We start from the raw sequence: 55859 nt of genomic DNA, 5'->3' as shown, positions 1-55859 counted from the left end.
GCAGCTCGGGAGTGGCCAGTGCCCGCAAGGTGAGATTGGCTGCCCCTTGCTGGCCGGTGCCGGTGAGCGACAGCGGCACATTGAGCAGCGCATCCGGATCCTGACGCAAGGGCTCGGCCAGTCGCACCCGAACCGGGATTGACTCGGTGCCTTCCAGCACAGTGCCGCCCAACCTGCCATCCAGTGCGCCCGCCAGCCGGGAGGCAACATCTGTCAGGCTCATGCCTGCCAGTCGGGCGGCCTCCTCATCGACCTGCAACCAGAGTTTGGGGGCCCCGGCCTGCAAGGTGGCGCGGGTCTGCACCACTGCCGGGGTATTGGCGAGCAGACTGCGCAGCTCCTCTCCCAGACGGTGTAGTTGTTCAAGGTCGGGGCCAAACAGCCGCAGCTCGACCGGGGCATTGAAAGGCGGCCCCTGTTCCAGCTTGCGCACCAGGATCTGCGCTTCGGGAAATTTTGCATCGAGCCGCTGCTGCAGTTGTGGAATGAGCCGCTCGGCAGCATCGGCATCCTGCAGAGTGATCATCCCCTGGGCGTAATCGGCCCGCCCCTGTTTTCTGGGCACCAGGTTGTAGTAGAAGCTGGGTGCGTTGTCGCCCACCACCCAATCCTGGCGAACCAGCTCGGGGAGGCTGGCCAGCTCGACGGAGAGCCCCAGTGCCAGCTCGCGGGTGCGCGCCAGGCTCGCCTGTGGGGAGAGGCTGGCCTCGATGTGGATCATGTCCCGGTCGGCAGGGGGAAAGAACTGTTCGGTGAGGCGGCCCGCCACCCAGAAACCGAGCAGGGGCAGCAGACTGACCAGCAGCAGGGTACGCCAGGGGTGAGCCAGCGCCATGGCGATGCTCTGCTGGAAACGTGCGCTCACCCGGGGCAGGTGCAAGCCATCCTGATACCAGCGTCCCCCCTGATCACTGCCAATCCAGCGGGCTGCGAGGCCAGCCACCAGGGTGTGGGCGATGAGGTAGGATCCCAGCAGCGAGCAGATCACCGCCCAGGCGATGCCGCCGACAAACTCGCCTGCGGGGCCCGGCATCAGAATGATCGGCATAAAGGCGAGCATGGTGGTGAGGGTGGAGCCCAGCAGTGGCAGCCAGAGGTGGCCGATGGCTTCCAGTGCGGCGGCACTCATGGCCATGCCGTGGCGGCGCTGATACTGCACCCGATCCGCCATGACGATGGCGTTGTCCACCATGATCCCGAGCGCCACCACCAGACCGGTGACCGACATCTGGTGAATGGGCAGATTGATCAGGTTCATGCAGGCGAATGAGAACGCCACGGTAAGCGGCAGCGACAGGGCCACGATAATGGCGGCCTTGACTCCCAAGGTCACCAGCAGTACGGCCACTATGATGAGGAAGCCCTGCACAATGTTGATGAGCAGGGTGTCGAGCCGCTGATCGGTATAACGCTGCTGATCGAAGCTGGTGACGAGGCCGATATTATCCGGCAAGTCCTGTTGCAGCTGGGCCAGCATGGTATCGACCCGTGCCGACCAGAGGTCGATGCGGTGATCCTGTGCCATGCGCAGGCCGACCACCACGGCCCGCTCACCATTGGCAAAGGCCAGCTGGCTCTCCGGCTGGTGCAGGGTACGCCGTACCTCGGCCAGATCGCCAAGGCGCAGGGTCTGGCCCTGCTCGCCGGTGCGCAGCGGGATCTGGCGGATCCGCTCCAGGGTATCGAGGGCGCCGCGGATCTCCACCTGAAAGCGATTGTGGCTGCCCTGCAACTCCCCGGCGGCCACTTTGGCATCGGCACCGCTCAGTGCCTGGGCAAGCTGTTCGCCACTCATGCCGCTGGCACTGAGGGCGAGGGGATCGAACCGCACCTCGATCTCCTCCTGCGGTGCCCCGACCCGCTCGACGTATTCGGTGCCCGGCAGCTGGCGAGCCCGGCGTTCCAGCTCGGCGCTGTAGCGGGCGAGGCGATCCAGCTGCGGCTGGCCCGGCCCGCGCCAGACCACATTGACCAGCCGGGTGAAGGGGTAGCCCTTCTCGTCATCCAGCTTGGGGGCACTGGCGCCGGCTGGCAGTCCGGCGGCAAGATCTGCCAGCCGGTCACGGACTCTGGACCAGACGGGCTCGACATCGCTGACCTCATCCTTGAGCTCCAGATTGATGATGGAGAGACCGGGGCGAGAGCTCGACTCGATCAGCTTGATCTCGCTCTGGGCCCGCAGCCGGTTCTCGATGGGCTCGCTCACCAGCGCCTCCACCCGCTCGGCGCTGGCCCCGGGGAAGTGGGTAACCACGCTGGCAAAGCGGCTGGTGAGCTGGGGATCTTCGGTTCTGGGCAGGATCTGCAATGCCGCAAGGGCGGCCGTCAGCAGCAGCGCGACCGTCAACAGCAGCAGTCGGCCATTCTCGATAAACGGGCGGATCATGACTGTGGCTCCAGATGCGCCGCCTGATGATCCACGCTGGTGCTCAGGGTGACCTGCTGGCCCGGCACCAGTTTATGCAGGCCATCGGTCACCAGCTGTTCCTGTCCGTTCAGGGCACCACTGATCCAGGCCCGTTCGCCATCTTGCTGCAGCAGGGTGACGTCCCGACTGACCACCCGGGGTGGCGTTTCGTCGTTGAGCAGATAGAGGGTCCAGCTACCGCGCAATCCCTGGGTCAGTGCGGTGAGCGGCACCTCGTAGGCGCGGGTGGGCTCGCGGGTCTGATGCAGCAGGGTGATCAGTTGCCCCTCTGCCAGCTGTTCGCCGCCCCGGGTCAGCTGGAAGCGGGCGGTGCGGGTGTGGGTCTGCCCGTCCACTTGTACCCCCAGATTAAGCAGGCGCCCCTCCAGTGATTGCGCCCCGCTTTGCAGGGGATAGCGTTGGCCGACGATCAGGGATTCGGCCTGTTTCACCGGCACGCCGATATCGGCCTCCCACTGGCCGCTGCGGGTCAGGGAGAAGAGAGGCTGGCCTGCGGCCACCACAGCCCCCAATGCCTGCTCGCGGCTGACCACAATCCCGTTGAAGGGGGCGCGCAGCTGTGATTTCTCCTGTTTGACCCGGTTGGCTTCGAGGGCGGCGGCCAGCTGGTTGGCGCTTGCCTCCAGCATGCGGACTTTGCCTTGCTGTTCATCCAGCGCCTGACGGGAGCTGAACTGCTGCTGGCGCAGAGCTGTGAGCCGATCGAGCGTCTGCCGGGCAAGGGTCAGTTCGGCCTCGTTCTGGGCGGCCCGGGCGGCCAGCTCTTTGGCTTCCACTGCCAGCAGCCGGGTGTCCAGTGTGGCGAGCAGTTCGCCAGCCGCGACCGGCTCTCCCCGTCCCTTGTGCAGGGTGGCGATCCGCCCTGCCAGCTCGAAGCCTATCTGGCTGTGCTCGGGGGCGATCACCCGGCCATTGAAGCGGTGCAGCACCGGGTAGTGATCGCTGGCTTGCAGCGGCTGGGCGATCACCCGGGTCAGGACGGGTGTTTCTTCTGACTCTGTGACCGGGCTGCAGCCACTCAGTAACAGCGCCAGCAGGATTAAGCAAAGTGTCATGACATCATCCTCTGGTTGACATAACATCAAATCACACCGGTGAGTCTAGTTTTTCGAAACTAGACTGTCCAGTTTGATTGTGGAGGAAAAATGAACATTTCACCCCGTAGTCAGCAGAAGCGGGCTGCGATCCTCGATGCTGCCGGGCGGCTCTTCTGTCAGCATGGTCTGCATCTGGTCAGCATGGACATGGTGGCCAGTGAGGCGGGCGTCTCCAAGCAGACGGTCTACAGCCATTTTGCCAACAAGGAGTCGCTGTTTGCCGAAGCGGTGGGCAGCAAGTGCGTCAGCAGCGAGCTGATGCCGGAGGTATTGTTGCGTGGCAACAATGTGCGGGAGAGCCTGATTGCCTTTGGTCGCAGCTTTCGCAAGTTGATCCTGAGCGATGATGCCATCAATATCTTTCGCACCTGCATCAGCTGCAACGATGCCCAGCTGGCCACCCTTTTTTTCGAGGCGGGCCCGCTCTACGTGACCGAGATGCTGTCCAACTGGCTGGAGCAGCAAAAGCAGCAAGGCCTGCTGTGCCATCAAGACAGCGAACAGGCCGCCTTGCAGCTGTTGCTGATGTGGCAGGGCAAGGAGCGAATGCTCCGTGAGCTGGGTCTGCCGTTGACCCAGAGCGCTGCCGAGCAGGATGCCTGGACCCTGAGTTGTGTCGATCTCTTCCTGACCGCCGCCGCTCCCCCGCAAAAATAATGGAGGTGGCAATGAGCCACACAGTGACAGATGCCCAGCGCAAGTGGCTGCCCCTGCTGGCGGCGGTCGGTTTCTTTATGCAGGCGCTGGATGGCACCATTCTCAACACCGCCCTGCCCAGCATGGCCGAGACCTTGGGAGAGAGCCCGCTGCAGATGCAGTCGGTGATCATCGCCTACATGCTTACGGTGGCGCTGCTGATCCCGGCCTCCGGCTGGCTGGCAGACAGATTCGGCACCCGCCGCATCTATCTGGCTGCCATCTCGCTCTTTACCCTCGGCTCGCTCGCCTGCGCCGCCTCCAATTCGCTCTCCATGCTGGTGGCCGCCCGTGTGCTTCAGGGGATTGGCGGTGCGCTGCTGATGCCGGTGGGACGGTTGGCGGTGCTGCGGGTCTATGACAAGCACGAGCTGCTGCGGGTGATGTCGTTTGTCACCATCCCGGGGCTGCTCGGCCCGCTGATGGGGCCGGCGCTCGGTGGCTGGCTGGTGGAAGTGGCGAGCTGGCACTGGGTGTTTCTCATCAACCTGCCGGTGGGGTTGCTCGGCTTTATCGCCAGCTGGCACTTTATGCCGGAGCTGCGGCAGCAGACCGCCCGGTTCGACTGGCAGGGCTTTGTGATGTTCAGCGTCGGCATGGTGCTGGTGTCGGTCGGCTTGCAGGGTTTGGGGGAGCACAGCATCTCCACCGGTTGGGCGCTGTTTGCACTGATCTTCGGCTTGGCGGCGATGGCGAGCTACTGGCTCTATGCCGCCAATGCACCGCAGCCGCTCTTTAGCCTGAACCTGTTCAAGACCGCCACCTTTGCCATCGGCATCTGGGGCAACCTGTTTGCCCGCCTCGGCAGCGGCGCCATGCCCTTCCTCACTCCGCTGTTTCTGCAACTGGGGCTCGGTTTCTCCCCGAGCAAGGCGGGGATGACCATGATCCCCACCGTGATTGGCGCCATGCTGACCAAGACGCTGGTGAACAAGCTTATTCCGAAGGTGGGCTATCGCCGCATCCTGATCGGCAACACCCTGCTACTGGGGGCGATGATCGCCAGCTTCTATTTCATCGACAACCAGCTCCCCTACGGGGTCTTGCTGGGCTGGCTGGCGATCTTCGGCGCCATCAACTCGCTGCAGTTCTCCGCCATGAACACGCTCACGCTGCAAGATCTCAGCCCGACTCTGGCCAGCAGTGGCAACGGTCTGCTCTCGGTGGTGATGCAGCTCTCCATGAGTTTGGGGGTGGCGATTGCCGCCAGCCTGCTCGGGCTCTTCTCGGCGGGTACCTCAGCGGCTAACGGCCAGTGGCTGGCCGGGTTCCACCTTACCTACCTCTGTGTCGGGCTGCTCTCCATGCTGGCGGCGTTGATCTTCGCCCAGCTGGCGCACGATGGGGCTACGCCGTCGGTGCGGGCAGATAGCTGACTTGGCAGGGGAGCTGCGCCAGTACCTCGGCCAGATGCTCGGTCGCCAGCAGAAAGGTTTGCTCCGGGTGGCCCGGGGTCCAGGTGAAGGCGGTGTGGTTGAGCAGTTGCGGGTCCACCAGTAGTGGAATATCGGCACGGGGCAGGAAGGGGCAGACCGCTCCCGGCAGGCAGCCAATCTCCGCCTGCATCTCTTCGGCGGTGCAGATGGAGGGCTTGGCACCGAGTGCGGCTTTGACAGCCTTGTTGTCGAGCCGTCCGTCCCTATGGGTCAGCAGCAGGGCGAAGCGGCCATCCTTGAACTTGAGAAACAGGGTCTTGCTGAACTCCGCCTGCCAGCCGAGGCGGGCCTTGACCTTTTCATCGGTGGCGTAGTCGAGGATGGGTTCATGCTCATAGCGCTGGTGGGGCAGTTCGGCCAGTAGCTGGCAGTTGAAGTGGTGAATGGTATCGAGTGGCATGGGGTTCTCCTGTAGTGGGCGCTATCCTGCCAGCCTCGCAGGGTCAGGCCCAATGACACTTTCTTATCCGTGATAAGCAACCCTGTCTGTGCAAACAACAAGGGCGCCGTGAGGCGCCCTTGTTGATCAGTGATGCTGCAATTCGCACGCTTCCCAGTGAAAGGGAATGGGGCACAGCTGCTGGGAGGCCTTGTCATAGGCTTGCCACAGCTCGCCCATGGTGCGTCCATCGAGGGGGTGGCACAGTTTGGGGGCCAGCTCGGCCAGCGGCCACAGCACGAAGGCGTTGGTGAGCACTTCACCGCGTGGCAGCACCAGCGGGGTGTCGCAGACTAGATCGCCATAGAGCAGCAGGTCGAGATCCAGGGTGCGCGGGGCGAACTTCTTGGCATCCGGCTCGCGGCCGTGGGCGAACTCCATGGCCCGCAGTCGCTGGCAGACGGTGGTCAGCGGCAGATCGGTCTCGGCAGCCGCTACCAGGTTGTAGAAGGGGCGGCCGTTGAAGCCGACCGCTTCGCTTTCGAATACCCGGGAGACCCGCAGCTCGCCAAATTCGGCGTGCAGGGCATCGAGCCCGGCGCGGATATGGCGATCCCGCTCGATGTTGGAGCCGAGGCTGATATAGATGGTGGTCATCAGTTGCTGCTCGCGGCAGGGGTGCGATGGCGCAGGATCTCGACGCCGACCCCGGCGGCATTGGGCACGGCGCCCGGCTTGGTGAGGGTCACCTTGACCCACTGTACCCGCTCGTCGGCGAGCACCAGCATGGCGACCTGCTCGGCCATGGTCTCGACCAGCTCGACCACCTTGCCGGTGACATGCTCGCAAATCTTGTTGGAGAGGTCGGCATAATCCAGTGCCAGATTGATGTCGTCGGTTGCTGCCGCGGGGCGGTTGTCGAACCCCATCTCGAGGTCAAAACGGAGCTTTTGGCGAATGCCCTTCTCCCACTCATATACACCGATGGTGGTCAAAACTTCGAGTCCGCGAATAAACACCTTGTCCATGACTGTACTTCTTCTTTACTCTTGATGGGCTGTGATGACAGCGCAGGGATGCTGGCCGGGCAACAGGCTTGCCGAGGCGCTCTGGGTGGGCATGGGCCCATGCCAGCGTATGTGGCCCGCATCATACCCCATTCATATCGTGGTAAAAACGACCAAGATGACGGCCCTGACGATTTTGATGATTATTCTGGCCTACCTGGGTGGTTCACTATCCAGTGCTGTGCTGGTCTCCCGCTGCACCGGTCTGCCCGACCCGCGGGATCATGGCTCCCACAATCCGGGGGCAACCAATGTGCTGCGCCTTGGTGGCCGGATGGCGGCGCTGGTGGTGCTGTTGCTCGATGTGCTCAAGGGGACTGTGCCCGTCTATCTCGCCTGGTATCTGCAGATCAAACCCGTCTACCTCGGCTTTATCGGGGTCGCCGCCTGCCTCGGCCATATGTACCCCATCTTCTTTCATTTTCGCGGTGGCAAAGGAGTCGCCACGGCACTGGGGACCATGATGCCCATCGGCTTTACCATGGGGGGCGCCGTGATTGGCACTTGGCTGCTGGTGCTGCTGGTGAGCGGCTACTCCTCGCTGGCCTCCATCATTACCGTGCTGCTGACGCCACTCTTTACCTACCTGCTCAAACCCGAATATACCCTGCCAGTCTCCCTGCTCTCCTGCCTCATTCTGATCCGCCATCACGAGAACATCTCCCGCCTGCTCAAGGGGGAGGAACCCAGAGTCTGGGGGCGAAAACGCGCGGCCTGTGCCGAAGAAGTGGCAGAAATGGACGATGTTGCGCAAAAAAGAGACGAACGAGACAAAAAGTGAAATTTCCCGTTGACCATCCGCCTTAAAATCCGTTTAATAGCGCCCACGCCCAGATAGCTCAGTCGGTAGAGCAGGGGATTGAAAATCCCCGTGTCGGCGGTTCGATTCCGTCTCTGGGCACCAATTTTGGTGCCATGAAATAAAAAATTTGTTCATGCACAATGGTTTAAAGTGTGCCGGCTTAGCTCAGTAGGTAGAGCAACTGACTTGTAATCAGTAGGTCACCAGTTCGATTCCGGTAGCCGGCACCATTTGCCCAGATAGCTCAGTCGGTAGAGCAGGGGATTGAAAATCCCCGTGTCGGCGGTTCGATTCCGTCTCTGGGCACCAATTACAATTCCTCCTTAGTTCAGTCGGTAGAACGGCGGACTGTTAATCCGTATGTCACTGGTTCAAGTCCAGTAGGAGGAGCCAATTCAAAAAGCCCTTGTCGCAAGACAAGGGCTTTTTTCTATTTGGCGCAGCCATTTTTTAACCATAAAAACAACCACACACGCACAGATGAACCGCAGGATAGATATGGAAAATCATGTAGTTATAGAGTCAAAGGGGCGACTTGCCGCCATTCGGAACTGGATGGAACCCGTGCTGGTACTGCTTATTCTCGGCAGCCTGTTCGGTTACCTCGGCAGCCAGATGGGCCTCTCTGCCATGGTCAACACCCTGTTCAATACCGCCCACCAGCTGCTGCTCAATACCGTGCTCTTTATCATGGGGATCACGGTGCTCTCCGGTGCCCTGAGCCAGCTCTTGAGTGAGTTCGGGGTGATCCGCCTGCTGGAGGTACTGCTGGCCCCGCTGATGAAGCCGGTGTTTCGTCTGCCTGGCCGCACCGCGCTGGCGGCGCTGATGACCTTCTTCTCCGACAACCCGGCTGTGATCAGCCTCGCCAAGGACAGCCGCTTTCGCAAAGGCTTCACCCCCTGGCAGCTGGTGTCGCTCACCAACTTCGGCACCGCCTTCGGCATGGGGCTGATCGTGGTGACCTTTATGGCCACCCTGCAACTGCCGAGCGGTGAATCCACCGCCAGCGCGGCGCTGATCGGGTTGCTGGGTGCTCTGGTGGGCTCGGTGGTCTCTACCCGGCTGATGCAGCGGATGATCCGCCCCTTGGTGGGGGAAGTGCTGAACGATGATGCTGTATCGTCCGACGGCCGCAAGGTAGGGGTGACCAAAGAGGCGGCTCCCGGCTGGCTGCGGATCCTCAACTCACTGCTCGATGGCGGCAAATCTGGCGTGGAGCTGGGGATGGCGGTGATCCCGGGTGTGCTGATCATCAGCACCTTCGTGATGTTGCTCACCTTTGGCCCAGGCGACAAGGGCTATACCGGCGAAGCGTTTCAGGGGGTAGCCCTGCTGCCGGTGCTGGCCGCCAAGGTGAGTTGGCTGTTTGACCTGCTGTTTGGCTTCCAGCAGCCGGAGCTGGTCGCTTTCCCGGCTACCTCGCTCGGTGCGGTCGGTGCCGCCATGTCGCTGGTGCCCCCTTTTATCGCCAAGGGGTGGATCACCGGTAACGAGGTTGCGGTGTTTACCGCCATGGGGATGTGCTGGAGTGGCTTCCTGAGCACCCACACCGCCATGCTGGATGCCCTCGGCTATCGCCACCTCACCTCCCGCGCCATCGTTGCCCACACCATCGGCGGCCTGTGCGCCGGTGTGGCGGCGCATCAGCTCTATCTACTGCTGGGCTGAGTCGGGTTCAGACACGGAAACAAAAAGAGGCTCTTCGGAGCCTCTTTGCGTTTCCCCCTGCCGCGCCCTGCTCACGGGCGCACCAGTCACCTTTGCGGCGTGATGCCCTGCACCTTCAACCAGAATCGCTCCTGGCAGTGGTTGTGAAACAGCTTGCTGGCTGGAGTGATGGGGATGGGGCTGGCGATGACCCGATAGCTGATCCAGCACTCGGCACAAAGCTGCTGCGATGGCGCTTCGTCCTGTTCGGTTTGCTGGCGGATGACGCCCCCATTGGCAAACCAGCTGGTGGTTATCTGGTGCTGGATCACAGTGCCGCTCTCATCATGCTCGCTATAGTGTTCACTCTCTTGGCGGGTGAGAGTGACGGGGCTCTCCTGTCGATGAATGGCCCTGATATAGCTGATTAGTTGATTCATTGCCGATCTTGCCGTGATGGTTGGCCTGCACTGGATGAGCTGTACAGGATGGAAGAGGGCTAGCGTAACGTGCTGCCGGGGTTGCGGCAATCGCCTCGGCTGCACCGCAAGCAAATCTGAAAAGGGGAGAGCAATGGGGATCCCGCAAAACAAGGCCGAGCTGCTACTCGCGATCGATACCAATTTCAGCAAGTTGTTCAAGGCGTTGCAGGCCGTCCCCGAGAGCCGGGTGCGGGAGCCGACCCTGACAGGGCACAGCAAGGGAACCACCATGAGCGTCGCCAATCTGCTGGCCTACCTTATCGGCTGGAACGAACTGCTGATCAAGTGGATCGAGCGGGATGCGGCAGGTCTGCCAGTGGATTTTCCCGAAACCGGTTTTAAGTGGAACGAGTTGGGCAGGCTGGCCCAAAAGTTCTATCGGGATTACGAGGGGCTCAGCTATCCGGCGTTGTTACAGCGGTTGGCTGCCGCCAGAGGGCACATCATCGAACTGGTGGAGGCGCGCAGCGACCTGCAGCTGTATGGCTGCCTCTGGTATGAGAAGTGGACGCTCGGGCGGATGATCCAGTTCAATAGCGCCTCCCCCTATCTCAACGCTAACGGGCGGCTGCGCAAGTGGCTCAAAGAGTTGGCGAGCAGGGTGTGAAAAGAGGGCGATAGCTGCCCGGGGGGGGCGGCAAAACGCTTTGCCACCATATTGCCACTACCGCCCGTGGCGGCAGCTACTGGCCGCCTGACTCCCCTTTGCGCTCGGCTATCTCCTGCGTGCTGGTTGAATAAATAGATCAGCCATTCAAGGGATTAGCCGGTGCAGTGCGTTTTATCGCCGTGCTGGCCCCGCTTATGCACATCTCTTGGCAACACCATCAAGGGTCGTTGTCGCGGAGAGATATCATGATCAGCAACCTGCTTCCCCTTGCCTCTATCGCCCTCAAGCTGGGCAGTCAGCTGCTCGGCAGCAGTGCCAAACCTGAGCCTGTGCAGCAAACAGTGCAGGAAGATCGCCTCGCCCCGACCGTCCAGAGCTTGTTCCAGCGGCTGGGTGTCAAGGATGCCGACAGCGAGCAGAACCATGCTGCCATCAACCACTTTATGGGGGAGCTGATGCAGACTCTGGGGCAGGAGAATGGTGGCCAATCCCTTCCCGCAGCCATCGACAGCGCCCGCAACCAGCTGGTGAGCGGCACCCAGAGCACCCGCCTCGATGCCCTGCAAAGCGAGCTTGATACTCTCAAGGATTCCCTCGGTGCCAGCCATCTCAACCTCGATCAGCTGCTCGCTGCCTTTAAACAGACCTTGCCCAATGGCAAGGGGGAGGGGGTTGGCAAACTGCTTAATGCCAGCGCCTGAACCGCGGTGAGCAATAAAAAACGGCAACCTGAGGTTGCCGTTTTGCTTTCTAGTTCGAATGACAAGCAGGTTGGTTTAACCCGTCCGTTTTGCCAGCCAGGTTTCGGCGGTGGTCAGGGCTGCTTCTACCTGTTCGCGGGCGACGCCGCCTTTGGCGACCCGCTTGGCCAGGGTCGCTTCCAGTTCCAGATTGGGGTAGACGTCGAACTCGATCACCGGGCTGAAGCGCTGGAACTCGCCGATGGAGAGCTCCTCCAGCGGTTTGCCCACGCTGATGGCGAATACCACAGTTTCGCCGACGATATGGTGCGCTTCACGGAATGGAATCCCCTTGGCTACCAGATAGTCCGCCAGCTCGGTAGCGTTGGCATAGCCGCCTTGCGCCGCCGCCATGGTGCGCTCACCATTCACCTTCAGATCGATTAGCACCAGCGCCGCCATGTCGAGGCAGTCGTGCCAGGTGTCGAGGGCATCGAACAGCCCCTCCTTGTCTTCCTGCATGTCCTTGTTGTAGGCCAGCGGCAGCGCCTTGAGGCTCATCAGCATGCCCATCTGGGCGCCGACCACCCGGCCGGTCTTGCCACGAATAAGCTCCAGCGCATCGGGGTTCTTCTTCTGCGGCATCAGCGACGAGCCGGAGGTAACCGCGTCGGAGAGCTCGACAAAGCCCGCCTCGCCGGTGTTGTAGAAGATAAGGTCTTCGGCAAAGCGCGACAGGTGGGTCATGGAGAGGGATGCCACGTGCATCAGCTCCACCACGTGATCCCGATCGGAGACCGAGTCCAGACTGTTGCGGGTGGCGCCGGCAAAGCCCATGTCGAGCGCCAGCGCTTCGCGGTCGATGGCGTAGGCAGTGCCCGCCAGCGCGCCGCAGCCGAGCGGGCTGGTGTCGAGGCGCTTCAGCGCATCCTGCAGGCGGGAGTAGTCCCGCTCCAGCATCTCCACATAGGCCAGCGCCCAGTGAGCGAAGGTGACCGGTTGGGCCCGCTGCAGGTGGGTGTAACCGGGCAGCACCGCGGCCTGATTGACGCGCGCCGAGGCGACCAGCCCCTGCTGCAGGGCGGTGATGGAGCCGAGCAGCAGCTCGCCCTGCGCCTTGCACCAGAGTTTCAAGTCGGTGGCGACCTGATCGTTGCGCGAGCGACCGGTGTGCAACTTCTTGCCGAGATCGCCGACGGCGGCGATGAGCTGGCTCTCGACCCAGGAGTGAATGTCTTCGGCATCCGAGCTCAGGATCTGCTGGGGATCCTGCTGCACCGAGGCGAGCAGCACCTCCATCGCCTGCTGCAACTTGCCCTGCTCATCGGCGGTCAAGACGCCCACCTTGACCAGCGCTTTGGCCCATGCCATGGAGCCCTGAATATCCTGCTCCGCCAGCCGGTAATCGAACCGCAGCGAATCGTTGAACTGCTTGAACCGGCTATCGGCTCCCTGACTGAAGCGTCCACCCCAAAGTGCCATACTGCTCTCCTTGAATGCGTTGTCGGCGGCGCCCTGGCCACCGAGCTTGAAATCGTGCCCTGTTTTTCTGCGAGCCTGTTATCTCACAGAAGCGGCCGGGGCGCTGCCGCTCTTGTCACACCCGCTGATGATGGGTCAGGGGCTATGCCCTCTGCCTGTAGAAGAGGGGGCCATGCCCCCTCAACGGAATCAACGGGTTATCGCGCTTGCTTAGCCGTGGGTGTGATCGCCACCGATGGCCTGATGCTGCTCCTTCATGGCGCGGATCCGGCTGGCCAGAGTGTAGAGACGGATAAAGCCTTCGGCATGGCTCTGGTCATACACTTCGTCGGCGCCGAAGGTGGCAAAGTCTTCGGAGTAGAGGCTGTTCGGTGACTTCTTCTGCACCGCGGTGACCTGACCCTTGTACATCTTCAGTACCACTTCACCGTCCAGATCTTCGGCGATGGCGTTGGCAGAGGCGAGGATCGCCTTGCACAGCGGGGTGAACCAGCGGCCGTCATAAACCAGATGGGAGAACTCGGCACCCAGCTTCTCCCGCCAGGCGCGGGTCGGGCGATCCAGTACCAGCTCTTCCACGGCGCGCAGCGCGGCGACCATCACGGTACCGCCCGGGGTCTCGTAGCAGCCGCGGGACTTCATCCCCACCATCCGGTTTTCGGTGATGTCGATGCGGCCCACGCCGTGCTTGCCGGCACGCTCGTTCAGGGTCATCAGGATCTGGTGCGGGCTGAGCGGCTGGTCATCCACGGCCACCACTTCACCCTGCGCCACGGTCAGCTTGACGTACTCCGGCTGATCCGGTGCCTGTTCGGCCGGTACGGTCCACTGCCAGACCGCTTCGGACGGCTCGTTCCAGGTGCTCTCCAGCTCGCCACCCTCGGTGGAGATGTGCCAGGCGTTGGCGTCGCGGCTGTAGATCTTCTTCAGGGTCGCCTTGCAGGGGATGTTGCGGGTCTCCAGATAGGAGAGCAGATCTTCCCGGGAGCGCATGTCCCAGATCCGCCACGGGGCGATGACTTTCAGCTGGGGCGCCAGCGCGGCAACCGCACCTTCGAAACGCACCTGATCGTTACCCTTGCCGGTGCAGCCGTGGGAGATGGCATCGGCCCCTTCCGCCAGCGCCGCTTCCACCATCGCCTTGGCGATCACCGGACGGGCCATGGAGGTGCCCAGCAGATAGGTGCCCTCATAGACGGCGCCGGTCTTCAGGGTCGGGTAGACGTACTCTTTGACGAACTCTTCCCGCAGATCCTTGATGATGCACTTGGTGGCGCCGGAGGCGATGGCCTTCTGCTCGATCCCTTCCAGATCGTCACGCTCCTGACCGACGTCGGCCACGAAGGCAATGATTTCGGCGTCATAGTGCTCTTTCAGCCAGGGAATGATGGCCGAGGTATCCAGTCCACCCGAGTAAGCCAGTACGATCTTGTTGATTCCGCTCATGTTACTTCTCTCCGTGATGATTCGATGATGATTCAATAAAAGGGTCGTGATTCAGGTTGAGTGCCGCGTTACTTGTTGCCCTGACTATTTATGCCCAAACAGGGTCAGCAACACGGCGTTCTGGATATGCATCCGGTTTTCGGCCTCGTCCATGATGAGGGAGGCGGGGCCATCCATCACCTGCGAGGTGATCTCCAGCTCCCGATGAGCCGGCTGGCAGTGCTGCACATGTGCAATGCCGGTGCGGTCGAGCAGGGCCTGGTTGATCTGGTAAGGCATAAAGAGGTCTTTGACCTGCTCCATCGGGGTGTTGTCGCCCATGGAGACCCAGGTATCTGTGTAGGCCACGTCGAACCCTTCGATATCCGCCACGTCATCGCTGATGTGGATGGTTGCCCCCGACTTGGCCGCCAATGCCTGCGCCTGCAGGAAGATCTGGGTATCCGGGCCGTGGCCTTTCGGGCAGATGAGGGTGACGTCGGTGCCCAGGGTCGCCCCCAGCAGCAGCAGAGAGTGGCTGACGTTGTTGCCATCACCGAGGTAGGCAAGTTTCACCTTCGACAGATCGTCGTAGTGCTCGGCAATGGTCATAAAGTCGGCCAGCCCCTGACAGGGGTGGTAGAGGTTGCACAGGCTGTTCACCACCGGCACTGTGCCGTGCTCCGCCAGCTCGACCAGGGTCTGGTGATCGAACACCCGGGCGACGATGGCATCACACCAGCGGGACAGGTTGGCGGCGAAATCCTTCACCGACTCCCGCTTGCCCAGCGCGCCGTTCTGCTGATCCAGATAGACGCTGTGGCCGCCCAGCTTGGCGATGCCTATGTCGAAGGTGACCCGGGTGCGCAGGGAGGGTTTCTCGAACAGGGTGACCACACTCTTGCCCGCCAGCGCCTGGCTGTACTTCTTCGGGTCGGCCTTCACTGCCTTGCCCAGCGCAATCAGCGCTTCAATCTGGGCTTTGTTCAGATCACTGTCTTTCAGAAGATGTTGCATCGGATGTTCCTTGTTCCGGTGGAGATCAAATAGCGACCTGGGTGCCGACCGCGCCGCCAGCCAGCAGCTTGAGCAGCTGATCCGGGTAGCGCCAGCTGGCGACACAGACCGGCTTGCCGAGGGTCTCTGCGGCGTGCAGGGCTGCTTCTACCTTGACCGCCATGCCGTCGCGGATCACCCCTTTCTCCATCAAATCCAGCGCGGTCAGCTTGTCGAGCTGGGGCACCAGCTTGCCCTTGCCATCGAGGATGCCGCTCACATCGGAGAGCATCACCAGATCGGCACCGAGCGCTTCGGCAATGGCGGTGGCCGCCTGATCTGCGTTGACGTTCATCAGCTGCCCGTCGGCAGTGATGCCGATGGAGCTCACCACCGGCAGGAAGCCCTGACCTAGGATCCCCGCCACCAGCGCCGGGTTGCCCGGCTTGCACTCGCCGACCGCGCCGAGATCCGGGTCGAGCTGGGTCACCTGACAGAGGCCGCCGTCGGCGAGGCAGAGCCCAACTGCCGGAATGCCGGTGGCGATCGCCTTGGCCATCATTTGCTTGTTGGCGGTCCCCGCCAGCGCCCCGGCAATAAAGGGGATCTGCTCGAACGGGGTCACCCGCAAGCCGTTCTTTTTGGTAGAGGTGAGACCCAGCCCCTTGAGCAGGTCATCCACCAGACAGCCACCGCCGTGTACCAGCACCAGCGGACGGTGCTGATCGTCGAGAAAGGTTTTGAGGGTGGCGAACAGGGCGGTCAGCGCCTCGTCGTTCTCGATAAGGGCACCGCCCAGCTTGATTACCAACGTCTGTTTGTCCATGTTCGAGATCCTTCCTAAGTCCTTAAATCAGGCCGGTGGCCGGTTCAAAACCAAATTTGATATTTATGCACTGCATGGCTTGCGAGGCGGCGCCCTTGAGCAGGTTGTCGATGGCGGAGACCACCACCAGCATGTTGCCCTGCTGTTGCCAGGCGATATCGCAGTAAGGGGTGTTTGCCACACCGCGAATAGAGGGCATCTGGCCGGTGAGTCGCACCAGTGGCTTGCCTTCGTAAGCCTTGAGGAAGGCCTGATCCACTTGCGTAGGAGTGACGCCGTCCGCCAGCTGCACATAGATGGTGGCCAGAATGCCGCGCACATAGTTGCCAAGGTGGGGCTGGAACAGCACCTCCTTGCCGAGGTGATGGCTGATCTCCGGCTGGTGTCTGTGATTGAAGGTGCCGTAGGGATTGAGGCTCACTTCGCAGAAGCTGGTGTTGATGGCTGCCTTGCGCCCGGCGCCGGAAACCCCGGAGACGGCGTTGATGATCGGCTGCCACCCCTTGGCAATCAGGCCATCCTGCTGCAGCGGCTTGAGGGCGCACAGCGATGCGGTCGGGTAGCAACCGGGCACGGCAATCAGCTGGGCGGTTGCGATGGCATCGGCATTCCACTCCGCCAGGCCATAGGCGGCCTGATCCAGCCACTGTTCGCTCTGGTGGGTGAAGCCATAGAAGCTGTCGTAGAAGCCCTGATCCTTGACCCGGAAGGCGCCGGAGAGATCGAACACCGGCAGCCCCTTGGCGAGAAACTTGGGCGCCAGCTCGGCGCTCACTTCGTGGGCGGTGGCCAGCAGCACCAGATCGGCCTGGGTCAGGATCCGGGTCATGCCGTCGTCGTCCAGCGGTAGCAGCGGTTGATCGAGGGCGCCGACCCACTGGGGATGCAGGGAAGAGAAGGGCTTGTGGGCATCCTGACTGCCGGCGGAGACATAGAGGCCGAACAGCTTGAGTTGTGGATGGTTCTGTACCAGTGCGGCCAGTTCGGCTCCCGCGTAGCCACTGGCACCGACGATAACGGTGTTAAGCATGTTGAATATTCCAAGTCAGAGTTCGAGATTCACAGCATGACGCTGCAGTGCACAAGGGTGTTCGATCGCCCCTTTGCACAAGTGCGGAGGGGCAATTCAGGCGGGTGTGTGTCGTCGGTTATAGATCAGGTGACAGAACATTAACTTTCCCTTACAACTAGAAGCCTTTGTTGATGAGCCAGATATTCAGGTAAAATTACAGAATATTCATGCACTCGCTTTGCATTTGTATTTTCTAGCAGAAACATTCCGGGGACGCAAGGAGGAGCTGATGGCCAATCTGGATTTTTTTTCACTTTATAAGAATATTATTGCGATTCCCTCTATCAGCAGCACGGATCCCAAGTGGGATCAGAGCAACGAGGCGGTGATCCGGCTGCTGGCTGACTGGTTCGGTCAGCTCGGTTTTCAGTGCGAGGTAACGGCGCTCCCCGACCTGCCGGGCAAGTTCAATCTGGTGGCGACGATTGGTCAGGGGGAGGGCGGTCTGCTGCTGGCAGGCCACACCGATACGGTGCCGTTTGATGAAGGAGGGTGGAGCAAGGATCCCTTCAAGGTGACCGAAGAGGGCAACCGTCTCTATGGCCTCGGTACCATCGATATGAAGGGCTTCTTCGCCTTCATAGTGGAAGCGCTCAAAGAAATCGATCTCACCAAGCTGACCAAGCCGCTGCGCATTCTCGCTACCGCCGATGAAGAGACCACTATGGCGGGGGCCCGCGCCATCGCCGCGGCGGCCGAGCTCAAACCCGACTACGCCGTGATTGGCGAACCGACCGGGCTGGTGCCTGTGGTGGCCCACAAGGGACATATGTCGGAGGCGATCCGTATTACCGGCAAGAGCGGTCACAGCTCGGATCCCGCCAACGGTGTCAACGCCATGGAGATCATGCACAAGGCGATGGGGCAGGTGCTGCGCTTGCAGCAGGATCTGAAAGATCGCTACGCCGACCACCGCTTTGCCGTGCCGCAGCCGACTCTGAACCTCGGTTACATTCAGGGTGGTGACAGCCCGAACCGCATCTGCGGCTGCTGCGAGCTGCATATCGACCTGCGACCCACCCCGCAGGTGGGACCGGACGAGTTGATGGGGATGCTCAAAGAGGCGCTCTCTCCCATCGAAATTCACCAGCCGGGCTGTCTGCATCTGCAACATCTGCATGAACCCATTCCCGCCTATGCCTGCGCCGACGACTCTGTGCTGGTGCGCGAAGCTGAGAAGGCGAGCGGTCGCGCCGCCGAGTCGGTCAACTACTGCACCGAGGCGCCGTTTATCCAGCAGCTTGGCTGCGAGACTATAGTGATGGGCCCCGGCCATATCACCCAGGCGCACCAGCCGGATGAGTATCTCGACCTCTCCTTCGTCAAGCCGACCACCGCAGTGTTGCAACACCTGATCAGACGTTTTTGCCTGTAGCGGCGGCGGTGAAAGGGGCGTAAAAACTGTAAGTAAGTTACATAACAAGCCGGTTGTGGAGTGGTGAGGGAAATACATGTTCTGAATCGGCCTGTTATTTGACCTTGCGCAGACAATCTGGGTAGATTGTCACCCTAAGATGACGGAGCATATGTTGTAATCGCACAACAATAAGTGAGGTCGTCTAGCACCCCGGATGGGTGTCAGGCACCAACAAGATAAGGATGTGGAATGAACGAAAAGTACGCCGCACTACGCGCCAACGTAGGTATGCTGGGTCAGCTGCTGGGTAAATCCATCAAGGATCATCAGGGTCAGGCCTTTCTCGACAAGATCGAAACCATTCGCCAATTGGCCAAGTCCTCCCGCAAGGGCAATGAATCAGACCGGGAACGTCTGCTCGATACCCTGCGCACCCTGAGCGATGACGAACTGCTGCCGGTGGCCCGCGCCTTCAGCCAGTTCCTCAATCTGGCCAACGTGGCGGAACAGTTCCACACCATCTCCCGTCGCTGCGAAGAGCAGGTCTGCACCCCGGACCCGCTGGAGCAGATGTTCGACAAGCTGAAAGCCTCCAACCTGTCGCAAGAGGCCATCATTCAGGCCGTGCGCGAGCTGGATATCGATCTGGTGCTGACCGCTCACCCCACCGAGGTGACCCGCCGCACCCTGATCCACAAGCACGTACAGCTCAACGACTGCCTCGAGGCGCTGGAGCTCTCCGACCTGCTGCCACGCGAGCGGGACAAGATCCTCAATCGCATCGAGCAGCTGATCAATCAGGCGTGGCATACCAACGAGATCCGCGAACAGCGCCCGACCCCGGTCGACGAGGCCAAGTGGGGCTTCGCCGTGGTGGAGAACAGCCTGTGGCCTGCCATCCCAGAATTCATGCGCAATCTGGACGAGCGTCTGCAACACCATCTGGGTGTGCGGCTGCCGCTGGATGCCGCGCCGGTCAAGTTCACCTCCTGGATGGGCGGTGACCGCGATGGCAACCCCTTCGTCACCGCCAAGGTGACTGCCGAAGTGCTGGAGCTGGGCCGCTGGATGGCGGTGAGCCTGTTCTACAAAGACATCAAGGAGCTCACTTCCGAGCTCTCCATGTCCGACTGTACCGACGCCGTGCGCGCTCGCGTTGGCGATCATCCCGAGCCCTACCGTGCGCTGGTGCGCGAGCTGCGTGAAGCGCTGCGCGAAACCAAGGAGCACCTCACTGCCAAGGTGCAGGGTCAGGTGAGCGAGAGCCAGGATCTGGTCAAGACTACCGCCCAGCTGCGCGAGCCGCTGGAGCTCTGCTACCACTCATTGCACGCTTGCGGCATGGGTAATATCGCCGATGGCATGTTGCTGGACGTGCTGCGCAAGGTCGCCTGTTTCGGCATCCATCTGGTCAAGCTGGATATCCGTCAGGATGGCGAGCGTCACGGGCTGGTCTTCTCCGAGCTGACCCGCTATCTGGGTCTGGGTGACTACGCCGAGTGGAGCGAAGATGACAAGCAGGCCTTCCTGCTTAACGAACTGAACTCCCGTCGCCCGCTCATTCCCCACGACTGGGAACCGAGCGCCGAGGTGCGCGAGACGCTGGATACCTGTCAGGTCATCGCCCAGCACGACCCCGATGCGTTCGGTATCTACATCATCTCCATGGCCGGTGCGCCGTCCGACGTGCTGTCGGTGCAACTGCTGCTCAAAGAGGCGGGCTGCAAGTTCCGCATGCCGGTCGCCCCGCTGTTTGAAACCCAGGATGACCTGATGGCAGGCACCGCCGTGATGGAGCGTCTGCTCTCGGTGGACTGGTATCGCGGCTACATTCAGGGCCGTCAGTACGTGATGATCGGTTACTCCGACTCTGCCAAGGATGCGGGCATGATGGCCGCAGGCTGGGCCCAGTACGCCGCCATGGAATCCCTGGTGGGTCTGGCCGAGGCCAACAATATTCGCCTCACCCTGTTCCATGGCCGTGGCGGTACCGTCGGTCGTGGCGGTGCGCCTGCCCATCAGGCGATCCTCTCCCAGCCGCCGGGATCCCTGCGCGGCGGTCTGCGTACCACCGAACAGGGGGAGATGATCCGCTTCAAGTTCGGTCTGCCGAAAGTGGCGATCAAGAGTCTGGAGCTCTACACCAGCGCCGTGCTGGAAGGGAACCTGCTGCCACCGCCCAAGCCGAAAGAGTGCTGGCGCGAGGTGATGGAACAGCTGGCCGCCGACTCCTGCGATCACTACCGCAGTATCGTGCGCGGTCATCCAGACTTCGTCCCTTACTTCCGTGCCGCCACCCCGGAGATGGAGCTCGGCAAGCTGCCGCTCGGCTCCCGTCCCTCCAAGCGCAAGCCCAACGGCGGCGTCGAGAGCCTGCGCGCCATTCCGTGGATCTTCGCCTGGACCCAGAACCGCCTGATGCTGCCGGCTTGGCTCGGTGCCCACAAGGCGCTGCAACAGGCCATCGACGGCGGCAAGCTGGCCGTGCTGGAAGAGATGAGCGCCCAGTGGCCCTTCTTCCGCACTCGTCTTGAGATGCTGGAGATGGTGTTCCTCAAAGCGGACGTCTGGCTCGCCGAGTACTACGACACCCGTCTGGTGCCGCAGGAGCTGTGGGGCCTTGGCAAACAGCTGCGTCAGGAGCTTGCCGAATCCATCGAGGTGGTGCTGAAACTGAGCCCGTGCGGGGATCTGCTGGAGGATCAGCCCTGGATCAAGGAGTCCATCAAGCTGCGCAACCCCTACACTGACCCGCTCAACGTGCTGCAGGCCGAGCTGCTCAACCGCTCCCGCAACCACCCGGAGACCCTGCACCCCGAGCTGGACAAGGCGCTGATGGTCACCATCGCCGGCATTGCCGCAGGGATGCGCAACACCGGTTGATAGCCAGCTCAATCCAGCGGGCTTCAGCGATATCCATCAAGCCAAAGGGCGCCGACAAGGCGCCCTTTGTTGTTTCTACGATCTCGCTTGGTTTATAGGTTGTCTCTATGGGGTTGCCGCTTCCAGTGCGACTATTTCGCCGCCGCTGATAAGCGGCAGGTTGCGGCTGATCTGCTCCACCGGCCAGTCCCACCAGGCGATGGCGTTGAGACGGGCTATGGTGTCGTCGCCGAAGCGGTAGCGGATCACCTTGGCGGGGTTGCCGCCGACCACGGCGTAGGCGGGCACGTCGCCGGTGACCACGGAGCGGGCGGCGATGATGGCGCCGTTGCCGACCTTTACTCCCGGCATGATCAGGGCGTCATAGCCAATCCAGACATCGTTGCCGATCACGGTATCCCCCTTGTAGGGGAGGCTGCCCGGGGCGGGTGCGGCATGCTCCCAGCCGTTGCCGAAGATAAAGAAGGGGTAGGTGGAGAAGCCGGAGGTCTGGTGGTTGGCGCCATTCATGATGAACTTCACCCCTCGGGCGATGGCGCAGAACTTGCCGATGATGAGCTTGTCGCCGATGAAGGGGAAGTGGTAGAGAACGTTGCGCTCGAAGCCCGCCGAATCCTCCGGGTCGTCGTAATAGGTGTAGTCACCCACCTCGATATTGGGCCCCTTGATGGTGTTCTTGATAAAGCACACCTGGGGAAAGCCGTTCATGGGGTGGGGATTGGCGGGATCGGGTCCGTGCATCTGGTCTCCTTGGATGGGCTGGGCTAGAGCGCCGGGAAGTAGCAGGCGCTCATGTCGATGGGGTGATCGGGGCAGCCGGGCAGATAGAACTGCCAGCCCGCATCGGAGAAAGCTCGCAGTTCGGTTTCAACAAACTTGATGGCGAGGCTCAGGGCCTGCAGGCTGTCGATGCCGTAGATAAAGGTCTTGTCGCTCAGCCCCGCCAGCTTCACCTTGCAGCGCCAGTCACCGCTGGCGGACTTGGGATCCGGCTCGGGGGCCTTGATGGCGATCTTGAGGGTGAGCTGTTCCCCTTCGAGGCTGACCGCTTCGAAACGGGCTTTGACGATGGCGTTTTTCATCTGGCGATTCCTTTTCCGTGGTACAGCCCCTGCGGTTGCGGGTGGCTGGCTCCCTGATGGCTGATGAGGTGAAAACTGGACTCAGGACGGCCAGCGTAAATGAACTTGTGAGTTGAAACAATGGGATATGCGCGACCGGGGGAGGGGGCTTTCGCTACTGTGAGCGAGCGCAGTGGCGGGAGTAGCAACGCGCTGGCCGAGAGGCTGGCAGGCTGCTAGATGTAAAGGATTGTTGGCTGTGGCCGCAGATTTTTCTGTTCTGCCGATGAGGGCGAGCGAGTCCTCTTGAGGCAGAATATCTCCCCCCTGTTTGACGTTGAAGTACAGGAGTCTCCGTGGCGCTTTCGGTAACCCAGCTTTATGAAGTGATGGCCCAGCTGCCAGATCCCGTTTTTATCCTCAGTGAAGATGGCTATTACGTGGAATATATCGGCGGTATGGAGCAGCAATCCTATCACGATGGCAATCCGCTGGCGGGCAAGCAGCTGGCCGATGTGCTGCCACCCGAGATGGCCATATGGGTCAAGGCGCAGGTGGCCCAATCGCTGGCGAGCGGTCAGGTGCGAGTGGTGGAGTATGAGCTCTCAGCAGCCGAGGTGGGGGGGATCAATGCTGCCGCCGGGCCGCAAGGGATACAGCGTTTTGAGGGCAAGATTGCGCCGCTGCCCTCTCTCTATGACGGCAAGCGGGCGGTGGCCTGGGTGACCCGCAATATCACCCGCCAGTACGAGTTGCAGCAGCGACTGCTGCGCCAGAGTGAAACCGACCAGTTGACCGGCCTCTACAACCGCCGGTTCTTCTTCGAACACTGTCAGCCGCTGCGGGCAGGGGAGGTGCCCTGTGGTCTTATCATGCTCGACATCGATCACTTCAAGCAGCTCAACGATCGTTACGGCCATCAGCAGGGAGATCGGGCCTTGCAGCGCTTCAGTAGTTGTATCGATGCCCTGTTGCGGGCGGACGACCTCTTTGTGCGCAGCGGTGGCGAGGAGTTTCTGATCCTGCTGCCGCGGATCGATGAAGCCGGTTTGCAGCAGATGGCGGAGCAGATCCGTGCCGCCGTCGAAGCGCTGCCTGCCGATCCGGTCGCCATCACGGTCAGTCTGGGCACAACTCTGGTGCAGCCGGAGGAGGAGATCAATCAGGCGCTGGCTCGGGCCGACGAGTGGCTCTATCGGGCCAAGCGGGCAGGCCGCAACCGGGTGGCGCACTGCCCGGCAGGTTGAAAGTGCCGCCCCGGTCGCTGTGGGAAATAGCCTGCGCTTTTACCCTGAATAAATTGGCTGACATCACTGTCAATTAGTAGAAAAGTTGGCCGTATTATTTAACTCATATTCCACAGCTTAAGGTGTTAATATTATCGGCCTGATCGCTGGTCTTATTTGTGTTGTTGGGCAACAGCATGAGGTTTTATCGGTATGTTATCAAACAGGCGTGAATCTGGTTTTGGGTGACGAATGTGATACATCCTGTTGTCTTTTGAAACATTCCGATTCAAATAGTCATGAATTATTAACCTTGACCCGGATAGCGATTTCAACGATGGTAGCGTGGCAGCTCCGTTTCTCTCCGGTGGCCCTGTTGGCCGCTGGCGGCGTTGTTTTTTCATGTGCAGGGCGATATGCAACGACATATCTCCAGCCTGTTATTCGGGCCAATAAAAATAATGATGACAGATTAATAAGGTATATATTGCAATGAGTGTTTCTATTGCTGAAAAGAGTAACCCTGTTTCAAAATTGAAATGGGAGAAAAGCGATTCGGTATGGACCATGGGCCTATATGCCACTGCTGTCGGTGCCGGTACGTTATTTCTTCCTATTACTGTTGGCAGTAATTCCCCGGTTATTTTGCTATTTATTTTATTGCTGGCTTTTCCGCTTTCTTATTATTCCCACCGGGCATTGAGCCGCTTTGTGCTCTCCAGCTCCCATCGGGAAGGGGATATCACCCATGTGGTGGAGGAGCACTTCGGTGCCAAGGCGGGCAAACTGCTGATGCTGGTCTATCTGATGGCCTTCTACCCCATCATTCTGGTCTACAGCATCTCCATCACCAACGCGATTCAGAGCTTCGTGGTTCACCAGCTGGGGGATGCCGAGCTGCCGCGCGGCTTGCTGGTGCTGGGGGTGATGCTGGGCCTGCATCTGGTGCTGCTGGCCGGCAAACAGATCGTGGTGTCGGCCATCAGCATGCTGGCGCTGCCCATGGTCGCCTTTCTGATTGGCCTCTCCATCTATCTGCTGCCCCAGTGGAGCCTCTCCTATTTCAGCGAGAGCCAAGCGGTGGATTGGCGGGATCCGGCGTTCTGGAAATCCCTCTGGCTGATCGTGCCGGTGATGGTCTTCTCCTTCAGCCATGCGCCCATTATCTCCTCCTTCAGTGCGGCGCAGAAGAAGCGCTGTCAGGAGAATGCCGACCTGCGTGCCAAGCGGATCATCAAGTACAGCAGCATGCTGATTTGCGGCAGCGTGCTCTTTTTCGTGGTGAGCTGCGTGATGAGTTTGAGTCAGGCGGAGATGGCGCTGGCCCGCACCGACAATATCTCGGTGCTGTCGGCGCTGGCGAACAAGTTCTCCAACCCGCTGATCGCCTATGTGGGGCCACTCATCGCTATTCTGGCCATGTCCAAATCCTTCCTCGGTACCTCCATGGGGGTGAGCGAGGGGACGGTGAGCATGGTGAGCGGTGCCTGTCAGGGGCTGGGGCTCTCCCTCAAGGAGTCGACCATCGCCCGGGTGTCATCGGTGATCCTGTTTATGGTGACCGCCGTCATCACCTATCTGAACCCCAATGTGCTCGACATCATCGAGCGCGTCAGTGGCCCGCTGATCGCGGTGATCCTGTTTCTGCTGCCGGCCTGCTCTATCTATCGCTTGCCCGCACTCAAGCGTTATCGCGGGCCGAGTACCCTTTTTGTGTTGGTGATGGGGCTGCTTGCCATCTCGGCCCTTATCTACGATCTGCTTTGACCGGGCGGTATCCCGCACAAATCAAAAAGGGCGACCATCTGGTCGCCCTTTTTCTGTGCATCGGGGTTAGCCGAGCAGGCCGCTGGCGCTCTGGCCCGCCATCAGCAAGCCGATGGCCAGCACGCTGAACCAGACCAGGGTTGCGCTTACCAGCAGATAGCCGCTGGCGACGAACAGACCGTCCCGCTGCAACATGCCGGTGGCCAGCAGCAGGATGGCCCAGGCAGGCATGGCGTTGGTAAACGGGATGGCGCCCAGGGGCAGCATCAGCAGCAGGGCGGCCAGCATGATCAGCAGGCCGTTGCAGCGGTTGACCGTGTTGCTGCCGGTCAGCACCAGCAGGCGCGGGCGGATAACGCGATCGACCCGGGCCAGCAGATCCGCCCCCTTGTGCAGGGTCGGCTTGAGCTGGTCGGCGGCGAAGCGGCGCTCCATCAGCATGGCGGGCAGCCAGGGCACCCGATTGAGGGTGATGCCGATGCCGATAAAGAGGATCAGCAGGCCAAACGGGGTGCTGACCCCGGGAATGGAGACCGGCAGCAGGAAGGGGACGGTGAGCAGGACGCAAAACAGCAGCATGCCCTGTTCGCCCACCAGCGCGAGCATCTGGCGCAGGCTGATGTGGCTCTCGTCGATGGCATGCGCGGTGGCCCGCAGGGTATCCGCGAGGGTAGTTTTGGGGTCGTTGAGTTGCGCGGCAACCATTCCCTGATGTCCTTTTGAGTGGTGATAACGGGCCCCGATGACCCGATTTGGCGCCAGCATACGTGGCAGAGGTTAACCGTCGATGAATGGTGGCAGGGGCGCATAGCGGCGCCAGTGGGGCGGCTCGGCAGAGGTTCCGGCGAGAGGGAAATCCCGCGATGAAAGTGATCCGGTACAGCCGCCGTTTAGGATGGGCCTAGGACGCCTCTGGTATGCTTTCTGCACAATCACACAGGGAGCAGGGGATGATGAAGAGAGCCGGGATAGCGATGATGGGGCTGTTGTTGCCACTGGGGCCGGTCTGGAGTGCTGAGGGTTCAGCCACATCCGGTTGGCAGGTGACGTCGTTTTTCGGCTACAGCTCAGCCATCGACTTCGAGAAGAGTGACGATGTGGTGCAGCCGGTGCCGCTTTCTGCATCGTTTGATTCACTGCAGGGGCAGAGCTCCGGCAGCTGGGGTCTTTTTATCAGCAAGGAGGTGGATGATCCCGGCATGATTGAGCTGCTCTACAGCCATCAGTCCACCCCCCTCTCTCCCGACCAGCCGGATCGCCTGACGGTGGACATCCTGCACTTTGCCGGTGCGCTGACCCTCTCTGACAACCTGATGGCGCCCTACATCGGCGCCGGGATCGGGGTGACCCGCTTTGCCGCCTACGACAGCGAGGTGACCCCTTCCATGTCGCTGGCGCTTGGGGTGCAACCGCGCCTCGCCGAGCATCTGGCGCTGCGGGCTGAGGTGCGCGGTTATGGCTCGCTGGTCAACGACAACAACCAGTTTCTCTGCAACCCGGAGCAGTGCGTGTTCAAGGTGCGCGGGGAGCTGGTAACTCAGTGGCAGGCCAATATCGGTCTTACCTTCCGCTTTTAGGCGAGGGGATTTTCCCCATAAAACAGGGGCCATTGGGTCCCTGTCTCAGCAGCAATCTTCCGCCGTGATCGGCAATCAATCGGTAGCTCTTTACGCCTCCTTGTTAGTCGGCGTCGCCCATACCGCGCAGTTTCTGCCCGCCTCCTTGGCGCCATAAAGCGCCTGATCCACCCGCTTGAACAGCGAGACTGCTGGTTCCTTGGGCTCGCGGATCCCCACTCCCAGGCTGACCGTCATGGTATGGGTCGGGTCGGGGGCTATGGTGCGGGTCGCAGTGAGCAGGGTGTTGGCCAGTTGCTGCAGCTCGGCTTCGTGGGCGATGGGCAGCAGCAGGGCAAACTCTTCACCCCCGACACGGGCCGCCAGCGCACCGGGCGGGCAGTGCTGTTGCAACAGCTCGCCAAACTGCTGCAACACCCGATCCCCGATATCGTGGCCGTAGTTGTCATTGATCACCTTGAAGTGATCCAGATCCAGCAGGATGAGGGCGTGGCAAATACCCTGCTCCAGAAACAGCTGCTGATGAAAGTAGCGCCGGTTTGGCAGCCGGGTCAGATCGTCGAACAGTGCCTGTTGTCTGAGCTGGGTATTGATGTGGAAGAGGTGGTGCATGGTGCTCAGAGTGCCGATGCTGCTGAGCAGGATGCCGCTGGAGCGCAGCAGATCCTCGGCATAGATGGCGAGCCAGAGTGGCTGCGCCACCAGCTCATCCATGATGTCGGCGGTGGCCCCCATGATCCACAACATCAGACCGCAGGAGAGCATGCGGTAGGTGTGGGTGGGCAGGTGGGCGCACTGCACCACCCAGAACAGGAACAGCATGGTGAGCCAGTTGATCACCTCGAAGCCAAAGCTGACGGCGTAAAAGCGCTCGTAGGGGAAGTGGGGCAGCAGCAACAGATGAAGGACCATGATGGCCAGCATCACTATCCCCAGCAGCGCGATGTGGGCGCGATGCTCCCGGTCGAGATGACGGTAGTGGGAGAGGCTGATGTCGAGACGATCGAACTGCATGGTGTTCCTCGGATTGGGACTGCCATCACCTTGCAAACAAGGGGCTGTGTAATGGCATGCCGTGGTCGGATAACAGGAAACGGCTGGTCTGTCAGTGTAAACGAGCGGGCCCGCAGCGCGCGATATCGATGACGTCAGCTTGTGGGCTGGCTCCGGGTTTGCGCACTTCTGGTGCGCGACGTATCGCCTGCCCTGTGACAGGGCGACCCTGGGCAGGTTAACGCAGCTCATGCGCCAAATTGGTGCGTTGATGATGCGTAATCTTACTAATGCAATGATTTAAAAGGATTTAAATTTGTGGCCCGCTTTATGCTTTTTACATGTCAGACGGTCTCTTGCGGTCATCGGCGGCAGATGCAGTGATGAGGAAGTGGCAAGAGACATCCCCGTGCCGGGCGCGGGTGTGATTCTGGCGGGTTGCAGCAACACCTTGCGGTTCGCCACAGATTCAATCAGGGAAACGGAGCCGGTCTTGTACCGGTACGACAGGGAAGGAGAGTGCTCTATGGTCAAAAAATGGATGATGGCGGGTCTGACGATGTTGCCTGCCTTGCTGGTTACCCCAAGTTGGGCCGAAGAGGTCGCTCAGGTACAGGCGGCGGTGGCACCGGTTGCCGCCATGACAATCAACAAGGGTGACAACACCTGGATGCTGCTCTCGGCGGCGCTGGTGATCCTGATGTCGATCCCCGGTCTGGCCCTCTTCTACGGTGGTCTGGTGCGGGCCAAAAACATGCTGAGTGTGCTGATGCAGGTCTTTACCCTGTTCTGCCTTATCTGCGTGCTCTGGGTGATCTACGGCTATTCGCTGGCCTTTACCGAGGGGGGAAATTTCTACGGCTCCTTCAGCAAGGTGCTGCTCAAGGGTGTAACCCCTGACTCCATCGCCGCCACCTTCAGCAAGGGTGTCGGGATCAGCGAGCTGATCTATGTGGTGTTCCAGGGGGCCTTTGCCGCCATCACCTGCGGCCTTATCGTGGGGGCGTTCGCCGAGCGCATCAAGTTCGCCGCCGTGCTGCTCTTCTCGGTGATCTGGTTCACCTTCGCCTATATCCCGCTGGCTCACATGGTGTGGTACTGGGCGGGTCCGGATGCCTATACCAGCGCCGAGGCTGCGGCCACGGCGACTGCAACTGCCGGCTATCTGTTCCAGCATGGTGCGCTGGACTTTGCAGGCGGCACAGTGGTGCACATCAACGCCGCCGTGGCGGGTCTGGTGGGTGCCTATCTGGTGGGCAAGCGTCTGGGCTACGGTCGTGATCCCATGACCCCCCACAGTCTGACTATGACCATGATCGGCGCCTCCCTGCTCTGGTTCGGCTGGTTCGGTTTCAACGCGGGCTCCGCGCTGGAAGCCAACGGTATCGCCGCACTCGCCTTTATCAACACCTGGGTGGCGCCGGCTGCGGCAGCTCTCTCATGGACCTTGGCCGAGTGGGTGATGAAGGGGCGTCCCTCCCTGCTGGGTGCAGCATCCGGTGCGGTGTCCGGTCTGGTGGTGATCACCCCGGCAGCCGGTTTCGTCGGTGTGGGTGGTGGTCTGGTGATGGGCCTTATCAGTGGCGTGGCGGGTCTGTGGGGGGTCCACGGTCTCAAGCGCATGCTAGGGGCCGATGACAGTCTGGACGTGTTTGGCGTGCACGGGGTGTGCGGCATTCTCGGCGCCCTGCTGACCGGCGTCTTTGCCAGTCCGGATCTGGGCGGCACCGGGGTGTGGGATTATGTCACCAATCAGGTTGCCGAGGGTTACTCCATCCTGACTCAGGTGAAGATCCAGGCCATCGGGGTCGGTGTCACCCTGCTCTGGTCCGGTGCCGTGGCGGCGATTGCCTTCAAGGCTGTCGACATGCTGGTGGGTCTGCGAGTGAATGGCGATGCCGAGCGGGAAGGGCTGGATGTCACCTCCCACGGCGAGAAGGCTTACAGTATGTAATTCCGAATGCCAGACAATAAAAAACCGCCGGGATCGGCGGTTTTTTTATGGTGCAAGCGCGGTGGCGCTTTTAGTTCACGACGGCCACGTTGATGCTGCCATTGCCCTGGGTCATGCGCACGCGAGCACCCGGGGTGAAGGTGGGGCTGGCTTTCTGCACGACCACGATGGCTTCGCCGTTCTCTTTCTTGATCTCCAGCTCGACGCCGTCGACCTGATTCATATTGTTGCCGATGGCGTTGCCTGCCGCTGCACCGGCGATGGCGCCGCCTGCGGCTGCGATGTCGCGTCCGGTGCCGCCACCGACTGTGCTGCCCAGCAGGCCGCCGACTACGGCGCCGCCAATGGTGCCAATCAGGGAGTTCTCATCGGCCTGGATCTTCACCGGGCGGGTGGAGATGATGGTGCCGTAGCTGACGGTCTGCACCTGTTTGGCGCGGTCTTTGGTGTAAACATCGCCAGAGTAAACGTCACTGTTGGCGCATCCGGTGATGGTGGTTGCTGCCAGCAGGGCAATAAGGGTCATACGCTTCAACATGGTGGGCCTCCTGGGCTGCACGTAATTTGAACAATCCGGTTGATGAGTGAACTTTACTCCAACCCCGTCACACATGAAATCGGCAAAATGTAACCAATTATGCGTTCTGTAACCGGTTTTGTCCTTGAATCGCAGCTGTACCGGAGAGGGTTTTAACCAGCAGCAGACGGTCTTCTCCGGGGCCGAAATAGTCGGCTACTTCCGCCTGCAATGTGTAACCGAGCCGGTAGTAGAGGCGCTGGGCCGGATTGGCCGGATCGACCGTGAGCCGCAGTTCGCTGATCTGCAGCGCCTGCTGGTTGGCCTCCATCTGGCGCATCATTCGCTCCGCGAGGCCGAAACCGCGCGCCTCGGGCAGCACCGCCAGCGAGAGCACCCAGCCTTGCGACCGCTCCTGACCGAATCCTCCCAGTACATACCCCACCAGCTGCCCCTCGTATTCGGCCACCAGCAACAACTCGGGCCACAAATCCATCGCCTGACGGAAGAAGAAGGCGGGATAGACATCTTCGCCAAACACCTTGGCATCGATCTGCCAGATGGCGTGCATGTCATTGTGGGTGGCGGGGCGTAGCAGGGGCGGGTTGTGGTGCATCAGGACTCCATCGGCAGCAAACGGATCGGCAACGCCGCTGACCTTGGGGTCAACGGCAAAAAAGGAGTCATAGGGTAGTGGTCATCCCCTGCCGGATGCAAGGGATTGGCGGCTATGGCGGCAGGGGGCGGCTCTGAGGCAGTTTGGGAGCCTTGCGCAAGCCGTCGAGCAGATGGCGGAGGGTGAGCCAGGGGTGGCGCAGCAACATGCGCGGGCCGCTCCACTTCATCACCTGCTGGATCTGTTTGCGCATCGCCGGTGCGTAGCAGTGGATATTGCAATTAGCGCAGGTGGGTTTGTGGCCGTGGCCATAACGGCAGCGACGCAGGCGCTGATGGGCGAAATCCCGCAACTGGCGACAGTGGCGGCAATGGGGATCCTGATGATGGTGCTGGCAGTAGAGGCGGATCATGGCGCTGACCGTCTGCTGCTCGCGCATGAGTCTGGGATGGTCACTCGCCTTTTTGCTGGCTGCGGCGTGTGAGCCCCGGGCTGGGCTGGCATGATGACTTTTCATGGCCGCCATTCTCCTGACCTGCTCGCTTTGGGTGTTGATACAGGTCAAAAGGGGGGATAAAAAACAGGGCCCGCAGGCCCTGTGTCATCAGATGAGGCTGGTTGCCTGCTCCAGCCAGGCGAGATCCTCGCCCTCGAGCAGCGGGCTCAGGCGGCGGAACACCTCGACATGGTATTCGTTGATCCAGCGGAATTCGGCCGGGCTCAGCAGGCTGCGGTCGATCAGGCGGGTATCGAACGGCACGTAGGTCAGCCGCTCGAAGCCCAGCATCGGCAGCTCGCCAACCTGTTCCAGCTCGGTCACCACTACCAGGTTTTCGCAACGGATGCCAAAGCCATCTTCACGGTAGTAGCCCGGCTCGTTGGAGAGCACCATGCCCGGTTGCAGGGCAACCATGCTCCCTTTCGGCGCGATGCGCTGGGGCCCTTCGTGGACACTCAGGAAGTGGCCGACGCCGTGGCCGGTGCCGTGGTCATAGTTGTAACCGGCTTGCCACAGCGGCATGCGGGCCAGCACGTCGAGCTGGATACCGGCGGTGCCGCGGGGGAAGCGGGCCTGATCCAGCGCGATATGGCCCTGCAGTACGCGGGTAAACATCGCTTTCTGCTCGTCGCTCACCTCACCCACCTTGATGGTGCGGGTGATGTCGGTGGTGCCATCCATATACTGGGCGCCGGAGTCCAGCAGATAGAGGCTGTCCTGGCCAAACGCGCGCGGGGTGCCGTTGGTGTGGTGGTAGTGGCACATGGCGGCGTTGGGGCCGAGCGCGGAGATGGTATCGAAGCTCGGCTCGACGTAGTGCTCCTGCTCGCGGCGGAACGCTTCCACCTGATCGGCCAGGGTGCCTTCATCCACCCCCTCGAACTCACCGGAGGCGACCAGCCGATCCAGCCAGGCGAGGAAGCGGGTCATGGCCACGCCATCACGCAGGTGAGCGGCACGCATGCCGGTCAGCTCGATTTCGTTCTTGCACGCTTTCGGCAGCATGGTGGGGTCTTGCCCTGCCACCAGAATGGCGCCCGCCTCTTCCATGACGAGCTGGGTCCAGGCGTTGGCGCTGTCCGGATCGGCCAGCACCTTCTGCTGATCTTCACCGATGCGTTGCAGCACGTCGCCCAGCTTGTCGATGGGGTAGACGGAGACATCCTGCCCAACGTGTTGGGTAAAGGCGAAGCAGTCAATTTTGTCGGTATCGACGAAGAAATCCATGCTGGTGTTGGCGTAGAGCACCGCAAAGCCCAGCACCACCGGCAGCCGGTCGATATCGCGGCCGCGCAGGTTGAGCAGCCAGTTGATGGGCTCGGCCTGGGTCAACAGCACCGCATCCAGCCCGCGCTTGCGCAGGTCGGCCGCCAGCTGTTCACGTTTGGATTGGCTGGACTGGCCTGCCAGCTCCTCGCTGTAGAGGATGACCGGGCTCTTGGTCGGCTCCGGGCGATCGCTCCAGTTCAGGTCGATGGGGTTCTGCTCGACGCGGATCAGCTCGATACCGCGATCGGCCAGCACGGCCTTGGCATTCTTGTACCAGGTCAGGCTGTGCAGGCGGGCATCGAAGCCAACCCGGGAGCCTGACGGCAGCTGTTCGGCCAGCCACTGCACATGAGGATTTTCAATGAGGTGGAGGAATTCGAACAGTTCGGCGGGAGTTTGCATCCGCGCCTGCACCGTATAGCGACCATCGACAAAGAGGGCTGCCCGCTGGGCCATGATGATGGCGACGCCGGCAGAGCCGTTGAAACCGGTGATCCAGTCAAGCCGCTCGGTATAGGCGGGGATGTACTCGCCGAGGTGCTCATCATCGTGGGGGACGATAAAGGCGTCCAACTCCTGCATGGCCAGCTCGGCCCTGACTTGGGCGACGCGGGTTTCAATTATCTCGAAATTATTCATGTCGTTAGTGCCAGATGGTTGCTATATGAGTGTTCAGTTTTTATGGCCGCTGGCCAGGATCCGCTTGATCGACTGACCCGCTGCTTCGATATGCTGCCTGAGCAGCACCACCGCCTCGTGCTTGCGCCGGGCGCGGCACAGTTCCAGCAATTGGGCGTGTTCACGCTCCGCCTTGTCCACCCCGTCGCTGGCAAAGAGCAGCTCGAAGCGGACATAGCGGTCACAGCTCAGATTGATCTGGGCGATCAGTTCAAGTGCCTGGGGGCGACCGGCTGCCTGATAGAGGGTGGCGTGAAAGCTGTGGTTCAACTCGGCCCAATGTTCGATCTGGGTGCCTGACTCCAGGGCGTGATCAAACTGGGCGAGGATCGCCTCCGCTTGTGCGAAGGTGGCTTCCGTCATCTTGTCGACGGCGTGAAACAGGGTATCGGCTTCCAGCAGCGCTCGCAAATAAAAGAGCTCTTCAATGGCCGAGGCGTCCAGCATGGTGACCACGGCGCCGCGATGGGCTTCGAACTTCACCAGCCCCTGCGCTTCCAGCTGCATCAGGGCTTCGCGTACCGGAATGCGGCTCACGGCCAGCTCTTTGGCAATGGCATCCTGACGCAAGGGGGCGCCAGCGGGGAACTCCCCACGGAGGATCCGGCCACGGAGGTTTTCCATCACCATCTGGGTTCGGGTCTTGTAGGGTGGGGTCATGGTCGGGTCACGATTGGGCGTTACAGAATTGTATATTGTATAAAGTTTGGCTGAATCTAACCTGTCACAATGGGCAAAGGCAAGGTTTTGGCCCCTTTAACGGGGCCGATGGCGGCGTTCGGGACCGTCACAAAAACAAAAATGCCGGTCAGCGTGGCTGACCGGCATGATGTCACTGATACGAAGCGAGCCTGTTACAGCTGCGGGCCTGCCGCAACCAGACGTTTGCCTTCGTCGTTATCGGTGAAGCGCTCGAAGTTCTTGATGAAACGACCTGCCAGATCGACGGCCTTGGCATCCCACTCGGCCTTGTCGGCGTAAGTGTCGCGCGGGTCGAGGATCGCCGGGTTCACATCGTGCAGCGCGGTCGGGATCTCCAGATTGAAGATCGGCAGCACCTTGGTCTCGGCCTTCTCGATGGAGCCATCCAGGATGGCGTCGATGATGGCGCGGGTATCCTTGATGGAGATGCGCTTGCCGGTGCCGTTCCAGCCGGTGTTGACCAGATAGGCCTCTGCACCTGCCGCTTCCATCCGTTTTACCAGCTCCTGACCGTACTTGGTCGGGTGCAGGGAGAGGAAGGCTGCGCCGAAGCAGGAGGAGAAGGTCGGAGTCGGCTCTGTGATGCCGCGCTCGGTACCGGCCAGTTTGGCGGTGAAGCCAGACAGGAAGTGGTACTTGGTCTGCTCCTTGGTCAGTTTGGCGACCGGTGGCAGCACGCCGAAGGCATCGGCAGTCAGGAAGATCACCTTGGTGGCGTGACCTGCCTTGGAGACCGGCTTGACGATGTTGTCGATGTGATAGATGGGGTAGGAGACGCGGGTGTTCTCGGTCTTGGAGCCATCATCGAAGTCGATGGTGCCATCGGCAGCAACGGTCACGTTCTCCAGCAGCGCATCGCGGCGGATGGCGTGGTAGATATCCGGCTCGGCCTCTTCGGAGAGCTTGATGGTCTTGGCGTAGCAGCCCCCTTCGAAGTTGAACACGCCGTGGTCATCCCAGCCGTGCTCGTCATCGCCGATCAGCTGACGCTTGGGATCGGTGGAGAGGGTGGTCTTGCCGGTGCCGGACAGGCCGAAGAAGATGGCGACGTCGCCGTCCTGACCCACGTTGGCGGAACAGTGCATGGAGGCAATGCCGCGCAGGGGCAGGAAGTAGTTCATCATGGAGAACATGCCCTTCTTCATCTCGCCACCGTACCAGGTGCCACCGATGAGCTGCATTTTCTCGGTCATGTTGAAGGCAACAAAGTTCTCGGAGTTGAGGCCCTGCTCCTTCCAGTTCGGGTTGGTGCACTTGGCACCGTTCATCACCACGAAGTCAGGCTTGAAGGTTTTCAGCTCTTCATCACTCGGGCGGATGAACATGTTTTTCACGAAGTGTGCCTGCCAGGCCACCTCGGTGATGATGCGCACGGCCAGGCGGGTATCCGGGTTGGCACCGCAGAAACCGTCGACTACAAACAGGCGCTTGCCGGAGAGCTGTTTGGTGACCAGCCCTTTCAGATGTGACCACACTTCCGGGGTAATGGCTTTGTTATCGTTTTTACCCTGGTCAGACCACCATACAGTATCCTGGGTAGTGGCATCTTTGACGATATATTTATCTTTCGGGGAGCGACCGGTGAAGATACCGGTGTTGACGTTGACGGCGCCCAGCTCGGTCACCACACCGCGCTCGAACCCTTCCAGGTCAGGGCGTGTCTCTTCCGCGAAAAGCTGCTCGTAAGAGGGGTTGCGAACGATTTCTTGGCTGTTTTTGATGCCGTACTGGTCCAGTCCTAATTGTTGGGCCAGGGTGGGTTCTGCCACGATTGTCATTGTATTCTCCTGGGTTCAGAGGTTGGTAGGGTTCTATCTGACGGTCATCCTATCACTTAGGTGGTAGAGTTTAGCGATCGCCATCAAACTTTATAAAATAGGGTATTTTTTTGTTATTAAAGTTAAAGGCGGGTTTTGCCCGCCTTTAATTAGTGTAACTGGTTTGCATCATTGCCGGGAGCCCTGCTGAACAGGGTTTCGACATCGATCCCATTAAATTGGTACTGGGCGCCGCAATAATCACAGTGCATGTCGATCTTGCCGAGCTCCTGCACCATCTCCATGACCTCTTCCTTTTCTATCTGCAACAGGGCCCCTTCGCAGCGCTCGCGGGAGCAGGTGCAACGGAACTCGACCGCCTGCGGATCGAACACCCGCACCTTGTCCTGATGGTAGAGACGGTAGAGGATCTCTTCTGCCTGCAGGCCGAACAGCTCTTCATCCTTAATGGTGCTGGTGAGCTGGGTCAGGTGATCGAAATCGTTGCTGTGATCCTCGCTCTGGGCGGGCAGCTCCTGCAGCATGATGCCGGCAGCGCGCGGCGCACCTTCATGGTAGCCGGTACGGATCCACAGCTTGGTGGCCAGCTGTTCGGAGCGGGCGAAGTAGTGCTCCAGGCAGCCTGCCAGAGTGTCGGCGTCCAGCGCGATGATGCCCTGATAGCGCTCGCCCTGCTCCGGGGTGATGGTGATGATCAGCTGGCCATTACCGATCAGGCTCTGCAGCTTGCCATCGCTCGGCAGCTCGCCTTCATAGCGGGCCACGCCGCGCAGCTGCTGGTTGTTGTCACCGTTGATCACGGCCAGACGCACCGGGCCATCGCCCTGCAGTTGCACCGTGATGGAGCCTTCAAACTTGAGGGTGGCGGTCAGCAGGCTGGTGGCGACCAGCAGCTCGCCCAGCAGTTTTTGCACCTGCACCGGGTAGTTCTGGGCTTCCACTACGTGGCGGTAGGTGTGATCCAGCTGGACCAGCTCGCCACGCACTTCGTACTCTTCAAACAGATAGCGATACAGCAGATCTTGGTTGCTCATCATGTATTCCTGGCTTTTCGGTGAGGTAAATCGGGCGGGCTGGGGTTGATGCCAGCCCGGTATCAAATCGGGGTCGGTCAGTACTGTTTGACCTTGAGCAACTGGCGTCGCTCCTGCTTGTCGGGGCGGCGCTCGGGGCTGGGGGCAAACTGGCTGTTGAAGCGGCGTGCCTCGCTGTTCTCGGCCCGCTTTTTCAGGCTTTCGGCGGTCTCTTCATAGAGCTGCTGGGCGAGCGGGGCCGATTTGCGCTGATCGCTGATGGCCAGCACCCGCACTTCCCGCTCATCCTGCCCCTGCCAGAAGCGGATCAGCGCACCCACTTCCACCTGTTTGCCCGGTTTGCTGCGCTGACCATTGTAGTGCACCTTGCCGCCGTCAATCTGATCCCGCGCCACGGAGCGGGTCTTGTAGAAACGGGCCGCCCACAGCCACTTGTCGAGACGAACCTCGAGGGCACTTTCTGCATGATTGGGCATGAACAGGCTCCATAACGGGGAAAAGAGGTGGTCGATTATACCAGAGCACGGGGTCGGGATAGAAACCGGGCAGCCGCCGTGCGGGGCGCAAACCATGTCAAGGTGATGCAACATATGGGCAGTTTGCTGATTCACAAGGGAAAGCCGCTGCTTTATCGGGTATCCATGGGGGCTGGGAAGGGCCTCAATACCACGCATATAACACTGCCGCCCCGGTTGGGGGCGGCAGCGTTCACATCCATTAACCATGTCAGAGTCAGAAGTGATCGTGCTGATCCGGCTTCTTCTGGTCGTGGGGGCCTTCGCTGTGGGCGATGGCGGTACGGATGAGGTCAACCCCGGCACGGATAATCAGCACCCCCATGTTGACCAGCTTGACGCAGACCCACATGAAGGTGATGAGCAGGATCAGCTTGAGCACGGTCTGGAAGGCTTCCAGGAAGTTCTGCTCCAACTGGGCGGTCAGGCCGTTGGCGCTGGTCATCAGCCAGGTGTAGACCTCGCGCACGAACGGGATGCGGCTTGGCATCTCCAGTACATCCAGTGCGGCAGGGAGCGCCTGGAAGATGACGATGCTGCCGAACAGGATCAAAATGACACCGATGGCGATGCCGAGGAAAAAGCCGAACTGTCTCATGGAGGGCTCCAGCGTTTGCTGCATGAAATTGAAGATAGCCGCCAATAGTAGGGAGTGCCCTGCTTCATCGCAATCTTCCGTGCACCGCCAGCGCGGCGGGAACGGCGGCGATCCGGCCGCCACCGTTGCCCAACTATCTGATTTCTGGGAGGCTTGTCGCCATTGTGCATAGGGAAAGCAAATTGATGTCGAGAACCCTCTTTTTACTCTTGCTGGCGCTGTTTGTCGCTCTGCCAGCCCTGAGCGCCGAACCGGCTGGCCCAACGGCAGCCGCCTGCGCCATCCGCCATCAGGATCAACTGCTGCTGGTGCAGGATCGCATCTCCTCCCGCTACAGCCTGAGCGGTGGCTATATCGATGGCGGCGAGAGTCCGCAGCAGGCGGCACTGCGCGAACTCTTTGAGGAGACCGGCTTGCGGGGGGAGGTGGTGCAGGAGTTGGGCCGCTGGCAGCGGGCGCTTATCTTCGCTTGTCGCACGCTGGAGCCTATCGTCGCGCAGCAAGATTCCGATTTTGTCTCGCTGCTGAAAGCTCCCAATCTGGGCGGGGAGATCCTTAACGCTCGGCTGATCGCCATCGACCAGCTGCCCCGCGAGCAGCGCCGATTCCCGGAGCAGCTCGACTGGCTGCAATCCCGACTGGATAAGGTGCCAGAGAGCGAGGTGCACTGGCAGGCCGATTTTGTGGCGCAGGGCAATGCGCTGCATCAGGTCGAGATCCCGCTGATGATGCGTCTGCAGCAGTGGCTGGGGCCCGATGTCTGGTGGCTGTCGGTCAGCAATCTGTTTGGTTCAGGCGGCTTTCAGCTTGCCCTGATACCTTTGCTGCTCCCGCTGCTGGGGTGGTCGCGGCTGCGCCAGCTGCTGTTCGCCATGCTCTGGCTCGGGCTGCTGGTGCAGGCAAGCAAGGAGGGGATCGGCTGGCCGCGTCCCTTCCATCTGCAACCGCTGCTGGCAACCCAGAGCGCGCAAGGCTTTGGCATGCCAAGCGGCCATACCGCTTCGGCCCTGCTGTTCTGGGGGGCGCTGCTTGGCTGGCTCTGGCCTGCCCGGCGGGGGCTGGCCTATTCGCTGGCGCTGTTGCTGGCCCTCACCACAGGTCTGGCGCGGGTCTGGCTCGGGGTGCACTTTATCTCCGATGTGGCGGTGGGCCTGCTGATTGGCGCCTTGCTGCTGGCCGCGCGTACCTGCTGGCGTGCCGACAGGCATTCGGCGGCTTGGCTGCTGCTGATCGCATCTGCACTGGCGTTCGGTGGGCTGACCCAATCGGCCCATCTGGCCGGGATCGGGCTGGCGGCTCTCGGGCTCTGGGTTGGCGGTTTGCTTACCCTGACCCGCGGCGGTTATCCCCCCATTGTGACCGGCGCGGTCACTCTGGCGGGGGGCGCGGTGATAGGGGCGGGGCTCTGGGCGCTGCCGCTGCTGATCAGCAGTTCGCTGGCTATCCTGCTTGGTCAGTTTGTGCTCTTTTTCGGGCTGGGGCTCTGGTTGAGCGCTGGCCTCTGGTGGATACTCTCTTTCTTGAAATGCGACACACGACCCAAGGGCAACGGCTCTGACAAGGGAACTCTATGAATGTGAAAAAAGTGGATTTGGCCAAGATAACCCTGGGGGTGCTGTTTCTCAGCATCCTGATTATCTCCTGTTTCTTGGTGTTGCAGCCCTTCCTGCCTGCGCTGGTGTGGGCCACCATGATCACCATCGCCACCTGGCCGCTGATGCTGATGATGCAGCGCCTGTTGTGGGGCAAGCGCACCCTGGCGGCACTCTTTATGACGCTGGTGCTGCTGTTGATGTTTGTCATCCCGCTCTTTATGACGCTGGCCAATGTGGCGGAGAAGGCGCCCATGCTGATCGAGCTGGGTACCCATATCAGCCAGTCACCTCCGCCGGAGCTGCTCTGGCTGCAACAGATCCCGCTGGTGGGCGACAAGCTCTATGACTTCTGGCAGCAAATTCTGGCGAGCGGTGGTCAGGTGCTGTTTGCCAAGCTGGCCCCCTATTTCGGCCAGACCGCCCGCTGGCTCGCCTCTCAGGCCGGTAATCTGGGGCTGCTGTTTGTCCACTTCCTGCTGACGGTCGGTATCTGCGGGGTGCTCTATCACTCCGGTGAAGTGGTGGCGACCGGTATTCGCCGCTTTGCCCATCGGCTGGCGGGTCAGCGTGGCGACAATGCCACAGTGCTCGCTTCACAGGCGATCCGTGCCGTGGCGATGGGGGTGGTGGTGACTGCGCTGGTGCAATCCTCGGTAGCCGGTGTCGGCCTGCTGATTGCCGGTATCCCTTACGCCATGGTGCTGGTGGTGGTGATGTTCCTGCTGATCGTCGCCCAGATCGGCCCCTTCCCGGTGCTGCTGGCCTGTATCGGCTACCTCTACTGGAGCGGCGACACCACCTGGGGCACCTTCCTGCTGGTGTGGTCATTGATTGCGGGCACCATGGACAACTTCCTGCGCCCCTTCCTGATCAAGCGGGGCGCCGACCTGCCGCTGATCCTCATTCTGGTGGGGGTAATCGGTGGCTTGCTGACCATGGGGATCATCGGTCTCTTTATCGGCCCGGTAGTGTTGGCGGTGGGCTACACCCTGCTGGATGCCTGGGTCAAGGAAGATGACCAACCGGCGGCCGCTGCGGTTGAACCGCCCAAGGCCCAATAACGATTCAGTACAAAGATGATTCGGTAACAAGACGAATCAGTCACCATCGCTGATTCCAGGAGCCGCCCATAAGGGCGGCTCTGTTATTTGTGGTGATTCTGATTATGGCGATGGCGTCAGATTGGCAGATCCGCGCCAACCTGCATATCCCACATATGACCGTCTCATGTAGGTTCGATTAGCGAAGCGTAATCGGACGATCGAGATACCGCTGTCCCGGTGTTTCCATGAGTCAGCGGCATCTGTCAGAGGGGAAATTCGAGTAGCCGTTATAGCGGGGGAATTGATTTACGCGAACGTCCGATTACGCCTGACGGCTAATCGAACCTACGGACTTAATCCACGTATGACTTAGGTCTCTTTTTCGATGACTAGTGTGATTTTTCGTGTGGTTGCTCTGGCCAGAATAAATGTAATGAACGCAAGAAGTGAGAAGGTCTTAAGGCTGTTTGTTTTGGTTCCATAGTCGAGGTGCCGATGAGAGCCATGAAGAATGCCATTTCTGTTTGGGGCCAAGGCTTTTTTCGGTGCTGAGTATTTGTTAATACCAGCCGAAAATTGGGTTTTGAGGCCGAGGACTGAAAGCAAAATGCCGATGAATGAATCGGTGTTGGATCCCATCTCCGTCAGCTTGGCGTCGCGTTTCTCGTGATCTGTAAAGAGATGTGCTCCTAACGCTTGGGCACATATACCATCAGCTTGAGCAAGCATGAGAGGAATAGCAGCAATATATCGGCCTTCAGTATGCAACTGAAACGCACACTCAAGAATTTCGCGACGCTCAGGGTGAGCAGAAAGAATACTTTCGGTTATAGCAGTCCAGTCTTTCTCCAGATGCTCAACCATGTAGCAGTCAAGAGCGTCTTTGCTGTCAAGTACGGCACGCCTCATAGAAGCTGGTGTTGTTGCATTCATATACCAACCGCGTTCAGCTGCAGTTACCCATGCTTCACGCTGCCGTTCAGGAAGGTATTGAAGCTCTTTTAGAAAGCGTTCAAAGTGCTCGAAAAACTCAGAGTTCTGCTCTAAGAAGCTTGCGAATAACTCTTGGGCTTCGCGAAGTGAAGCGTGAATTTGAGGTGCTACCTCTTGAAAAGTCTTTGCCACCTGTAGCAATAGTTCGCCTAGTGGGATTGGTGCTTGCTGGTTCTGGTTCATGACGAAAAGCCTAACCGTGATTAGATAGAAGGCGGTACGAATCAGGTAATAGACCGTTCCATATAACACCGCATATCCCCGATGCCATGCCACGAAAAATCAATTTTAAATCATAATCTTATCATCAAGTCGCTGGTGCTGAAAGCATGCTTGATGGTCCTCTTTAGGGGAGGCAATGGAAAGTGTCATTCGGCCTCCTTTTCATAAACAAGTCAGTAGTGTGATCGTGGCGATATATCAAAAAATCGAAGGAGTGCCGCGCCTTCTGGCACTGGCTCGGCCAGCAATTTGCCGACGGCGAACCCGACCGGGATGAGGGCGGGCTTGCCACCCTCTGAGGCAGGTCACTGAATCGGGCAAGCAAGAGTGGTTAAATGGTCGGCTCACATCTTGCCGGATATTGCTGTGACCATGCCATCTGACCTTCAGCCGCTGCTCGCTGGGCCTGACTATCTGCAGGCATCCTGGCTGCGTTGCGCCCACCAGACCAGTGCCACCTTCTGGCATCCGCCCCACAGCGCCAAGGGACAGACCTTGCAGAGCCTGCGCCAGCGCAAGCGCGACCTGCTCACCACCGGCGAGATGGCCCTCGAAGATCTCTACGAATTTATGGAGGGGCGCCCCTGCGCCCTGCTGCTCACCGACGAGAGCGGCTGCCTGCTGGCTCAAACCGGTCATCCCGACACTCTGCGCGAGCTGGCGGCGCTGGGGTTTGGCCCCGGCGCCTTTTTCAGCGAGGGGCGCATCGGCACCAATGCCATCAATCTGGCGGCGCTGGAGGGAGTGCCGCTCTGCGTCAGCGGCCCCCAGCACTTCAACCAGACCCTCCATCCGTGGCACAGCTGCGCCAGTCCGGTCTACAACAGCAATGGCCGTCAGGTCGCCATCATCGCTTTGATCTGCAAGGTGGAGGAGGCGAGCGCTGGCGATCTGGCGCTCACCGTCAGCGCCGGACGCGAGCTGGCCCATCTGCTGCAGATGGAGACCCTGATGCAGGAGTCCCAGCACCACTTGAGCGAGCTTTACGCCCTGCTCGATGGCATGGATGACGGCGTGCTGGCCTGGGATCCGCAGGGTCGGTTGCGCTACCTCAATGCGCTGGCGGCCAACCGACTGCGGCTCGATCCGGCGCTCTGTCTCGGCCAGCCGCTGGAGCAGCACCTGCTGCTACCCCAGCGGTTGCAGCTGGCCATCAGGGGGCAGACGCCGCTCAGCCATGTGGAGGTGACGCTGGAGCGGCTTGGCGCTCAGGAGGGGGAGTTCATCAATGCGCTGGTGAGCCTCAAGCCGTTGCCGGGGCCGGAGGGGGTCAGCTTTATTGCCTTGTTGCACCCGGTCGATCGGCTGCGGGCCATTCATCAGCTGCGCCAGACGGTGCCCGAGCTCTCGGCGCTGGTGGGCGAATCGAGCGCCATGCGCAAGCTGCTGCGCTATGCCCGGCAGGCGGCCCAGAGTCAGGGGCCGATCCTGCTGCGCGGCGAGGAGGAGGTGGGCAAGGCCCAGCTGGCGGAGGCGATCCACTTTGGCAGTGAGCGGGCCGCCGGGCCGCTCATTACCCTCAACTGCAAGGCGCTGCCGAGCGAGCGGATGGCGCTGGAGCTGATGGGCTCCGACGAGGCGGGGCAGGAGCGGGCGGGCAAGTTCGAGCTGGCCCACGGTGGCACGCTAGTGCTGGAGCAGGTGGAGTGTCTCTCTGCCCCCATGCAGGCGGCACTGCTGCAACTGCTCAAGACCGGCCGCATCCAGCGCTTCGATTCGGCCCGCATTCTGCCACTCAAGGTGCGGATCATCGCCACCAGCAGTGCCCCGCTGGAGCAGCTGGTGCAGGAGGGGCTGTTTGGCCGCCAGCTGCTCTATGCCTTGCAGGCGTGCGAGCTGTGGCTGCCGGGGCTGCGGGATCGCGCGGCGGATCTGCCGGGCCTGATCAGCCAGCAGCTAGGGGCGCAGGGGCGCGAGCCGGTACGCCAGTTCAGTCCGGCTGCCCTCGATTGTCTGCTCGCCTATCCCTGGCCCGGCAATCTGGGGGAGCTGCGCAGCGCCGTTGAGCATGCGCTGCTTCATGCCGGTCAGGGGCCGATCCCGCCCGAGGCGCTGCCCGCCGCCATTCGGCACGGTTATCTGCGGGTGGCCGACGAGGTGGTGGGGCAACCGCTGCTCACGCTGGCGGAGCTGGAGCGGCAAGCCATCTTGCGCTGCGCTCACGCCTGCAAGGGGCAGGTGAGCCAGATGGCCCAGCATCTTGGCATCAGCCGCACCACCCTCTGGCGGCGGCTGAAGCTGCTCGAGATCGATCCCGCCGACTATCACGGCTGACGGCGAGCCGTTGCGAACCGGCCCGCAGAAAACGAAACGGCCCCGCAGTTGCGGGGCCGTGTTATATGGCAAGGTCAGCCTTGGCGCGGTTACAGCCCCAGCTGGTGGGCGGTGACGATGGCCGCCAGCACATCCTCGGCGGTGACCTTGAACGGCATATTGTGGATGGTTTCGCCCTCGGCGGTGGAGGCTTTGGCCACCTCCATCAGGCGCGCCATATCCAGCTCCTTGACCCCCATCATATGCAGGTTGGTCGGCAGGCCCACCGAGCGGCAGAAACCCAGCACCGTCTCGATCTCCGCCATCGGCGCATTCTCCAGCACCAGCTGCACCAGCGTACCGAACGCCACTTTCTCGCCGTGGTAGAGGTGGTGACACTCGGCGAGCTGGGTCAGGCCGTTGTGGATGGCGTGGGCGGCGGCCAGCCCGCTGCTCTCGAAGCCGATACCGCTCAGGTAGGTGTTGGCCTCGATGATGTTCTCCACCGCCTTGGTGCAGAGCCCCTGTTCCACCGCCAGCTTGGCCTTGTAGCCATCGGCCAGCAGGGTCTTGTAGCAGAGCTCGGCGATGGCCTGCGCCGCCAGCGTAGAAGCTCCACCAGCCATGGTTTGGCAACCGGAGACCTTGTTGGCGCGCGCCTCGAAGTAGGTGGAGAGCGCATCCCCCATGCCGGAGACCAGCAGCCGCACCGGAGCGCGGGAGACCACGCCGGTATCCATGATGACCATGTTGGGGTTGGTCGGGATCATCAGGTATTCGCTGAACTGCCCCTCCGGGGTGTAGATGACCGCCAGCGCGCTGGTGGGGGCATCGGTGGAGGCGATGGTCGGCACTATGACCACCGGCACCTTCTGGTAGAAGGCGACCGACTTGGCGGTATCCAGCGTTTTGCCGCCGCCGATGCCGATGATGACGTCAAACGGGGTCTGCTGGCAGCGGGCCAGCAGGCGGTCGATCTCGGGGCGGGAGCACTCGCCGTTGAAGCAGTCGAACTCCGGCTTGATACCGGCGCCGTGGAAGCTGGTGGCCACGGTATCGCCTACCAGCTTGGTGACGAAGGCGTCGGCCAGAATGAGTGGCTTGCTGCCGAGCGCTTTGACGTAGTTGCCGATATTGGCGAGGGCCCCGTTGCCTTGCACGTATTTGCTGGGGCTGATGATAATGCGGTCCATATTCTATCCCTCTCTCTTTACTAATTAAGAATCGGGGCGAAGGGGCGGCTGTGCCGGGGACTCCTTCGTCTTGAATGAAGCTGCACAGGCTCAGCGAGCGAGTGCAGCCCCTTGAAACAGTGGCGTCAGTCGCCGAAGCGCTCGTCGGCCAGCTGCTGGAAGCAGGCCAGGGCGGCATTGGCATCCTCGCCGCGCGCCAGCAGGGTGAGCTGGTCGCCCTGACGCACGTTGAGCATGGCGAGCCGGGTCAGGCTGCGGGGATTGGCCTCTTTATCCCCCTTTTGCAGCTTGAGTTCAGCGGCAAAGGGCTTGAGGGCGGCCACCAGCCGGGCGGCGGGGCGCACATGCAGGCCGTGGGGGTTATCCACCACCACCTCACAGCGCAGCCAGCCGTCGTCGGCAACGGGGGCTGTCTCGGTGGCGGCTTGCGCTGGGCTGGCAGGCAGCATCGCCTGTTTCGGGCCCAGCGCGCCGAGCGCTTCGGCGGCCACCTCATCCAGCGTCAGGCCGGAACCGGCCGCCACCACGGCGGCCAGAGTACCTTCGACCAGCGGGGCCGGGCAGAGCCGCACCCGGGCGCTCAGCTCCGGGGGCAGCAGTTCGAGGGCGGTCTCGGCGCTCAGCAGAGCGCTGCCCAAGTCCATCAGCACCAGCACACCGCTGCCGTCATCCGCTTCTTCAATCGCACTCATCACCGCGATGGCATCGGTACCGATGGGGTGGTCGGGGTCATCGACCCCGGCCGCCAGCAGCAATTTGGCCGGGCTGCCGAGCTGGTCGGCCAGCGCTTTCAATCCGGCCGCCAGCTGGGCGCTGTGAGAGACAACTACGATTCCGATCATGTCACAACCTCGCTCTGTCACGCAGGGCGGTCAGCAGCAGCAGGGTCGAGGTGGCCCCGGCATCCTGATGGCCGATGCTGCGTTCGCCAAGATAGCTGGCGCGCCCCTTGCGGGCCTGCATCTGGATGGTCGCCTCGGTACCGGCTGCTGCGGCTGCCACTGCCTTGTCCAGCGCATCGTTGAGGGGCAGCTCTTGCTGCTGCGCCTGTTGCAGGGCAGCCAGTGCCGGCCACCAGGCATCGCACATGGTCTTGTCGCCCGGCTCGGCACGGCCACGGGAGACGATCCCCTCGACCCCGTCGCTCAGCATTTTGCACAGCTGGCTGAGGCTCAGGCTCTGGCAGGCATCGCTGCTGGCCGCGGCCCGGATAAAGAAGGTGCCGTAAAGTGGGCCGCTGGCGCCGCCGACCGAGGAGAGCAATGTCATGCCGGTGGTTTTCAGTACCTGCCCGATATCCTTGTCTGCCACTGCGGGCAGCTTCTCGGCCACCTTGGCAAAGCCGCGCTGCATGTTGAGGCCGTGGTCGCCGTCGCCGATATCGGTATCCAGCGCGGTGAGGTAGTCACGCTGCTCGGTAAAGATGTGTTCGCAGTCGAGCAGCCAGTTGACGATTTGGTGTTTGCTTAGCATGGCTATCGGCACTCCTTAGCAGCCGCGACGCAGGGCGGGGGTGTGAACGGGGGCATCCCACAGGGTCATCAGCTCATCATCCACCTTGAGCAATGTGATGGAGATGCCGGTCATGTCGAGGGAGGTGCAGTAGGGGCCAATGAGGTTGCGCACCAGATGGATGCCCGCTTCCTCGCACAGGGTGGCGAGGCAACCATAGACGCCATAGAGCTCGGAGATGGGGGTGCCGCCGAGGCTGTTGACCAGCGCGATAACCCGATCGCCTTTGTTGAGCGGCTCGATAAAGGTGTGCTCCTCCTGCCAGCTGCCGCTGGTGCGATCCCAGTGGCGCAGGGTGCGGCCATAGGGGGTGTTGTCAGCCAGCTCGCTGAACATGTCGTCCACCAGGGTATTGAGGTCGGTGAAGGGGCGACGTTCGATGCCCGGTTCGCCGTGGATGCCGACGCCGAACTCCAGCTCGTTGTCCGCCAGAGTGAAGGAGGGCTTGCCAGCGGCCGGCACGGTGCAGGCATGCATGGCCACGCCTATGGTACGGCTCTGGTTGTTGATACGACGGGCCAGCGCCTCGCAGCGCGCCAGATCGTAGCCCGCCTCGGCGGCGGCACCGACCAGCTTCTCGCACAGCACGGTCGTGGCTACGCCACGGCGACCTGCGGTATAGAGGCTGTCTTTGACCGCCACGTCATCATCGATCAGGGCGAAGCCCACTTTTACACCATCGCCGTGCAGCAGCTCGACCGCGGTCTCGAAGTTGAGTATGTCGCCGGTGTAGTTCTTCACCAGAAACAGCACGCCCGCGCCGCCATCAACGGCCTGACCGCACTCGTACATCTGATCCGGCGTCGGGGAGGTAAAAATCTCGCCGGGGCAGGCGCCATCCAGCATCCCTTTGCCCACCAGACCGCCGTGCATCGGCTCGTGGCCGCTGCCACCGCCAGAGACCAGCGCCACCTTGCCCATCACGGGGGAGTCGGCGCGAGTGATGTAGTGGGGTTCGATACGTACCTTGAGCTCGGGGTGGGCGGCTGCCATCCCCATCAGTTGTTCACGGACCACGGCATCGACGGCATTGATCAGTTTCTTCATGGCTCACTCCTTGGCTTGCCACCGCACGGGTGGGCAAATGGTTGATGGAGCCAGTCTAACGACAGAAAAATGGATAAAAATGACGGGCGTTTTGGTTCGGATTTGAAACAGCAGAAGAGGGATAGGTGTTTCAATCTGAAACGGTGCGGGGCAAACGGGTGGGAAACTGTTAGCTGACTCACAGCCATGAAAAAGGGCCCCGCAGGGCCCTTCGCTATAACCGGAATATGCGGACGGGTTAGATGGCCCAGCCACCGGCGTAGAAGACCACCAGCGCCAGGGCGATGATGACGGTGCCGACGTTCAGCTTCTTCCACTCGGCAGCGAAGATGCGGCCAACGACCAGCGCCACGAAGCCCAGCATGATGCCGGTCACGATGTTGCAGGTGAGCACGATAAAGACGGCGCACAGCATGCCGGAGAGGGCATCGACCGAGTCGCTGAAGTCCAGCTTGGTGACGTTGCCCAGCATCAGCAGACCGACATACATCAGCGCCGGTGCGGTGGCGTAAGCCGGTACCAGATAGCTGAGCGGGGAGAGGAAGATCATCAGCAGGAACAGTACACCGACCAGTGCAGCGGTCAGACCGGTCTTGCCTCCGGCCGCGGTGCCTGCGGCGGATTCGATGTAGACGGCAGCCGGAGCACCACCAACGGCACCTGCCACCATGCTGCTGACGGAGTCGGCAGTCAGGGCCTTGCCGCCGCTGATGATGTGGCCACGTTCGTTGATGAGGCCAGCCTGACCGGCCACGGCACGGATGGTACCGGTGGCGTCAAACACGGCGGTCATCACCAGTGCCAGTACGGTCGGAATCACCACCGGGTTGAGGGCGCCCAGCAGATCCATGCTGCCCACCAGTGAGCCTTTCTCACCGGTCAGGCTCGGCATGGCGAAGAAGCCCTGCCAGGTCACTTTCGGGTCGAAGATAAGGCCGAGGATGGAGATAGCGATAATCACCATCAGGATGCCGCCCGGCACCTTGCGACGCTCCAGACCGAAGATGGCGGCCAGACCCAGCACCGTCATGATGACCGGGAAGGCGGTCACTTCACCCAGCTGAACCGGCAGACCGGCCCCTTCGTTCTTGATCACCATGCCAACACCGTTGGTGGCAATCAGCAGCAGGAACAGACCGATACCGATGCCGGTGCCGTGAGCGATGCCGGAGGGGAGGTTATCCAGGATCCACTGGCGCACGCCGGTGACACTGATCAGGGTAAACAGCACACCCATCAGGAAGATGGCGCCCAGCGCGACCGGAATGCTCAGCCCCTGACCCAGCACCAGACTGAAGGCGGTAAAGGCGGTGAGGGAGATGGCGCAACCGATAGCCATCGGCAGTTTGGCCCACAGCCCCATCAGCAGGGAGCCGAAGGCAGCGATCAAGCAGGTGGCCACAAACACCGGGCCCTGCTCAAAGCCAGCGGCACCCAGCATGTTCGGCACCACTATGATGCTGTAGACCATCGCCAGGAAGGTGGTCAGCCCCGCGACCAGCTCCTGACGCACGCTGCTGCCGCGCGCAGAAATGGAAAAATAAGAGTCCAGAAAGCCGCCAGTCCCTGTTTGGGCGGCCATATCTTGCTTTGCCATAACTAATCCTGAAAGTGTGAAGGAAATCGTTTGCGTTGGTGGCGCGCAAAATAGCAAGAATTCGCGGCAAATACAGCGGATAACCTGACTTTTTCGTCACTATTTTACATTTTGAGTCCATTCGGAGCTCATTGTAAGACTCAAGTGGTGAGAGCGTGTAAGGCAGGGATCAAGCGGTTGGGGGAGGGGAGATCAGTGAGGAAAAAGCGGGGAAAAACAAAAAACCCGCCGAAGCGGGTTTTTTTAAATTCTTGCAGAGCTGTCAGCAGTTGGCATAAGCCATCAGCAGCACGCTCCGGCTTGAATTACAGACCAACTACGTTGGCAGCAGCCGGGCCTTTCTGGCCTTGCTCGATGGTGAACTCAACGCGCTGACCTTCGTCCAGGGTTTTGAAGCTGGTGGACTGGATAGCGGAGAAGTGTACGAACACGTCTTTGCTGCCGTCAGCCGGGGAGATGAAACCAAAACCTTTCTCAGCGTTGAAGAACTTAACGGTACCAGTCATTTTGTTAGACATAATAATTTCCTTAAATAGTGTTGAATACCACCTAAATGGCAATTTTTGATTTTTCGTCAGCAATACGTATGGGGAGCACTAAAGAAGGAGAATTATTTGATAAGAATTATCCGAGGATAACGCTTATGCTAATCACTGCTTTACTAAAATGACTGCCTAACATAATCAGGTCTGAACTGCCGAACCATCGAGAAAGATTAAAACACGCTCTCATTTTTAAAGCAAACTTTATCTCGATATTAATGTTTTGTAACAACTAAAAATATCATTTTTTATAGTAAACATGATGCATTTCAACGGCATAGAAAAATCAGTGCAGACTCATATCACCCTGTAGCAAGCCGGATTCGGCTTTTTTGTCCTGACTATGTAGCCAGTTCTGGCAAAAAATATGAGAAAAAATGAAAAGCTGGCGATAGATGGGGATTGTCAGTTGGCGTTTTCTCTAACGCGCAATGTAAATCACTTCTTTGCTGCTGCGATTAGCTTCTGAGCTGCAAATCAATGGCGGCGCCAAATTTGGCTCATCGAGCATCGCCCAGACATGCAAACGCCCGCAGGCACAAGTGCCAGCGGGCGTTTTGCAAGAGGGGATCAGCGCTTGCTGCGAAACTTGTTGCTGACCGAATCAATCCAGCTGAAGGTTTCCGGCAGTACCTGGTTCTTGGCGCGCTCTTTGGCTTTCTCGCGAGCCAGCTTGGAGGCTGCCTTGGCCGCTTCGGCGCGGTCGGCTACAATTTTCAGGCGACCCTCTTCGCGGATCTTGTTCCGCTCTCCGTTGGTCAGCTGGTGGTCTGCATTGGCTTGTGCCTTTTGCAATAACAAGGCTATCTCGGCTTTTTCGGCCTCGGTCAGATCTTTCATTTCCAGCTTTTTCACGGCGCGCTCCTGCGGCAGGGTGGTTAGACACCCTAACACAGTTGTGCCGATCACTTCTTATGCAATCGGCTTTCCGGCAGTAAAAATGCGGGTTTGTGCCAACTTTCCGTTATTTCGTTGCCACTTTCCCGCCTGTTTGCCACATTTCAATTTATGGCGAGCGGTGAGGGCAGCTCTTGCTCCTCCGGCTCGACGTGGATCAGCACGATGGCGTGGGGCAGTTGCGCCATGATGGCGTGTTCGATGCGATCACAGATATCGTGGGCTTCGCCGATGCTCATCTCCGGGGGCAGGGTGAGATGGAAGTCGATATGGCGACGACGACCGGCACGACGGCTGCGCAGATCGTGAAAACCGCTGGCGGCAGGGCAGCATTCGGTGATGATGCGGCTGGTCATCGCCAGCTCTTCCGGGCTCATGCTCTGGTCGATCAGCGGCTGGAAGGCCTCGTTGAGCATGCTGATCGCCTCTCTGACAATAAAGATGGCGACCGCAATGGCGACCAGCGGGTCGAGGATGGCGAGTGAATGGCCGAACAGACCGGCCAGCCAGATCCCGCCAAGACCGACGGCGACCCCGGCGGAGGTGAGCACATCCGCCTTGAGATGGAGCGCATCGGCCGCCAGGGCGACTGACTCCTCCTCTCGGGCCACCTTGTAGAGGTAGGTAGAGACGCCGCTGTTGACCAGCGCCGAGATCACCATCACCAGCACGCCCCAGCCAATGCTTTCAATCGGGCTGGGGGTGATCAGCTTGTCGACGGCTTCGAAGATGATCCAGCCCGCGGCCAGCAAGATAAGCAGTGCTTCGATGACGCCGGAGACATTTTCAATCTTGTCGTGACCATAGGGGTGGCGTTCATCGGGTGGGAGATCGGACTTTTTCACCGCGAACAGGGCGATCAGGGCCGCCACCAGATCCATGGCGGAGTGGATCGCCTCCGAGATGATACTGACTGAGCCGCTGGCGAAACCGGCCACCATTTTCATGATGATCAGACTGATATTGGAGCAGACCGACACCATGGCGGCTCTGGTTTTTCTGTTCATGTACAGCTTCCTGAATAAAAACGGATATTTCGGTGCGGCGCGCATTATATCCGGCTGACCGGAAATAACCTATTCGGTGTTGTAACCTGATGTTTCCGGTGATATTGCGAATGCTTATTAAAATGGTGGCCTCTTGCGCGGCAATAAATAATGAGAGGGATTTATATTTATCCGTGAAAATATCCAGATAACGATGGCTTAATATAAGCGTGACAACATTTAATAATGCGAATTACTCTTTTTTGGTCTTTCCTGTCGAGGTCGTTTGGCCTCCCCGCTCAAGGGGCTGCGCGCGACATCTTTTGGACGAGAATGAGGCTGGATCCGGATGCCGCTGGAGGGTATGCTGAGTCTGGTGATGGTCTTGCACCATCCCACCAAGCGTACTGAAGTTGATGATTCGGATGGCATGCTGGCTCCCATGAGGAACCAACTGTCTGGGTAACATTTTTGGAGTTTGATGATGAGTAACAAAGAACATCACAACGGCAAAGATGCCAAGAAAAAACCGCAGATGTCACTGAAAGAGAAACGCGAAGCCAAACGTCAGAAAGCAGAACTGAAAAACGGCAGCGCAATGAAGTAACGCTCCCCTACTGCTGTTCCTTCGGAGCCAGTACAAAGCCAGCCCTTACCGGCTGGCTTTTATGTTTGTGGCTCACGGTGTGGCGCCGTAAGCCGCGAAAATCTGGTGATAACGACCATCCTGACGCATCGCCTCAAGGCGCTTATCAAACAGATTGCGTGCATCGGCCGTTCGGAAGGCAAAGTGATAGACGGTGGGCGGGAAGAGGTCTGCTTGCCTGACCTGATTGCGCTCGTAGTGCTCGCCTGCCTGGGCGGTGGCGATCAGCTGGTCGAGGTAGTAGTAGAACACCCGCTCCTCCAGTACGACTGCATCCACCCTGCCGCGCATTAGCTGATGTACCTGCACCTGCTGCTTGGCTACCTCCTCATAGTGGGGATTCTGGTTGGCCATGGTGGCGAACGCGCCCCCCAGAATGATCCTTGCCCGTTGAAAGGCGGTGACCCGTTTTGAATGCAGATCGTCCAGAGTGCTGATGTGGGTGCTGCGCAGGGTGAAGATCCGGTTATGGAAGGTGATAACGGGCTGGGTCAGAACGTGAGGATCAACCATACCGGGTCTGACGTTGATGATGGCATCCAGCTTTCCTGACTCGAACAGGCGGAAGGTACGCTCCAGCGGCAGAAATTCAAAGTTGGGCTCATAGCCGCTGCCAGCGAACGCCTCTTTCAGCAGATCCAGCTCAATGCCACGCTGATTACTTTCGATGACATAAGGGGGGATGGCAAAGCTGACCCCGACCTTGAGTGGCTTTGCCTGCAATTGGCCGGAGAGCAAGCTGGTCAGCATTAGCAATAAAGGGGTGAGCAGTTTCATTGCACTTTTCACAAAGCGCTCCTGTGGAGGATATCCATCACTGTAGGGGAGGCAACCAAAAAGCGTTATATCCCTTTCGGGCTGAGAGGTTCAGCCTGAGTGCATAAAAAAAGACCCTGAGTTATCAGGGCCTTTTCAATATTCTGTTCTTAGAACGGTTAGCGTCACCTGATAAGAGGCAATTCTAAATATAATCAATATATTTCAACATGATAATGACATTTTCATTATTATTGTCAATTATTTTGTTAGGTTTCCCACGGTGTGGAAAGGAAAACTTTACACTTTTGGGCCACGGCTCAACATGAGCACATTTATAGTTGTCTCGCCAGAACGGTTTCTTTTGACGCTGTCCCAATTACGTGTTGAAAGGCTAATCTTGAAGTAGGCCATCACCTTGAGGTCTACCATCATGGATACCCCTGCCTTTCAACACCTGTTATCCCTCTTTCCACAGCTTACCCAGCGCCAGCGTCGTGTTGCCCAGCAGCAGCTCACGGCGCCACAAGCCATTACCTCGCTCAATACCCAGTTACCGGCATGCAGCGGTTGCCCTCATTGTCAGGCCGATGTCTCCCAGCTGGCGCCTTGGGGATGGAGTCGGGGATTGCGCCGCTAGGGGAGCCCGCAGAATTCGGAAAAAATCGTACGCTAAGGTTTTCCGGGCATCCGTAAGGGCCGAAACTTCCCGTCTTCCAGTCTGCGGCTCTGCCGCCAGACGTAATCGCCGGTTAGGTTGATGTGCTCCCAGCCCAGCGGCGACAGGAATTGCAGCAGCTCGCCGTCCACCGGCTTGCCGGCCTCGACCAACCCCTGGGTGGCGCGTTCCAGGTACACCGTGTTCCACAGCACGATAGCCGCCGTCACCAGGTTGAGGCCGCTGGCCCGGTAGCGCTGCTGCTCGAAGCTCCGATCCCTGATTTCCCCAAGGCGGTTGAAGAACACCGCCCTGGCCAGCGAGTTGCGCGCCTCACCTTTGTTCAGGCCGGCATGCACGCGGCGGCGCAGTTCAACACTTTGCAGCCAGTCCAGGATGAACAGCGTGCGCTCGATCCGGCCCAGCTCGCGCAGGGCCACGGCCAGTCCGTTCTGGCGCGGGTAGCTGCCGAGCTTGCGCAGCATCAGCGAGGCGGTGACGGTGCCCTGCTTGATCGAGCTGGCCAGGCGCAGGATGTCGTCCCAGTGGGCACGCACGTGCTTGATGTTCAGGGTGCCGCCGATCAGCGGGCGCAACGTCGGGTAGGCTTGCACGCCCTGCGGCACGTACAGCTTGGTTTCGCCGAGGTCGCGGATGCGCGGCGCGAAGCGGAAGCCTAGCAGGTGCATCAGGGCAAAGACGTGATCGGTGAAGCCGGCCGTGTCGGTGTAGTGCTCCTCGATCCGCAGGTCGGACTCGTGGTACAGCAGGCCGTCGAGCACATAGGTGGAATCGCGGACGCCGACATTCACCACGCGGGTGCTGAACGGCGCGTACTGGTCGGAGATATGGGTATAGAACAGCCGTCCCGGCTCGCTACCGTACTTCGGGTTGACGTGCCCGGTGCTCTCGCCCCGGCCACCCGCGCGGAAGCGCTGGCCATCGGAGGATGAGGTCGTGCCGTCGCCCCAGTGGGCGGCAAAGGCGTGGCGATACTGGTGGTTGACCAGCTCGGCCAAGGCCGCCGAATAGGTTTCGTCGCGGATGTGCCAGGCTTGCAGCCAGGACAGCTTGGCGTAGGTCAGGCCGGGGCTCGACTCGGCCATCTTGGTCAGCCCGAGGTTGATCGCATCACCGAGGATTGCGGACAGCAGCAACGTCCTGTCTTTGGCCTCGGCCCCGTCCTTCAAGTGGGTGAAGTGGCGGCTGAAGCCCGTCCAGTCGTCCACGTCCATCAGCAGTTCGGTGATCTTGATGCGCGGCAGTAACTGGCTGGTTTGGTCGATCAGCGCCTGCGCCCGATCCGGCACCGCCGCATCCAGCGGGGTGATTTTCAGCCCTGACTCGGTGAGGATGGCATCGGGCAGCTCGTTGTCCTTGGCCAGGCGGGTGACGGTGGCCAACTGCTCGTCCAGCAGCTGCAAACGCTCTTCCAGGTACTGGTCGCTGTTCGGGTTGATCGCCAGGGGCAGGGCCTGCTCGCGCTTGAGTGCGGCGAACTTCTCGGCCGGCAGCAGGTAGTCGTCGAAGTCGCGGAACTGCCGCGAGCCCTTGACCCAGATGTCGCCGGAGCGCAGGGCGTTCTTCAGCTCGGACAGGGCGCAGATTTCGTAGAATTTCCGGTCGAGGCCTTCCGGGGTGATCACCAGCGGCTTCCAGCGCGGCTTGATGAAGGCCGTGGGTGCATCGGCCGGCACCTTGCGCAGGTTGTCGGCGTTCATCTCACGCAGGGTCTGCACGGCTGCCAGCACGCCTTGCGCGGCCGGC

The 55859-nt window shown here is 60.6% G+C and carries 50 protein-coding genes, 4 tRNA genes and 2 pseudogenes (1 of these 56 running past the window's edge); 21 read left to right on the top strand and 35 right to left on the bottom strand.

The features are described from left to right. Both AB5Y67_RS16465 and AB5Y67_RS16460 read right to left on the bottom strand, forming a co-directional pair. Positions 1–2386 carry the 5' portion of an efflux RND transporter permease subunit gene (locus AB5Y67_RS16465; RefSeq protein ID WP_150389822.1) on the bottom strand. 722 nt of this gene lie to the left of the window's left edge, so only the first 2386 of its 3108 coding nucleotides appear in the window; the start codon lies at positions 2384–2386; the stop codon falls past the left edge of the window. Beyond that, complete coding sequence (locus AB5Y67_RS16460; RefSeq protein ID WP_064341808.1) at positions 2383–3483, bottom strand: efflux RND transporter periplasmic adaptor subunit; 1101 nt, start codon at positions 3481–3483, stop codon at positions 2383–2385. Before AB5Y67_RS16460 ends, AB5Y67_RS16465 begins: the two co-directional genes overlap by 4 nt. 90 nt (positions 3484–3573) lie before the next feature. On the opposite strand from AB5Y67_RS16460, the gene AB5Y67_RS16455 reads away from it, so the two are divergent. Further along, positions 3574–4182 carry a TetR/AcrR family transcriptional regulator gene (locus AB5Y67_RS16455; protein ID WP_005355070.1) on the top strand — a complete coding sequence of 203 codons (609 nt, stop codon included), beginning with the start codon at positions 3574–3576 and terminating at the stop codon, positions 4180–4182. Positions 4183–4193: 11 nt separating this feature from the next. Beyond that, positions 4194–5597, top strand: a complete 1404-nt coding sequence (gene mdtD / locus AB5Y67_RS16450; protein ID WP_021231263.1) for a multidrug transporter subunit MdtD — start codon at positions 4194–4196, stop codon at positions 5595–5597. On the opposite strand, the gene AB5Y67_RS16445 is transcribed toward mdtD, so the two are convergent. The 3 genes from AB5Y67_RS16445 to folB all read right to left on the bottom strand — a co-directional run bounded on the left by AB5Y67_RS16445 (position 5569) and on the right by folB (position 7064). After that, the gene (locus AB5Y67_RS16445) at positions 5569–6057 is read right to left on the bottom strand and encodes a YbaK/EbsC family protein (RefSeq protein ID WP_021231262.1); all 489 of its coding nucleotides are present in this window, start codon (positions 6055–6057) and stop codon (positions 5569–5571) included. The genes mdtD and AB5Y67_RS16445 overlap by 29 nt on opposite strands. A gap of 126 nt (positions 6058–6183) precedes the next feature. After that, positions 6184–6693, bottom strand: a complete 510-nt coding sequence (gene folK, locus AB5Y67_RS16440) for a 2-amino-4-hydroxy-6-hydroxymethyldihydropteridine diphosphokinase (protein ID WP_021231261.1) — start codon at positions 6691–6693, stop codon at positions 6184–6186. Further along, entirely contained in the window at positions 6693–7064 is a 372-nt protein-coding gene (folB, locus tag AB5Y67_RS16435; protein ID WP_005356584.1) for a dihydroneopterin aldolase, read from the bottom strand. Before folB ends, folK begins: the two co-directional genes overlap by 1 nt. A 157-nt stretch (positions 7065–7221) precedes the next feature. Here folB and plsY point away from each other — a divergent pair, with 157 nt between their 5' ends. From plsY to AB5Y67_RS16405, 6 genes are all read left to right on the top strand, one after another. After that, entirely contained in the window at positions 7222–7884 is a 663-nt protein-coding gene (gene plsY / locus AB5Y67_RS16430) for a glycerol-3-phosphate 1-O-acyltransferase PlsY (protein ID WP_031227839.1), read from the top strand. Between the two features lie 47 nt (positions 7885–7931). Continuing rightward, a tRNA-Phe gene (locus tag AB5Y67_RS16425) sits at positions 7932–8007 on the top strand. A gap of 52 nt (positions 8008–8059) precedes the next feature. Continuing rightward, positions 8060–8135, top strand: a tRNA-Thr gene (locus AB5Y67_RS16420). Positions 8136–8138: 3 nt separating this feature from the next. Continuing rightward, a tRNA-Phe gene (locus tag AB5Y67_RS16415) sits at positions 8139–8214 on the top strand. Between the two features lie 8 nt (positions 8215–8222). Next, positions 8223–8298 (top strand) — tRNA-Asn (locus tag AB5Y67_RS16410). A 105-nt stretch (positions 8299–8403) separates the two neighbouring features. Further along, entirely contained in the window at positions 8404–9576 is a 1173-nt protein-coding gene (locus AB5Y67_RS16405) for a nucleoside recognition domain-containing protein (RefSeq protein WP_005355060.1), read from the top strand. A gap of 86 nt (positions 9577–9662) precedes the next feature. Here the strand turns inward: AB5Y67_RS16405 and AB5Y67_RS16400 are convergent, their stop codons facing one another. Beyond that, positions 9663–9995, bottom strand: coding sequence for a hypothetical protein (locus AB5Y67_RS16400; RefSeq protein ID WP_064341811.1), 333 nt, complete (start codon positions 9993–9995; stop codon positions 9663–9665). A 133-nt stretch (positions 9996–10128) separates the two neighbouring features. Between AB5Y67_RS16400 and AB5Y67_RS16395 the strand changes: the two genes are divergently transcribed. Next, on the top strand, positions 10129–10644 hold the full coding sequence (locus tag AB5Y67_RS16395; protein WP_144715335.1) for a ClbS/DfsB family four-helix bundle protein: 516 nt from the start codon (positions 10129–10131) through the stop codon (positions 10642–10644). 248 nt (positions 10645–10892) lie between these two features. Further along, a complete protein-coding gene (locus tag AB5Y67_RS16390; RefSeq protein WP_100644944.1) occupies positions 10893–11348 on the top strand; it encodes a hypothetical protein in 456 nt (151 codons plus the stop codon). A 75-nt stretch (positions 11349–11423) separates the two neighbouring features. Here the strand turns inward: AB5Y67_RS16390 and argH are convergent, their stop codons facing one another. From argH to argC, 5 genes are all read right to left on the bottom strand, one after another. Beyond that, entirely contained in the window at positions 11424–12809 is a 1386-nt protein-coding gene (gene argH, locus AB5Y67_RS16385; RefSeq protein ID WP_123172254.1) for an argininosuccinate lyase, read from the bottom strand. A gap of 210 nt (positions 12810–13019) precedes the next feature. After that, positions 13020–14255, bottom strand: coding sequence for an argininosuccinate synthase (locus AB5Y67_RS16380; RefSeq protein WP_033115910.1), 1236 nt, complete (start codon positions 14253–14255; stop codon positions 13020–13022). A gap of 84 nt (positions 14256–14339) precedes the next feature. After that, entirely contained in the window at positions 14340–15251 is a 912-nt protein-coding gene (locus AB5Y67_RS16375) for an ornithine carbamoyltransferase (protein ID WP_199427836.1), read from the bottom strand. Positions 15252–15276: 25 nt separating this feature from the next. Continuing rightward, a complete protein-coding gene (gene argB / locus AB5Y67_RS16370; protein ID WP_101348150.1) occupies positions 15277–16056 on the bottom strand; it encodes an acetylglutamate kinase in 780 nt (259 codons plus the stop codon). Between the two features lie 22 nt (positions 16057–16078). Then, entirely contained in the window at positions 16079–17086 is a 1008-nt protein-coding gene (gene argC / locus AB5Y67_RS16365) for an N-acetyl-gamma-glutamyl-phosphate reductase (protein WP_368208009.1), read from the bottom strand. Between the two features lie 271 nt (positions 17087–17357). On the opposite strand from argC, the gene argE reads away from it, so the two are divergent. Both argE and ppc read left to right on the top strand, forming a co-directional pair. Next, complete coding sequence (gene argE, locus AB5Y67_RS16360; RefSeq protein ID WP_123172258.1) at positions 17358–18503, top strand: acetylornithine deacetylase; 1146 nt, start codon at positions 17358–17360, stop codon at positions 18501–18503. A gap of 231 nt (positions 18504–18734) precedes the next feature. Further along, the gene (gene ppc, locus AB5Y67_RS16355; RefSeq protein WP_123172259.1) at positions 18735–21368 is read left to right on the top strand and encodes a phosphoenolpyruvate carboxylase; all 2634 of its coding nucleotides are present in this window, start codon (positions 18735–18737) and stop codon (positions 21366–21368) included. A 105-nt stretch (positions 21369–21473) separates the two neighbouring features. Here ppc and AB5Y67_RS16350 read toward each other — a convergent pair whose 3' ends face one another. Beyond that, positions 21474–22109 (bottom strand): Vat family streptogramin A O-acetyltransferase, encoded by a 636-nt coding sequence (locus AB5Y67_RS16350; RefSeq protein ID WP_199427839.1) that lies wholly within the window; start codon positions 22107–22109, stop codon positions 21474–21476. A 23-nt stretch (positions 22110–22132) separates the two neighbouring features. Beyond that, positions 22133–22450 carry a hypothetical protein gene (locus AB5Y67_RS16345; protein WP_040069435.1) on the bottom strand — a complete coding sequence of 106 codons (318 nt, stop codon included), beginning with the start codon at positions 22448–22450 and terminating at the stop codon, positions 22133–22135. A gap of 335 nt (positions 22451–22785) precedes the next feature. On the opposite strand from AB5Y67_RS16345, the gene AB5Y67_RS16340 reads away from it, so the two are divergent. Next, entirely contained in the window at positions 22786–23676 is an 891-nt protein-coding gene (locus AB5Y67_RS16340; RefSeq protein WP_368208006.1) for a diguanylate cyclase, read from the top strand. 471 nt (positions 23677–24147) lie between these two features. After that, positions 24148–25422, top strand: a complete 1275-nt coding sequence (locus AB5Y67_RS16335; protein ID WP_199427841.1) for an HAAAP family serine/threonine permease — start codon at positions 24148–24150, stop codon at positions 25420–25422. 66 nt (positions 25423–25488) lie between these two features. On the opposite strand, the gene AB5Y67_RS16330 is transcribed toward AB5Y67_RS16335, so the two are convergent. Then, positions 25489–26127 (bottom strand): exopolysaccharide biosynthesis protein, encoded by a 639-nt coding sequence (locus tag AB5Y67_RS16330; RefSeq protein ID WP_058056332.1) that lies wholly within the window; start codon positions 26125–26127, stop codon positions 25489–25491. A gap of 248 nt (positions 26128–26375) precedes the next feature. On the opposite strand from AB5Y67_RS16330, the gene AB5Y67_RS16325 reads away from it, so the two are divergent. Then, positions 26376–26999 carry an outer membrane beta-barrel protein gene (locus AB5Y67_RS16325; RefSeq protein ID WP_199427854.1) on the top strand — a complete coding sequence of 208 codons (624 nt, stop codon included), beginning with the start codon at positions 26376–26378 and terminating at the stop codon, positions 26997–26999. Positions 27000–27089: 90 nt separating this feature from the next. Here AB5Y67_RS16325 and AB5Y67_RS16320 read toward each other — a convergent pair whose 3' ends face one another. Further along, on the bottom strand, positions 27090–28013 hold the full coding sequence (locus AB5Y67_RS16320) for a GGDEF domain-containing protein (protein WP_368208004.1): 924 nt from the start codon (positions 28011–28013) through the stop codon (positions 27090–27092). Positions 28014–28518: 505 nt separating this feature from the next. On the opposite strand from AB5Y67_RS16320, the gene amt reads away from it, so the two are divergent. After that, complete coding sequence (gene amt, locus AB5Y67_RS16315) at positions 28519–29946, top strand: ammonium transporter (RefSeq protein ID WP_005342989.1); 1428 nt, start codon at positions 28519–28521, stop codon at positions 29944–29946. Positions 29947–30016: 70 nt separating this feature from the next. On the opposite strand, the gene AB5Y67_RS16310 is transcribed toward amt, so the two are convergent. From AB5Y67_RS16310 to AB5Y67_RS16270, 9 genes are all read right to left on the bottom strand, one after another. Then, the gene (locus tag AB5Y67_RS16310) at positions 30017–30484 is read right to left on the bottom strand and encodes a glycine zipper 2TM domain-containing protein (RefSeq protein WP_199427843.1); all 468 of its coding nucleotides are present in this window, start codon (positions 30482–30484) and stop codon (positions 30017–30019) included. 97 nt (positions 30485–30581) lie between these two features. Continuing rightward, on the bottom strand, positions 30582–31079 hold the full coding sequence (locus AB5Y67_RS16305) for a GNAT family N-acetyltransferase (RefSeq protein ID WP_005356536.1): 498 nt from the start codon (positions 31077–31079) through the stop codon (positions 30582–30584). Positions 31080–31191: 112 nt separating this feature from the next. Continuing rightward, positions 31192–31596, bottom strand: a complete 405-nt coding sequence (locus AB5Y67_RS16300) for a nitrous oxide-stimulated promoter family protein (RefSeq protein WP_005356534.1) — start codon at positions 31594–31596, stop codon at positions 31192–31194. An 87-nt stretch (positions 31597–31683) separates the two neighbouring features. Beyond that, complete coding sequence (locus tag AB5Y67_RS16295; protein ID WP_199427844.1) at positions 31684–33486, bottom strand: aminopeptidase P family protein; 1803 nt, start codon at positions 33484–33486, stop codon at positions 31684–31686. 33 nt (positions 33487–33519) lie between these two features. Further along, positions 33520–34185 carry a GntR family transcriptional regulator gene (locus AB5Y67_RS16290; RefSeq protein WP_005340138.1) on the bottom strand — a complete coding sequence of 222 codons (666 nt, stop codon included), beginning with the start codon at positions 34183–34185 and terminating at the stop codon, positions 33520–33522. Between the two features lie 194 nt (positions 34186–34379). After that, positions 34380–36005: a phosphoenolpyruvate carboxykinase (ATP) gene (gene pckA, locus AB5Y67_RS16285; protein ID WP_199427845.1), complete on the bottom strand. Its 1626-nt coding sequence runs from the start codon at positions 36003–36005 to the stop codon at positions 34380–34382. A 149-nt stretch (positions 36006–36154) separates the two neighbouring features. Beyond that, on the bottom strand, positions 36155–37039 hold the full coding sequence (gene hslO / locus AB5Y67_RS16280; RefSeq protein WP_005340140.1) for an Hsp33 family molecular chaperone HslO: 885 nt from the start codon (positions 37037–37039) through the stop codon (positions 36155–36157). A gap of 77 nt (positions 37040–37116) precedes the next feature. Continuing rightward, entirely contained in the window at positions 37117–37515 is a 399-nt protein-coding gene (hslR, locus tag AB5Y67_RS16275) for a ribosome-associated heat shock protein Hsp15 (protein WP_199427846.1), read from the bottom strand. 256 nt (positions 37516–37771) lie between these two features. Further along, positions 37772–38152 (bottom strand): hypothetical protein, encoded by a 381-nt coding sequence (locus AB5Y67_RS16270; RefSeq protein WP_005340143.1) that lies wholly within the window; start codon positions 38150–38152, stop codon positions 37772–37774. A 185-nt stretch (positions 38153–38337) separates the two neighbouring features. Between AB5Y67_RS16270 and AB5Y67_RS16265 the strand changes: the two genes are divergently transcribed. Both AB5Y67_RS16265 and ydiK read left to right on the top strand, forming a co-directional pair. Beyond that, the gene (locus tag AB5Y67_RS16265) at positions 38338–39726 is read left to right on the top strand and encodes a phosphatase PAP2 family protein (protein WP_199427847.1); all 1389 of its coding nucleotides are present in this window, start codon (positions 38338–38340) and stop codon (positions 39724–39726) included. Continuing rightward, positions 39723–40808: an AI-2E family transporter YdiK gene (gene ydiK, locus AB5Y67_RS16260; protein WP_325793971.1), complete on the top strand. Its 1086-nt coding sequence runs from the start codon at positions 39723–39725 to the stop codon at positions 40806–40808. The genes AB5Y67_RS16265 and ydiK overlap by 4 nt, the downstream gene beginning before the upstream one ends. Before the next feature lie 351 nt (positions 40809–41159). Here ydiK and AB5Y67_RS16255 read toward each other — a convergent pair whose 3' ends face one another. Then, positions 41160–41966: a hypothetical protein gene (locus tag AB5Y67_RS16255; RefSeq protein WP_199427849.1), complete on the bottom strand. Its 807-nt coding sequence runs from the start codon at positions 41964–41966 to the stop codon at positions 41160–41162. Positions 41967–42377: 411 nt separating this feature from the next. On the opposite strand from AB5Y67_RS16255, the gene dhaR reads away from it, so the two are divergent. Then, on the top strand, positions 42378–44279 hold the full coding sequence (dhaR, locus tag AB5Y67_RS16250; RefSeq protein ID WP_199427850.1) for a dihydroxyacetone kinase operon transcriptional regulator DhaR: 1902 nt from the start codon (positions 42378–42380) through the stop codon (positions 44277–44279). Between the two features lie 89 nt (positions 44280–44368). Here the strand turns inward: dhaR and AB5Y67_RS16245 are convergent, their stop codons facing one another. From AB5Y67_RS16245 to AB5Y67_RS16210, 8 genes are all read right to left on the bottom strand, one after another. Beyond that, positions 44369–45451: a glycerol dehydrogenase gene (locus AB5Y67_RS16245; RefSeq protein ID WP_042032199.1), complete on the bottom strand. Its 1083-nt coding sequence runs from the start codon at positions 45449–45451 to the stop codon at positions 44369–44371. Between the two features lie 125 nt (positions 45452–45576). Then, positions 45577–46293, bottom strand: a complete 717-nt coding sequence (gene dhaM, locus AB5Y67_RS16240; protein ID WP_199427851.1) for a dihydroxyacetone kinase phosphoryl donor subunit DhaM — start codon at positions 46291–46293, stop codon at positions 45577–45579. A 1-nt stretch (position 46294) separates the two neighbouring features. Next, positions 46295–46924 (bottom strand): dihydroxyacetone kinase subunit DhaL, encoded by a 630-nt coding sequence (gene dhaL / locus AB5Y67_RS16235; RefSeq protein ID WP_128815089.1) that lies wholly within the window; start codon positions 46922–46924, stop codon positions 46295–46297. Positions 46925–46939: 15 nt separating this feature from the next. After that, positions 46940–48010 (bottom strand): dihydroxyacetone kinase subunit DhaK, encoded by a 1071-nt coding sequence (gene dhaK, locus AB5Y67_RS16230; protein WP_199427852.1) that lies wholly within the window; start codon positions 48008–48010, stop codon positions 46940–46942. 238 nt (positions 48011–48248) lie between these two features. Next, on the bottom strand, positions 48249–49607 hold the full coding sequence (locus AB5Y67_RS16225) for an NCS2 family permease (RefSeq protein ID WP_005355011.1): 1359 nt from the start codon (positions 49605–49607) through the stop codon (positions 48249–48251). Between the two features lie 305 nt (positions 49608–49912). Then, a complete protein-coding gene (cspA, locus tag AB5Y67_RS16220; RefSeq protein WP_005316548.1) occupies positions 49913–50125 on the bottom strand; it encodes an RNA chaperone/antiterminator CspA in 213 nt (70 codons plus the stop codon). Positions 50126–50719: 594 nt separating this feature from the next. Continuing rightward, complete coding sequence (yjbD, locus tag AB5Y67_RS16215; RefSeq protein WP_005340165.1) at positions 50720–51004, bottom strand: DUF3811 domain-containing protein; 285 nt, start codon at positions 51002–51004, stop codon at positions 50720–50722. A 146-nt stretch (positions 51005–51150) separates the two neighbouring features. Then, positions 51151–52053 (bottom strand): cation diffusion facilitator family transporter, encoded by a 903-nt coding sequence (locus AB5Y67_RS16210; protein WP_199427853.1) that lies wholly within the window; start codon positions 52051–52053, stop codon positions 51151–51153. A gap of 460 nt (positions 52054–52513) precedes the next feature. On the opposite strand from AB5Y67_RS16210, the gene AB5Y67_RS16205 reads away from it, so the two are divergent. Beyond that, the gene (locus AB5Y67_RS16205) at positions 52514–52639 is read left to right on the top strand and encodes a hypothetical protein (RefSeq protein ID WP_019445191.1); all 126 of its coding nucleotides are present in this window, start codon (positions 52514–52516) and stop codon (positions 52637–52639) included. A 72-nt stretch (positions 52640–52711) separates the two neighbouring features. Here the strand turns inward: AB5Y67_RS16205 and AB5Y67_RS16200 are convergent, their stop codons facing one another. Continuing rightward, positions 52712–53455 (bottom strand): ABC transporter substrate-binding protein, encoded by a 744-nt coding sequence (locus tag AB5Y67_RS16200; protein WP_199428633.1) that lies wholly within the window; start codon positions 53453–53455, stop codon positions 52712–52714. Between the two features lie 412 nt (positions 53456–53867). Here AB5Y67_RS16200 and AB5Y67_RS16195 point away from each other — a divergent pair. Beyond that, positions 53868–54071 (top strand): annotated as a pseudogene (locus AB5Y67_RS16195) (IS1595 family transposase); the annotation flags it as partial. Positions 54072–54106: 35 nt separating this feature from the next. Here AB5Y67_RS16195 and AB5Y67_RS16190 read toward each other — a convergent pair. Next, a pseudogene (locus AB5Y67_RS16190) lies at positions 54107–55859 on the bottom strand (Tn3-like element TnAs1 family transposase); the annotation flags it as partial.

The sequence above is a fragment of the Aeromonas sp. s12 genome (assembly GCF_040907925.1).
Taxonomy (GTDB): Bacteria; Pseudomonadota; Gammaproteobacteria; order Enterobacterales; family Aeromonadaceae; genus Aeromonas; species Aeromonas veronii.
This window is presented reverse-complemented; position numbering and strand designations above follow the sequence as displayed.

Excerpts from the sequence above, each read along its gene's own strand:
- AB5Y67_RS16460 (WP_064341808.1), bottom strand. The coding sequence starts at position 3,483 with ATGACACTTTGCTTAATCCTGCTGGCGCTGTTACTGAGTGGCTGCAGC.
- AB5Y67_RS16455 (WP_005355070.1), top strand. The coding sequence starts at position 3,574 with ATGAACATTTCACCCCGTAGTCAGCAGAAGCGGGCTGCGATCCTCGAT.
- mdtD (WP_021231263.1), top strand. The coding sequence starts at position 4,194 with ATGAGCCACACAGTGACAGATGCCCAGCGCAAGTGGCTGCCCCTGCTG.
- AB5Y67_RS16445 (WP_021231262.1), bottom strand. The coding sequence starts at position 6,057 with ATGCCACTCGATACCATTCACCACTTCAACTGCCAGCTACTGGCCGAA.
- folK (WP_021231261.1), bottom strand. The coding sequence starts at position 6,693 with ATGACCACCATCTATATCAGCCTCGGCTCCAACATCGAGCGGGATCGC.
- folB (WP_005356584.1), bottom strand. The coding sequence starts at position 7,064 with ATGGACAAGGTGTTTATTCGCGGACTCGAAGTTTTGACCACCATCGGT.
- plsY (WP_031227839.1), top strand. The coding sequence starts at position 7,222 with ATGACGGCCCTGACGATTTTGATGATTATTCTGGCCTACCTGGGTGGT.
- AB5Y67_RS16405 (WP_005355060.1), top strand. The coding sequence starts at position 8,404 with ATGGAAAATCATGTAGTTATAGAGTCAAAGGGGCGACTTGCCGCCATT.
- AB5Y67_RS16400 (WP_064341811.1), bottom strand. The coding sequence starts at position 9,995 with ATGAATCAACTAATCAGCTATATCAGGGCCATTCATCGACAGGAGAGC.
- AB5Y67_RS16395 (WP_144715335.1), top strand. The coding sequence starts at position 10,129 with ATGGGGATCCCGCAAAACAAGGCCGAGCTGCTACTCGCGATCGATACC.
- AB5Y67_RS16390 (WP_100644944.1), top strand. The coding sequence starts at position 10,893 with ATGATCAGCAACCTGCTTCCCCTTGCCTCTATCGCCCTCAAGCTGGGC.
- argH (WP_123172254.1), bottom strand. The coding sequence starts at position 12,809 with ATGGCACTTTGGGGTGGACGCTTCAGTCAGGGAGCCGATAGCCGGTTC.
- AB5Y67_RS16380 (WP_033115910.1), bottom strand. The coding sequence starts at position 14,255 with ATGAGCGGAATCAACAAGATCGTACTGGCTTACTCGGGTGGACTGGAT.
- AB5Y67_RS16375 (WP_199427836.1), bottom strand. The coding sequence starts at position 15,251 with ATGCAACATCTTCTGAAAGACAGTGATCTGAACAAAGCCCAGATTGAA.
- argB (WP_101348150.1), bottom strand. The coding sequence starts at position 16,056 with ATGGACAAACAGACGTTGGTAATCAAGCTGGGCGGTGCCCTTATCGAG.
- argC (WP_368208009.1), bottom strand. The coding sequence starts at position 17,086 with ATGCTTAACACCGTTATCGTCGGTGCCAGTGGCTACGCGGGAGCCGAA.
- argE (WP_123172258.1), top strand. The coding sequence starts at position 17,358 with ATGGCCAATCTGGATTTTTTTTCACTTTATAAGAATATTATTGCGATT.
- ppc (WP_123172259.1), top strand. The coding sequence starts at position 18,735 with ATGAACGAAAAGTACGCCGCACTACGCGCCAACGTAGGTATGCTGGGT.
- AB5Y67_RS16350 (WP_199427839.1), bottom strand. The coding sequence starts at position 22,109 with ATGCACGGACCCGATCCCGCCAATCCCCACCCCATGAACGGCTTTCCC.
- AB5Y67_RS16345 (WP_040069435.1), bottom strand. The coding sequence starts at position 22,450 with ATGAAAAACGCCATCGTCAAAGCCCGTTTCGAAGCGGTCAGCCTCGAA.
- AB5Y67_RS16335 (WP_199427841.1), top strand. The coding sequence starts at position 24,148 with ATGAGTGTTTCTATTGCTGAAAAGAGTAACCCTGTTTCAAAATTGAAA.
- AB5Y67_RS16330 (WP_058056332.1), bottom strand. The coding sequence starts at position 26,127 with ATGGTTGCCGCGCAACTCAACGACCCCAAAACTACCCTCGCGGATACC.
- AB5Y67_RS16325 (WP_199427854.1), top strand. The coding sequence starts at position 26,376 with ATGAAGAGAGCCGGGATAGCGATGATGGGGCTGTTGTTGCCACTGGGG.
- AB5Y67_RS16320 (WP_368208004.1), bottom strand. The coding sequence starts at position 28,013 with ATGCAGTTCGATCGTCTCGACATCAGCCTCTCCCACTACCGTCATCTC.
- amt (WP_005342989.1), top strand. The coding sequence starts at position 28,519 with ATGGTCAAAAAATGGATGATGGCGGGTCTGACGATGTTGCCTGCCTTG.
- AB5Y67_RS16310 (WP_199427843.1), bottom strand. The coding sequence starts at position 30,484 with ATGTTGAAGCGTATGACCCTTATTGCCCTGCTGGCAGCAACCACCATC.
- AB5Y67_RS16305 (WP_005356536.1), bottom strand. The coding sequence starts at position 31,079 with ATGCACCACAACCCGCCCCTGCTACGCCCCGCCACCCACAATGACATG.
- AB5Y67_RS16300 (WP_005356534.1), bottom strand. The coding sequence starts at position 31,596 with ATGAAAAGTCATCATGCCAGCCCAGCCCGGGGCTCACACGCCGCAGCC.
- AB5Y67_RS16295 (WP_199427844.1), bottom strand. The coding sequence starts at position 33,486 with ATGAATAATTTCGAGATAATTGAAACCCGCGTCGCCCAAGTCAGGGCC.
- AB5Y67_RS16290 (WP_005340138.1), bottom strand. The coding sequence starts at position 34,185 with ATGACCCCACCCTACAAGACCCGAACCCAGATGGTGATGGAAAACCTC.
- pckA (WP_199427845.1), bottom strand. The coding sequence starts at position 36,005 with ATGACAATCGTGGCAGAACCCACCCTGGCCCAACAATTAGGACTGGAC.
- hslO (WP_005340140.1), bottom strand. The coding sequence starts at position 37,039 with ATGAGCAACCAAGATCTGCTGTATCGCTATCTGTTTGAAGAGTACGAA.
- hslR (WP_199427846.1), bottom strand. The coding sequence starts at position 37,515 with ATGCCCAATCATGCAGAAAGTGCCCTCGAGGTTCGTCTCGACAAGTGG.
- AB5Y67_RS16270 (WP_005340143.1), bottom strand. The coding sequence starts at position 38,152 with ATGAGACAGTTCGGCTTTTTCCTCGGCATCGCCATCGGTGTCATTTTG.
- AB5Y67_RS16265 (WP_199427847.1), top strand. The coding sequence starts at position 38,338 with ATGTCGAGAACCCTCTTTTTACTCTTGCTGGCGCTGTTTGTCGCTCTG.
- ydiK (WP_325793971.1), top strand. The coding sequence starts at position 39,723 with ATGAATGTGAAAAAAGTGGATTTGGCCAAGATAACCCTGGGGGTGCTG.
- AB5Y67_RS16255 (WP_199427849.1), bottom strand. The coding sequence starts at position 41,966 with ATGAACCAGAACCAGCAAGCACCAATCCCACTAGGCGAACTATTGCTA.
- dhaR (WP_199427850.1), top strand. The coding sequence starts at position 42,378 with ATGCCATCTGACCTTCAGCCGCTGCTCGCTGGGCCTGACTATCTGCAG.
- AB5Y67_RS16245 (WP_042032199.1), bottom strand. The coding sequence starts at position 45,451 with ATGGACCGCATTATCATCAGCCCCAGCAAATACGTGCAAGGCAACGGG.
- dhaM (WP_199427851.1), bottom strand. The coding sequence starts at position 46,293 with ATGATCGGAATCGTAGTTGTCTCTCACAGCGCCCAGCTGGCGGCCGGA.
- dhaL (WP_128815089.1), bottom strand. The coding sequence starts at position 46,924 with ATGCTAAGCAAACACCAAATCGTCAACTGGCTGCTCGACTGCGAACAC.
- dhaK (WP_199427852.1), bottom strand. The coding sequence starts at position 48,010 with ATGAAGAAACTGATCAATGCCGTCGATGCCGTGGTCCGTGAACAACTG.
- AB5Y67_RS16225 (WP_005355011.1), bottom strand. The coding sequence starts at position 49,607 with ATGGCAAAGCAAGATATGGCCGCCCAAACAGGGACTGGCGGCTTTCTG.
- cspA (WP_005316548.1), bottom strand. The coding sequence starts at position 50,125 with ATGTCTAACAAAATGACTGGTACCGTTAAGTTCTTCAACGCTGAGAAA.
- AB5Y67_RS16210 (WP_199427853.1), bottom strand. The coding sequence starts at position 52,053 with ATGAACAGAAAAACCAGAGCCGCCATGGTGTCGGTCTGCTCCAATATC.
- AB5Y67_RS16205 (WP_019445191.1), top strand. The coding sequence starts at position 52,514 with ATGATGAGTAACAAAGAACATCACAACGGCAAAGATGCCAAGAAAAAA.
- AB5Y67_RS16200 (WP_199428633.1), bottom strand. The coding sequence starts at position 53,455 with ATGAAACTGCTCACCCCTTTATTGCTAATGCTGACCAGCTTGCTCTCC.